Below are 56,295 nucleotides of genomic sequence, written 5' to 3' on the forward strand. Positions count from 1 at the left end.
GCCGGCGCTGGAGCTGTTGGTGGACGGCGAAGGACGAGTTCGCGGAGCTGCGGGCTACCAACGCCACGAACACCAGGACTACCGAGTCTCGGCAGGCGCGGTAGTGGTCGCCAGCGGAGGTTGTGCGTTTCTGTCCGGTGCGTTGGGTACCAACGTCGATACCGGTGACGGTGCATTGATGGCAGCGGAAGTCGGAGCCGAGTTCTCCGGGATGGAGTTCTCGAACGCGTACGGAATCGCAGCGGCCGGATCGACGATCACCAAGACGGCTTACTACGCGTACGCGACGTTCTTCCATGCAGACGGAAGAGTGCTCGAAGGGGCCGGTTCGGCGAAGGGGAGGTCCGTCATCGCCAGCACGTTGCGTAACGAGCCCGTTTTCGCGCAGATCGATCGGGCCGACGCCGAGGTGCAGCGTCGAATGAGGCTGGGACAGCCCAACTTCTTCCTGCAATTCGATCGCCGCGGAATCGATCCCTTCACCGACAAATTCGAGGTCGGCATGCTCGCTGAAGGCACGGTGCGCGGCACTGGGGGAATCAACGTCGTCGACGACGATTGCGCGTCATCCGTTCCAGGACTGTTTGCCGCCGGGGACGCTGCAACCCGAGAGCGAATCTGCGGAGGGTTTACCGGCGGGGGAAGTCACAACGCAGCTTGGGCGATGTCTTCTGGTTCATGGGCGGGAACCGGTGCTGCGCGCTATGCGCTGTCGGTCGGACGCGGGGCTACCAGTGGTCTACGCGGAGCCGGAACCGTCGGATTGCGTAATCCGGTACGTACCGGGTTTACTGCCGACGATGTGGTGAAAGCTGCTCAGGCGCAGCTGATTCCCTTCGACAAGAACTACCTCCGCAGCGGTGATCGAGTATCGGCAGCGCTTGGTGAGCTCGAATCGCTCTGGGGTGCAGTGAGTGCGGATCTGGGCGCGGACCCAGCAGGTCGGATGGCGGCGCGGCAGGCTGCCGCAATCACGGCCGTCGGTCGCTGGATGTATCACTCGACGCTGGCGCGGACCGAGACTCGGGGAATGAGCAAGCGGGACGATTATCCTGAACTCGATGTGACGCAGCACCATCACGTTCTTACCGGCGGTTTGGATGCGGTGTGGACCCGAACTTCTGAATCTGCCGGGTCTGCACTGGTGGCGTCATGATCGAGCTGGTTTCTGCGCCTGACTGCATCGGCTGCGACAAGTGCGTAGACGTCTGTCCCACAGATGTTTTCGACCGGACGCCCTCGGGCGTCCCGGTGATTGCGCGCCAATCGGATTGCCAGACCTGCTTTATGTGTGAGGCCTATTGCCCGACGGATGCGCTGTATGTGCATCCGCAATCCACACCGTTGGAAACGGCCGATGTGATCGAGGACGATCACATCGGCCGCTACCGAGAGAAGATCGGATGGGGCAAGGGGCGGGCACCTGGGTCGCTGACTGCGGTGGGCCCGGAGGTGCCCCGTCCGGTCACGACCTGACGAGAATCTTGACTGCAGTGTCGTTGTGCTCGATCAGAGTGGTGAATCCTTCGGAGATCAATTCTTCGAGCTGAATACGACCGGTGATGAATGGCGCCAGATCGACGACACCGTCCTGGACCATCTTGATGACCGCTTCATGGTCGCGTACGTACGCGATGGTTCCGCGTAGGTCGATTTCCTTGAGGACCAGCTTCTGCATGTCGATGGTCGCGGGTTTGCCCCAAATCGACACGTTGACAACAACTCCAGCAGGCCTGACCGTGTCGAGCATGGTGTCGAGGACCGCGTTGACGCCTGCGCATTCGAAGCCGATGTCTGCGCCGATGCCTCCGCTGAGTTCGAGGACGCGCGCTTTGACGTCTTCGGTGGTGGGATCGATGACGTAGTCGGCCACGCCACTGGAGAGGGCCTTGGCCTTGCGGGCTTCGCTGAGTTCAGTGACGATCGTCGTGACACCCAGACCCTTGAGGACTGCCGCAACGAGGAGTCCGATTGGTCCGGCTCCGCCCACGATGGCGACGTTGCCGCTTTCGGCTCCACTGCGTACGACTGCGTGATGGGCGACGCTCAACGGTTCGATGAGAGCTGCCTCGTCGAGCGGGATGTTGCCGATCTTGTGGATCCAGCGACGGTCGACGACTACCTTCTCGCTGAGCCCGCCACCTCCGCCAGCCAAGCCGATGAACCCCATCTTCGTACACAGGTGGTAGTTGCCCGCCTTGCACGGGGCGCACTCGTTGCAGACGAAGTACGGCTCGACGACAACATTTTCACCGACCTCGACGTCCGTGACACCTTCGCCGACCTCTTCGACGGTGCCGGAGAACTCGTGGCCCATCGTGACCGGCGCATTCTCGTGTGAGAGTGGATGCGGGTGTCCGGGTGCGGAGATGAAGATCGGTCCCTCGAGGTACTCGTGGAGATCGGTGCCGCAGATTCCGCACCATGCGACCTTCAGCTTGACTGTTCCTGGCCGCAATTCGGGCTCAGGGATCTCTTCGATCCGGATGTCTTTCTGCCCGTGGAACCGTGCTGCCTTCATTGATCCGCACCTCACTTCGTTGTGAATCCCCTGGTAGATCGACGTTAGGCCGATTGTTGGCGTGGGTGAAGGGTTGCAACGGAATGCAATGGGGTGGAACCGATCGGTCCTGGGGAGCGTCCAATACTGTGAGCGGGCCGCGAATGAGGGGAGTGCTGTGGGAGTGAGGGGTGCAGTGGTCTTGGTCGCGGCCGCGCTGTTGGTTGGGGGTTGTTCCTCGACGGTCGAGGGGCACGCAGTACGAGCCGACGAGGCTGTTGGGCTATTTGACCCTTGTAGCGGCATTAGCGACAGCGCCTTGCGGTATGTCGGCGTTGATCCGGCGACTGAGGAACGCGGGATTCTTGGAGTTCAGATTCCACGATTTGAAATCTGCTCATGGGATGGGACGGGAATTTCGCTGAGCGTCTGGTCAACAGACCACACTCTCGACGAAGTCGAAGCGAACACCAACAATGCCGATGTAAGGGCTGCGAATGTTCATGGCGGCCCTGCTATCAAGTTCGGGCAGCGTGACGATGCGACCGGACAGATTTGCTCAGTAGCTTGGACGACCAATCAGGGGGTGCTGATCGTTCGGATCGCCCCAGATTTCGGTGAGACGCCGATCGACCCGTGTGGCCTCGCGTCGACGATTACCGACAAACTCTTCCCGGAGCTCCCCAGATGAATCGCTCGCTTGATGAAGGTGGTGCTACGCATGAGTTCAAATGAGGACTCCGGGGCCGAGGTTTCGTTCTCGCTGGATCCGGACACGGCGCGATTGCTAGTTACGGCATGCGGCGAATACCAAATGACGTTGGAGCATTTGTCTGTTGCTGCTGCGAAACTGAGTTGGGTTGGTGGTTTAGGGACGCTCGCATCAGGTCGAGCGCTTCAGACGAAGTTCGAGGAGAAGGCCGTCGGTGGCCACGATGCGCTCGTCGATGTGTTGGCGAGTCATATCGCGGTCGTGGAGGCGATGCAGGCTCAGTTTCAAGCCTGCATCGACAACGCATTGGATCAGGAGTCGTCGAACGTCTCGACTTTGAGGTCGATCGACCAACCGAACTGAGTCAGTGGATGTGTTGCTGCCAATCGGCTGGGACACGACCCTTAGGTCCCGGCGTCGGCTGATCTACGGGATGTGAAGTGGGCGCGGCCAATTCTGGTCCATCGTATGCCTCGTTGGTTTCGAAGCTCCAGAACCAATCCTCACCGGGTTCGTAGCTCTGCATGAACGGATGCTTTGTCGAGGCCGCATGCTTGCTCGCGTGCTGTGACGGTGAGGAGTCGCAACACCCCACGTGACCGCATTGCGCGCATCGACGCAGGTGGACCCACCAACCGCCGCTCGCATCGCATTCAACGCATCCCACGCCACTAGGCGGCACGCTCGGATCGATCCCCGCTGGAAGTCCGTCGGTCATGGTCCACCCTCTCGCTGACTGAAGTCGGTCATTTCATCGTGCGCTTTGCCTACCGGCCGTGCAAGGGCGACTAGTCGTCGCGCGTATCCCGCGGTGGGCCCGCGATTGGCAACAAAACTCTGAACCGGGTGTTACCGGGCTCCGACGTGACCCGCAGCTCACCACGATGCTTGCCGACCACAATTCGCCATGAAATATCAAGGCCGAGACCGGTTCCCTCACCGACAGGCTTAGTCGTGAAGAAGGGTTCGAAGATCCTGTCGATGACGTCATCGGGAATCCCGGCGCCGGTGTCGCAGATCTCGATGCACACGCGGTCGCCATCGCGGCTTGTCCGAACGGCGAGTGTTCCCGATCCGTCCATGGCAGACACCGCATTGTCGATCAGGTTGGTCCACACCTGATTGAGTTCGGCGGCGTAGGCGTCGATCGGAGGCAACGCAAGGTCGTACTCCTTGACGACTTCGATTCCGCTTCCGATCTTTTGCCCCAACATGATCAACGTGCTGTCGAGCAATTCGTGGACATCGATGGTCTGGAAGGGTGCGCGGTCCATCTGAGAATACTGTTTGGCTGCACCGACGAGAGTCGAAATCCTCGTTGTGGAGTCGGCGATCTCGTTCATCAGGAGTTCGGATTCGATGGTGTAATTCAGCCAGCGAATTGCGCCTTCGAGTACGGACTCGTCAACGGCTGCAGCAACATTCTCGAGCCAAGCGGTGTCGAGACCAGCCTGCACGAAGGTCGGAGCCAGATCCCAACCCTCTCGAATCGAATGATCCTCGAACCATTCACCCAACGAATCCTCTCGATCCGAGGCTTCGAGGGGAGTGAGCGTCGGCGCCTTGGCGACAACCTCTGCAACTTCCTCTTGAAGTCGCATGAGAGTGACGAGGGCATCGCGGTCGTAGGTGCCCGATGCAACCATCCCCAGTTTGTGGCGCATGCCTGCGACACGCTCGCGCAAAGACGCGGTCGCTCGAACCGCTGCGGCTGCAGGGTTATTGAGCTCGTGAGTCAACCCGGCCGACAGTGATCCGAGTGCAAGGAGTCGCTCTCGCTGATCGATGATTTGCTGAGTGTTCTTCTTGCCGAAGAAAACACCTTCGAGTAGATGAACCGCCATTGGAAACCACTCGCGCATCGCGTTGCCGAACTTGTCGGCGTCCAGGACGAAAAACGTCGAAGGAGTCGTCACTCGCATCGACCCCGCGTAGACCTGCGGTACACGATCGCCGAGATACGCCGTCCAGCCTCCCGAGTAGACGCCGCGCTGGGTGGTCCTGTTGATCTCGATGTCTTCGCCGCCCGACAGCTTGGACAGCACCACCTCGCCCTCGATGAGGACGTAGAAGCAGGTGGCAGGCTCACCTTCGAGGTAGACCTGACCTCGATCGATCTCGGTGATATGGCCTGCCTGGCAGAGTGATTCGAGCTGATCGTCGGTGAGCTTCTCGAACAGGAACAGGGTGCGAAGCAAGTCTGGGCTGCATTCAGGAATGGACATCGAATCTCCCTATTGTTGAGCGAGATAGCGGTGGACGAACATCACGGCCATCGCGCCCTCTCCGACGGCCGACGCGACGCGCTTGGCCGATTCGGCGTGTACGTCCCCGGCGACAAACACTCCGGGGACACTGGTTTCGAGATGATGTGGTGCGCGGTCGAGCGGCCACCCGTCCGGGGTGACGCCTTCGGACGGAAGGTCCGGGCCGGCAAGAACGAAGCCATTCCCATCGCGGACCACCACGTCGCCGAGCCAGTCGGTGAGGGGAGCGGCTCCGATGAAGATGAACAACCACTGAGCATCGACGGTGTCTTCTTCTTCGGTGGCTCTGTTACGCAGTGTGATTCGTTCGAGGTGATCGTCACCCTCAGCGCCGACTACCTCCGTGCACGTGCGCACGGTGATCTTCGGATTCTTTTCGATCTGCTGAATCAGGTAGTAGGACATCGAGGCTTCGAGCGAGTTGCCGCGAATGAGAATGGTGACGGACCTAGCTCCGCGGGAGAGATAGACCGCAGCTTGGCCTGCCGAATTGGCGCCGCCGACTATGTACACATCTTGTTCGCTGCACCGAGCGGCTTCGGTGACGGCTGACCCGTAGTAGACCCCTCGGCCGGTGTATGTATCGAGCCCCGGCGCCGACAGTTGGCGATAGGAAACACCTGTCGCCAAGATGACCGAATGGGCGTCGACCGACGAACCGTCGTCGAAACGCACGGTGCGGGCCGAGCCGTTGATTTCCAAACCGGTGACGTCTCGCGCGGTGATGACCTCGGCGCCGAACTTGGTTGCCTGGCGTCTTGCGCGATCGGCCAACTGTGCGCCGGAAACTCCGTCGGGGAAGCCGAGGTAGTTCTCGATTCGTGAACTCTGGCCGGCCTGACCGCCGGTCGCTCGCCGTTCGATGAGGACCGTCCGAAGTCCCTCCGAAGCGCCGTACAGGGCAGCTCCCAGACCCGCAGGGCCGCCGCCGATGACAACGAGATCGTAAAAGTCTTCGGAGAGAGTAGTACTCAACCCGAGCTTGTCGGCGAGTTCGGCGTCGGTGGGCTCGACGAGTACATCTCCATTGGGTGCGATGACGACGGGAAGCCGCAGTTCGTCGGTACCGGCAGCCGAGAGCAGTCGTTGGCCTTCCGGCTCGTCCGACATGTACCAGCGATAGGCAAGTTGGTTGCGTGCCAAGAACTCTCGAACGTCGGAGGATCGCTCGGACCAACGATGGCCGATCACCTTTGTTTCCTCGGCGGGGTGATGACTCGAGCTTGCCCAGGCATCGAGCAGCGCATCGATGACGGGGTACAGCTTCTCTTCCGGGGGATCCCAAGGCTTGAGGAGGTAGTGGTCGAGGTCAACGACGTTGATGGCGTCGATCGCAGCATCAGTATCGGCGTACGCGGTCAGTAGAACGCGCCGAGCTACGGGATACAGGTCCATTGCCTGTTCGAGGAACTCGATTCCACTCAAACCAGGCATGCGGTAATCGGCGACGATCACAGCGACTGCATCGCCGCGAAGTTTCATTTCACGCAAGGTTTCGAGAGCCTGGTCGCCGGACTCCGCGCGAATGATTCGGTACTTCTCGCCGTACCGCTTGCGGAGGTCTCGAACGACGGCACGCGAAACACCAGGATCGTCGTCGACGCTGAGGATCGCTGGTTTGGCCGGGGCTTTCGGTGCGCTCACTCGGTGCCTTCCCGAAGTCGTAGTCAACCTCTCCAGTATGCGACTGCTGAGCTGAGCGTCAATCGCTGAAGATGCGCTCTGAGTGAACCGGCGAACCTGAACTGGGAATTTCAAGATTGCGGGAACCGATCGAGCCTCCGGTGCATCCAATACAGTGGGTCCACATCAACAGGGGGTGTCATGCGGGGGTCGGTGGGGGTTGGGCGACTGCTCATGGCTGGGGTGTTGGTGTGGGCTGCGGCAGGATGCAGCTCAGTCGTGGAGGGGGCGGCTGAGCCTGCATCCGGCCAAGAGGGTTTGTTCGATCCGTGCAAGGACATCCCGGACTCGGTTCTGGAAGAAGTGGGGCTTGATCCGGCTACCGAGGAAGTTGATATCGCGGGCGTTGAGCAGCCAGGATGGAAGATCTGTGGGTGGAGCGGGTCCTGGTACTTCTTAACCGTGTATTCAACAGCGCGCGCCGTCGACGATGTGCGACGGAATGCTGACTACCGAGGTGTCGAGGAACTGCGCGCCGGTTCACGGCACGGTATCCAATTCCAACGCGTTGACGATGTGGACGGTAATGGTTGTTATATTGCGTTCCCAGTCGAGCAAGGCTCAATCTGGGTCAATATCGAAAGAATGCTGTCCGAAGCTCAGGAAGAGCCCAGTTGTGTTGTAGCGCAGCGAGTATCGGTCGATATTGAACATGTCCTACCAAAGTGAGGTCTCTGTGACTAGATCAGGTTGGAGCAATGTGACGGCGGGTTCTCAGTTGGACCTTGCTCCAGACGTTGCGCGGGATGTCGTGTTGGCGTGTGCTGAGTTTCTCGGCGTACTAAACGAGGCGCATAGGAATCTGTTGGGGATTGAGAATGTCTCAGGTATGGGGACACTCCAGTCTGGAATCAACCTCGCCGCGAAATTCTCCAAGAAGGCGGTAGGCGGTGAGGATTCGTTGGAGAAGTCGTTGAGCAGCCACATCCAGGTGATCACCGAGATGCGGGACTTCTTCCAGCAATGCGTCGACCGCTATGGCGAAGTCGACGACTCGAATGCCTCTGCACTGGCGAGCGTCGTCACCCCTCGATAGACACAAAAAATCTCGCTGAGTCGATGGCATTCGACTCAGCGAGACTTGGGTAACGACTAGCTGGTGGGCAGGGCCTTCAACGACTTGACGGTGGCGTCGACCGCGCGAGCAGCCTCGGCGCCCTTCTTCACGAAATGCGTGCTGAAGTACTCGACGTGCTCGGCATGCTCGTGGAAGTGATGCGGCGTCAAGACCACCGAGAAAACCGGAACGTCGGTGTCGAGCTGCACGCGCATCAGACCGTCGATGACAGCCGTCGCCACGAAGTCATGCCGGTAGATACCGCCGTCGACGACCAGACCTGCGGCAACGATGGCCTGGTAGCGGCCGGTCTTGGCCAACCGCCGAGCATGCAGCGGGATCTCGAAAGCTCCCGGTACCTCGAAGAAATCAACCGTGTCCTTGGGGTAGCCGAGCTCGACGATCGCGTCGGTGAATCCGTCGCGTGCACGGTCGACGATGTTGCGATGCCACGTCGCCTGAATGAACGCGATGCGCTGTCCCTGGATCTCACTCATAACCATGAAACTAGCGCACTGGGAAGCATCGACGCGACCACCCGTCCTAGTCCTGCTGACGGGGGAAGGCGGTCGAACGACCCCAGCCGGCGTCATTGGTGAGGTGCTCGAGGAGAGGCTGAATTCGATACGGAAGGGGATTGGTCAGAGCGATGGTCGTGGTCGAATGCGTGACGCCTGGAAGTGACACGATCTGCTCGGCCAACTTCTGCAGGGCCGCGTGCGTCGAGGTGGCGACGCGAACGAGCAAATCCTCGCGACCGGTCGTGGCGTGAATTTCGATCACCTCGGGCAACTCGGTCAGACTCCGCGCGACTGCGCTGATCTTGCCCTGCTCGAGTTCCAGACCGACAAATGCCTGAATCGGGATACCGACCTCGGGGAGATTGAGATTCGGCCGAAACCCGGTGAGAAGTCCGTTGGATTCCATGCGCTTCATTCGCGACTGGACGGTGTTGCGGGCGACGCCCAACGAGTTGGCCAACTCGGCCACACTCATCCTCGAGTCCTTGCTGAGCAGTCCGAGCAACTGGACGTCGAGCTTGTCGATGCTGAGCACTTTGTGAACCTCTCCTCAGTGATTTGAGTCACTGGATGATCGAATTGACTAGTTCAAGAGATTTGCATTGACCAAATCGTAACTCAGGCAGAGCATTGGTTCCACGAATTGCTCAGCGGGATTCTCTTTGGGTTATTTGTCCCAATAGTACCCAATGAACACTTCGCCCCAATATTTCGACTGCACCCCGTAATTCTTCGGAAAGGTCTATCCCACAATGACTCTCACCGCCGAGCCCGTGAACTCCGTTGTTTCCCATGACGACACTGCGGGCGTGTTCGATCGCGCCGACTACCTGCGCGATTACCCCCACGAGCAGGTGAGCTTCTTCCAGGATCCCGCGAGCGGCCTCAAGGCCATCGTCGCCATCCACTCCACGACGCTCGGCCCCGCGCTCGGCGGAACGCGCTTCTACCCGTACTCCGACGAATCCGCCGCAGTCACAGACGTTTTGCGTCTCTCGCGCGGAATGACCTACAAGGCCGCGGTTGCCGGCGTGGATCTCGGCGGCGGCAAGGCCGTCATCATCGGCGACCCCGCAACGGCCAAGACCGACGAATTGCTCGGCGCCTACGCAAAATTCGTCCAGACTCTCGGCGGCCGCTACATCACCGCTGGTGACGTCGGAACCAACTCCAACGATCTCGACATCATCGGTCGTAACACCGACTTCGTCGTCGGCCGCAACGCCACGGTCGGCGGTTCCGGCGACAGCGCTCCGATGACGGCCCTCGGCGTATTCCAGTCGATGCGCGCCGCGGCACAGTCGCATTGGGGCACTCCGTCGCACGCAGGCAAGACTGTTGGTGTCGAGGGCACAGGCAAGGTCGGCTACGAGCTGATCAAGCTTCTCCTCGCAGACGGCGCAACCGTGTTGGCGACCGACGTCAACGCCGCAGCGCTCGATCGCGTCAAGGCGGACTTCCCGCAGGTGAGCATCGTCGACAGCATCATCGACGCCGATCTGGACGTCTACGCACCCTGCGCGATGGGCGCAACCCTCACAGACACGACCGCACGCTCGATCAAGGCCGAGGTTGTCTGCGGCGCTGCCAACAACCAGCTCACCGTCCCCGAGGTCGAGAACATCCTCCGCGACCGCGGCATCACCTGGACCCCTGACTACGTGGCGAACGGCGGCGGCCTCATCCAGGTCGCCGGCGAGCTGAAGGGCAACTCGGCCGAAGAGGTCAAGCTCAAGGTCGAGAAGATCTTCGACACGGTCACCGAGATCTTCGCGAAGTCGAAGAAGGACGGAATCCTCGCCGGCGAGGCTGCTGACGCGGTCGCCGAGGCTCGGATCGCCGAGGCAGCTCGCGTCGCCAAGGGCTGACATCCCTCTCGCAGTCATGTAGCGCGGCCGGTCCCGACTAGTGTGGACACCAGACGAGCAGATTTTGCAGATCTGGACCACATCAGCCGGTAGACCGGCCGCTATGCGTCGGACGCCGGAAGGGCTTACATGACTGAACAATTCGCAGTGTGGACCGAGAACGACGTCGAGCAATCGGCCCGTTGGGGTTCGACGAGCAACGCCCCGGCGCCCAAGCGCATCGTTGTCGCCGACGACACGATGAAGGCCGACGACGCCTATCGCTTGGCATGCGAAGGCACGGCGTTGTTGTGGCGCGGAGATTTTCAGAACGCTCGCCAACTGTCGAAGGCCGTCGCGTCGCGCATCGACCGCAAGGCGCGCCGAGCCTCCGACGATCCCGCCAAAGCCTTCCATCTCCACCGGCAGACCCAAGGACGCCGCGCGCAGATCCTCGGCATGCTGCTCATTCCCTTGGATGCAGATCTGTCGATTCCACTCCGGCGACCCCCGGACGCGCAAGTCGCGTTGACCGAAGCTTTCGGGATTACCGGTGAGCCTTCGGTTCGCTCGTTGCGTGACATCCTCGGCGCGATCGGCGCTCACGAGTGGCACCGCAAAGGTGTTTTCATCGAGGCTCTCGACGCACGAGTGCATCCCGCCTTCGGAGTGTTCTCACCCGTCCGCGGGGAGTATGTCGATCTTGTCGCGTCTGCGCCACTGCCGTCGACGGAATCGGCTTTCGACATCGGCACCGGCACCGGCGTTCTTGCTGCCGTCCTGGCGCGGCGTGGAGTTCAGACGGTGACGGCCACCGACCAGGACCCCCGGGCACTGCAATGCGCTCGTAGCAACCTCTCGCGGCTTGGCTACGGCGATCAGGTGAACGTGGTGGAAGCAGACCTCTTTCCCGAAGGCACCGCTCCGTTGGTGGTCTGCAATCCTCCCTGGATTCCGGCCAAGGCCACCTCGCCCATCGAATACGCCGTCTACGACCCCGCTGGAGCGATGCTGAAGGGCTTCCTGACTGGTGTCGCAGCGCATCTGGACGACGGGGGAGAAGCGTGGCTGATCCTCTCGGACATTGCCGAACACCTCGGTCTCCGAACGCGATCCGAACTGCACGATCTGATTGCGGCCGGTGGGCTCACTGTTGTCGATCGCATGGACGTCAAACCGACGCACGCAAAGGTCAGTGACCGAACCGATGCGCTTCACGCTGCCCGGGCACGAGAGACGACCTCGCTCTGGCGGCTTCGCCGTCGCTGAATTCATTCTCAGTCAGCGGTATTTCCTTGCCATGAGATGGTAATGAACGAGTAACAAATCGGGTCTATCTTTCTTCGCAGTCGCACATCGTCACGCACTCCGGAGGAATCTCGATGGAATACACTCTTGCCCGCAACGCAGCCGAAGACCTGACGAAAGGTCTTGGCCGACGCGGATTCATGAGGGCAGTCGCTGCCCTCGGTGCGGGCGTAGGAGTTGCCGGTGTGGCTTCGGGATGCGCGCACTCGAACGCGTCACCGGCTGGATCGTCCTCCTCTGCACTACCGTTCGCCGATGGCATTCCGATTCTGCAACCGGGCAGCGGAAACGTCAGTGGCGATCACTATCTGAGTTCGGATCCGTCGGACGTCATGTGGGGTTATGTGCCCAACATCCACACCCGCGAGGTGATGCGGATGAAGTCGGGCCAGACCGTCACGATCGACGCCCTCTCGCACGAGGGAATTCTCGAGGATCAAGGGCGCAATCCTCTCGAATACTTCGGTAGCAAAGGCGTTTCCGAGAAGGACGTGCTCGAGGATGCGATTGCCGTTGCGGCCGAATACAACCGAACCGAACGAAACTTCGACAAGGACGGACCGCACGTCGTCACCGGCCCGGTCTTCGTCGAAGGCGCCCAGCCTGGAGACGTACTCAAGATCGAGACTCTCGAAGCCATTCCCCGCGTGCCGTACGGCGTTGTGTCGAGCAGACACGGCAAGGGCGCTCTCGCCGTCACAGCAGACGGAACCGCTCCAGCGGGAATCACTCTGGACGAAGTCATGCCGCCGGTCGCCACAGACGGGCGCGCAACAAAGGACCCGTTGAAGTACGGCGGTGTTTCCACTTTCACGGCGATCGAAGACGGCAAGGGCGTGATGCCTTTCGGACAGTCGAAGGTGCGGTTTCCCCTGCGGCCCTTCATGGGAATGATGGGAGTTGCCTATTCCTCGGATGCCGACCCGACATCCCCGTCGTCGAACTCCATTCCTCCGACGCTGGGCGGCGGAAACATCGACATCAGGCATCTCGGTGTCGGATCAACCTTCTATTTGCCGGTCTTTGCCGAAGGCGCCCTGTTCTACGTCGGTGACCCCCACATGGCGATGGGAGACGGTGAGGCAGCGTTGACCGCGATGGAAGGATCGCTGCGCGGCACGTTCCGACTCAGCGTGTGTAAGAAGGATTCCGGTGACGCTCCATCGGTGGCTTTCGGATACCCGTTCGCCGAGACCGAGGAGGCCTGGATTCCGATCGGCCTGTCCGACCCCAACGGTTCGGTCGATGGGCAGAACAGTGACCTCAACGGCGCCATGCGGCGCGCGGTGGTCAACGCACTCGACTTCCTCGAGCATGATCGCGGAATGGATCGAGCGACGGCCTACGCCTATCTTTCTGCCGCAGCCGATTTCACGGTCTCGCAGGTAGTCGATCGAACCGTGGGCGTCCACGGACAGATCGTCAAATCCCACTTCGAATAGCGGGAAAGGCGATCCGTGTTATCAGGACGGATCGTCGAAGAGGCTCTGTTGCAAGGGATCGGCAAACAAGCCCATCTGCTCAGGTTGCGGCTTTGCCGGCGTCTCGGTCCGAGAATTGGGCAGGACCACCAGTCGCAAAGCCCCGCGCAGACGGTCGACCATGAGTTCCCACCCGCCGACCTGATCCTCGTAGCCCGCCGCCTCTTCGGCGTCCCCGCGACTGTGGGCGTCCACAGCCTGACTACGCAGCTGAATCTGCCATTCGTTGCTGATGTGGAGGAGCTGAAGAATCAGATCGCGATCACGACCGCAGACATCGGCTACCGCGTCGAGATCCTCGGCCACATCCAGATCGAGGTGCAGCAGGGTCTCGAGTTCGGGAGGCAGGTCCTCGGCCGTCAGATCGGGCTGCAACGAGGAGGAGTCACCGCTCTTGTTCGCGAAGAAGAGGTCTCCGCCGACGCGTGCGGCGAACTCGTCGTCCACGGTACGCAGGAACGACGTCAGGGCGGCGCACGTATCGGTGAGTTGCTTGGGAACGAATGGCGAACCCGCCACCTCGAGGAACACCGACAGACGGTCGTCGATCAAGACGAACTTGATGCGCGACCACTTGCGGTTGAGATCGGCGATGACCTCGGCTGCACGGGTGCGGTTGCTGATGTCCTGAACGAGCGGCGAGAACAACTGCACGTCCATGGACTCGGAAAGTGGACCGACGAACATGACAGTCGAACCGACACGAATGGGTATGTCGCCGTCGCTGTCTCGCTCGGGAAGAGTGCCGAGCATGGGAAGCAAAGCGAGAGTGACCAACTCCTTGAGATGGTCGATGTCGTTGGGCATGTAGGCCGCGGTGGGGTCGAGGGTCGGAAGTTCTGTCGACTCGACGACCGACGGATCGAAATCCGGAGTCTGCTCGTTGCCGGTGAGATCGCTGGATAGAAAAGCCGGGTGCTGCACACCGAACACATCACGGAATGCAGCGACAGTCATCGCTGCGAGCTGATCGGCCCAGTTCTGCGCCTTGTCGACGCAGAAGGCGGGGGAGTTGTTCGGATCCTCCAGATTCTCGGAAGGCGGATTCCAGCCGAGTGCGATCAACTTTTGTTCGTCGGCATCTTCGAGTCGATAGCGCGGATGAAGGAAGTCGTTGGAAGGAACCTCGCAGCGGACTGTGTTCTCGTCCCACACGAGGAACTGAACGCATGGCGCTGCGCCGTCAGCTGGATCGAAGTCGCCGGTGGACGATTCCACGGCAAGAACGTCGCCGTCGACCATGATGGAAATGTGATCGCCGAGGCGACGTTGAAATTCTGCCCACGCCCGGTCGACACTGACATCGAGATCGAAGCCCATTGCGCTCATCAGCCACCTCCTTCCGCAAAAGCTCAGACCTATACGGTATCGCGAGGCTCCGACAATGCTGCTGTCCTTTTCCGGTCGACCGGATTGCAGCGGACCACGAACAGTGACGACGAGGAAGGTAGTCGCAGGTAGATCGGTTATTCGAGAGCGGCGACTGAAGTGTGCCTGTAACCGCCGTCACGCCAGGCGGTGTGCGGGCGAAAGAGCGAGGGTTATCCGGCGAGAACGGGCGAGACCTCGACGACGGGCGGCGTGGACCCGGTCGTGACAACGGGGGTGGTGCTGGTCTTGGTGGTTGCGGCCGTCGCGGTCGGTGACGAGGTCGCGGTAGCCGACGCAGTTGTGGTGGATGAGACGGGTGTTGTCGTACTGGTGGCCGTCGTAGTCGAGGTGGCGGAGCTCGTGCTTGTCGCGGTCACCACAAGCGGCTGATTACGAGGAGTAGTCGTCTCGTCGGCGATTCGCCAGGTCGGCGTCGGCGGGATGACAACCGTGGGGACTGCAACCGAGCTGTAGAACGCGGCCGGTTCGATCCCGGCGACGGACTCCACGGAAACCGACGAGACCAGAGTGGGAGGCTTCACCACAGGGCCGCCGGCACCGAATGCGCCGGCTGCTCCGCCGAAAACGAGGCCTGATGTCAGAGAAAGAGCGGCCACTGCGACAGCGCCGATCATGACTGTTCTGTCTTTCATGCACACCTGTCCTTCGGGAGCAGTACGGAAGTACTGTAGGCGAAAAGATGCCGCAATGGAGTATCAGGGTCTGCTGGGCGGAACGCGAATCTGTGTGGCGTAGAACACAAAAGGCCCTGGGTGCCGACGCGGACGTCGGCACCCAGGGCCAGGTCAAGCAGTGAATCAGGCGGGGATCGTCAGTACCTGACCGGCGTTGATGAGATCCGGGTTCGGGATGCCGTTTGCATCCGCGATGCGCTGGTACTGGTTGCCGTCACCGTAGAAACGCTCTGCGATCGCCCACAGGGTGTCGCCGCTTTCGACGGTGTAGCTCTGCGCTGCCGGAGCGGCGGGGGCAGGCTCGGGCTCGGGTGCCGGAGCGGGCTCCGGGGCAGCCTCGGCGGCCGGCGCTGCGATTGCAGTGTCCGAAGACCACAGAGCATTTCCGCCGGCGGACAGAACGACGTTGCGATCGTCCTGAACCGAGAGGGAGGCACCGTCGTTGCCTGCGGTCTGCGATGCCCACACGGCGTCGGAGTCCTTGTAGATGACGAAGTTTCCGTCAGCCTGCACCTCGGCGCGGTTGGCGCCGGATCCGTTGGTGCCTGCGGCCCAAACAGCCTGTCCGCCCTCGGACAGAACCAGGTTGCCGTCGTCCTGCAAGGTGAGGGTGTATGCGCCGTTGTCGGACTTGAGTTCCTGGCCGACTCCGAGGCTCTGACCTGACTGCAGTGTGCTCACGCTGTCCCTTTCCAAATCTGTTGCGATGACTGTGCCTCCACGATTCCGCTTTACCGTCCAGTTACCTTCTGGCCGTTGGTCTCGTAGGCGACCGAGTGTACGTTACCGAAGAGTACAGAGAATTGTGCAGCGTTGACGGATTGCGTGTCGAGCGTTCGGATCTTGCTGATATTAAGGCGTTTTGGGCGAACGCGCCGCGACATCCTACGCGAAGTTGCACCGTTGCGATGCACTTTCTCTTGAACGGCAGGTGAAATCGGCGCGCTCTCAGCGCATTGTCAGTAACCGCTAGCGCTGTAGCGACTTGCGAGTCTCGTCGTGGAGTACGGCAAGCAGCTCACGCTCGACGTCGGCGAACTCGGGCGAGGTGATCATGTCCAGTTCGCGTGGCCTCGGCAAGGGAACGTCGACGACGCACCTGACCGTTGCCGGCCTCGCCGACAGAACGACCACGCGATCGGACAGATAGATCGCTTCACGAATATCGTGGGTGATCATCAGCACGGTCCACCGGTACTGCTGCCACACGTCTTGTAGCCAGGCCTGCATCTCGGTGCGGGTCAACGAGTCCAGTGCGCCGAACGGCTCGTCGAGCAGCAGGACAGGTTTGCCCTGAACAACGGTGCGCAGCATCGCCGCTCGCTGGCGCATGCCGCCGGACAGCTGTGACGGCCGGGCGTCCTCGAATCCGGACAGTCCGAACGCCGGGAACAACTCGCGAGCGCGCTCGCGTGCTTCCTTCTTGCCGACTCCCTGCACTTCCAAACCGAGGGCCGTGTTGTCCAATACCGAGCGCCAAGGGAACAGAAGATCCTTCTGCGGCATGTACGCGGTGTGCACCTCGGCGGCTGCTTCGGATTCCGTTGCGCGCGTGCCCACACGGACCGAACCCGCGGTCGGGGATTCGAGCCCGGCCAGGACGTTGAAGATCGTGCTCTTGCCGCAGCCGCTCGGCCCGATCACCGACACGAATTCGCCCGCGTCGGCGCCAAAGGACACCGAATCGAGCACGAGACGCGATTCTCCGGCCGTGTCGAACCTCTTGGTCAGGTCCTGGATTTCGACCATTGCATCCTCGACCATCGGGTCAGTCATGTCCGCGACCTTTCGTTCATCGCCCATGGTGCAACGATGCGCTCGATGGCGAACGTCAGCAAGTACAGCGTGACGCTGATCAACGCGGTCACCAGTACGGCCGCCAACACCAGGTCGGTGCGGAAGGAGTTCTTCTGGGTGCTCATGTAGATACCCAAACCGGAAGTAGCGCCGACGTATTCGGAGAACACCGCACCCACGACCGCATACGTGATGCCGATGCGCAGGGCAGTGAAGAATCGCGGGATTGCCGAAGGAAGGCGAACGTATCGGAACTCCTGACAGCGAGTGCTGCCCATACTGCGCAGGAGAGCGCCCGCTTCCCGATCGGCCGCGGCAAATCCCTCGATGAGTCCGATGGTCATGGGGAAGAACGTCGCAAGGGCGATCACCAACACCTTCGGCAACAGCCCGAAGCCGAACCAGATGATCATCAGCGGCGCGATGGCGATGATCGGCAGTGTCTGCGAGACGACAAAAAGTGGTACCAGCGCGCGTGACAACCACGCCGAAAAGTCCACGACCACAGCAAGAATCCAGGCCAACACCAATGAAACAGTGAAGCCGACCAACGTGACCTGCAATGTCGACCAGGCGTGGCCGGAGATGATCTCGCGGTTGTCCCACCCCTGGGACAGAACGCGCCCCGGAGACGGAAGTACTTGCGGCCGAATCCCACTGATCTCGACGTAGATCTGCCACGCCGCCACGAGGAGCACCACCACGGCGAGCGCGGGAAGCGCCCGCCGCATGGTCGAGACCAACCGTCCGCTCACGTCAGGACGCGTCGAGATACTCATTGGTGAAGTACTCCGACCAGTCCGGCTTCTGGGTCAACGGCTTCCCGTCGGGTCCGGCGAGCAATCCGTTCTCGAAGAGGAATCCCGAGTAGCCCGACCAGGTTTCGAGATTCTGGGCGCCCACAACACCGTTGGCGTCTTTCATGTAGTCGGCGGCGAGCATCCGCTGACTCTCACGCACGAGGTCTTCGTCGGTGAATGCTCCGGGGTTCGCGTCGATGAGATCCTGCGCGGCCTGGTCCGGGTTGTCGGCAGCAGTCTGATATCCGCGTTGAACGGCTTTGACGAACTTGCGTGCCTCGTCGGGATGGTCCTTCAACCACTGCTGGTTGCCGTTGATCACGATCGAATATGCATCGGGGAAGCCGTAATCGGTGTACTGGAAGTACCGCATCGGAGTTCCGTTTCGCTCCGCTTCGAGGCCTTCCCAAGCAAAGTAGGAGACGGTGAAGTCTGCCTGGCCCGAGTACACGGCTTCGTACGCGGAAGTTCCGAGCGTGACCGTCGTGAAGTTCCCGGTCCCGCCGTCGTTGCGGATGATCTGCTGCAGCGTTTCGACTTCGCCGGGATCGCCGAACCCGGCGTACGTCTTCCCGTCGAGATCACGTGGGCGCGTGATGTCCGCACGATCCGCCTTCACGCCGATGCCGGTGGCGCGGTGCTGAAGTGGCGCGATGACGGACGTCGTGGCGGCGCCGGCTGCACGGGCGAACGTGGCCTGACTCTGTGTGCTGATGCCGAACTCGGCATTGCCGGCATCGACCAGGGTGTCGGGCGAGGTGTTGTTGTACGGCAGGATCGAGACGTCCAGGCCGGCGTCCTCGAAGTAGCCCTCTTGGAGTGCTACGTACAAACCGGTGTGGTTCGTGTTCGGTGTCCAGTCGAGTGCGAACCGAATGGTCCCGTCGGAAGAGCCGGTGTCAGAGGCGCATCCGGTCAGAACTGTGAACGCGGCTGCGATCGCGGCAGACGTGGCAAGCGTGCGGCGCAGCGCCGCAAACGACATCACGACGCCGGCCAAGGCTGCTGGTGGAGTGCGGAATCCCAGAACATCAGCTCATAGCGGCTGGCGATGCGGAATGCTTCACTCATCGCCTCACGCTCTGTCTCGGTGGCAGCTTCGGCCGCAGCATCGACCAGTACGCGGGCCTGCGCCACCGACTCGTGGAATTCGGGTGCGTCGTAGGTCGTGACCCACTGTGCGTACGGATGCGACGGATCGGCGTCGAGTACCTCGCGCGCTGAAGCGGCAAGATCGCGGCCGACCTCGGCGTAGATCCAGAAGCAGGGGAGTACTGCCGCTGCGGAGACCGGGTAAGGCGCAGTTGCTGCAGTCGCCGTCAGATACGAGACGTATCCCAGGCAGGCCTGCGAATGCTCGAGCCTTCCCGATCCCGCTGGAAGAATTCCACCGGTGAGAAGTCCGTCGTGAAGCGCAGATTCCACTGTCGCTGCCGTGGACGCGGAATTCGACCAGAAGCCCGCGGACTGCGGATCCGGGGCGTGGGCCGCGACCAGGGACAACGCTTTCGAATACCCCTCGAGATAAAGCTTGTCCTGCTCGATGTACGTGCGGAACGCGTCGAGAGGCAGTGTTCCGTCGCCGAGGCGGCGGAGGAACTCCAGTGAGTCGATCGACTCGCGGAGGGCCTTCGTCTCGGCCCAGAGTCGATCTGTGAACCGATCCGTCGACGGCGCTGTGGCCACCGAGTTTTCGGCAGAATTGTATGCAGGCTGCGTAGTAGCCATGACATCCCTTCGTCAGCATTACCTGATCAGGTTCCCGGGTGTGTTCTCAGCCCCGCCCATGCGGAGCACCCCGTGTCAGAACTAGGCGACCTTAACACCGAGGGGTTGTGTACTCGGCGCACACCCGTCCGAGATTGGTAGGTTTGGTCTTGATTGCCACACGCGCGGGTCGGGAGGGGATTCAGACATGGAGACCGACGTTCGACCAAATCTCGGCGAGGACGGAACTCTGGTGATCCGGGCGCGAGGCGGAGAAGCCCGCGGGTATCCGGATGGCGGTGTATTCGCGTGGAAGGGCATGCCCTACGCAGCGGCGCCGGTGGGTGAGCGGAGGTTCCGAGCGCCGCAACCCGCACAGCCGTGGGACGGGGTGCGCGACTGTCGTGAGTTCGGGCCGATCGCGCCGCAAGGCCAGAGTCCGGCGGTTCCGATCGATCGGGCCTTCAAAATCGACGAGGACTGCCTGTCGATCAACGTCTGGGCCCCGCGACCCGACGCCACGCCGCGACCGGTGATGGTGTGGATTCACGGCGGCGCCTACTGCCTCGGATCCGCCGCCCAAACGATCTACGATGGCCGTCATCTGGCTGAAACCGGTGACGTCGTTCTCGTCTCCTTCAACTATCGCGTCGGCGCACTCGGGTTCCTGGACTTGTCTGCATTTTCCACCGCGGATACCGTTTTCGAGTCGAACTGTGGTCTGCGAGACCAGATTGCGGCACTCGAATGGGTTCGAGACAACATCGACGCCTTCGGTGGTGACCCGAGTGCGGTGACCGTGTTCGGGGAGTCCTCCGGCGCAGGATCCATCACGACGCTCATGACCTGTCCGAGCGCCGAAGGTCTGTTCCATCGTGCGATTGCCCAGAGTCCGCCCGCGACCTCCGTCTACGGGGCCGAGCGCGCCAAGACCGTTGCAGAGCGGTTTCTCGAACTGCTCTCGATCGGCCCCGAAGACGCAGGCGATCTGTTGACCACAGATCTGGAACTGCTCGTCAAGGCAAGCGATGATTTGGTCAACGAAATTCCGACCCGGATTCCGGGAACTTTGGCGATGGCACCCGTTGTCGATCGCGATCTGGTGCCGCACTACCCGGTTGCGGCTTTCCAGAAGGGTTACGCGCACCGAATCCCACTGATCATCGGTTCCAACAAGGACGAGGCGTCGATCTTCAAGTTCATGAAGTCTCCGCTGATGCCGGTGAGTGCGCAGTCCGTCGAGGCAATGCTCCAATTACTGGCCGACGATCACCCCGACATCTCGGCGACCAAACTTGCCGAGATCATGTCGGCTTACCCTGACCATGCGAAACCGAGTGGTGCGCTGGCGCTTTCACGGGACGCGGCGTTTCGCATGCCGACCCTGTGGATCGCCGACGCGCACTGCAGGCATTCCCCTACGTGGGTCTACCGCTTCGATCACGCGACGCCGATGCTCAAGGCGGCGCGGATCGGCGCGGGCCACGCGACCGAATTACCTTATGTATTCGGCAATTTCGGAACCCTGAACGTCGACCCCACGTTCTGGCTCGGCGGACGGAAGGCTGCGATGGAGGTGGCCGGCCGTATCCAACGGCGATGGTTGGCCTTCGCCAGGCATGCCGTGCCGGCGGCCCTCGACGGCTCGAAGCACTGGGCGCCGTACGAGGAAGAGAAGCGGTCGACGCTGTTGATCGACTCCGCCGACACGCTCGTCAGCGACCCCGATCACGGACTGCGCGTCGCCTGGGGCAACGACGTGATGGGGTTCAACTGACGTCGGTCGAGTGCCGCGGACGATCGAGTTCGCGAAGCACCGGTAGGGAGGCACAGACTGCGGCGATCAGGATGATCGGAATCGACAGGGCCACAAAGGTCGACGCGATTCCGAGTTGATCGAGCAGCGGGCCGACCGCGAGGTAGCCGAGCGGGCCGGCGGCGTAGGCCGTCGACGTCATGACACCGACGACGCGTCCGCGCATGTGCTCCGGGCTGTGCGTCTGCATGGCGTAGTTGGCGATCGGGCCGACTGGTCCGTAGACGAGGCCCTGCAGTCCGGCAAGTACGAGGATCACCCACAGTGGAGGTAGGAGCGCCATGGCCAGCATCGCTATGCCGAGAACGGCGACGGCAAAAATCATGATCAGCCGCCGGGACATGATCGGCGCCAGTGGGGCGTAGGCGAGAGAGCCGATGATGCCGCCGATCGCCAAGGCCATCAACACCGATCCGAGTTGGGCCGGTTGATCCAACTCTGTGAAGTACACCGGGAACACGACACTCTCCACAGGCATGTAGAGCGCGACGACTGCCATGTCGATCAGCGCCAGGGTGCGCAGCAGTTTGTTGTTCCAGACGAACCGAAGACCGTCGAGTGTGCCGTGCCAGATCGATTTCGGACGGTGTTCGTGTTCGGGCACTCCGGCGCCGGGAAGCCGGATGAAGGCGACCACGACTATCGAGAACACAAAACCTGCCGCCGTGACCCAGAGCGTGTTCACCGCTCCGATCGTTGCGATGAGGACACCGCCGATGCCAGGGCCGATCAGATACGCGACGTTGAAGTTGGCCTCGTACACACTGTTGGTTCGATCGAGCTTCCACTTGGCGGTCCGAGTCGCTGCAGGCAGCATGGACTCCCTCGCCGCCATTCCGGCGGGGTCGAACACGGCGCCGAGTGCTGCCAACGCCGCGATCACCGGGATCGTCAAGCCCGCGGTGGCCGCGATGATCGGAATCGCTGCAACGGACATCGCGGAGAGAGCGTCGGAAATCATCGACGTTCGACGGCGTCCGAACTTGTCGACGAATGTCCCCGAAAACAGGCTCGACACGAGTAGCGGAATGGCTGCTGCGCCGGCAACTATCGCCGCGTCGGTAGCCTTACCGGTTCGTTCGAGAACCAGCCAGGGGAGCACGACGATGGCGATACCGTTGCCGATCGCCGAGAACAGCGTCGCGAGATTGATCAGTGCGAGAGGGAGATAGCTGGGGATAGCTACGTCCGTGGACGCAGGTGGACGCCGATCTGCTGAGGCGACCACGTTCTTTCCTTCCCCGAGATGGTGCCGCCCAGGATTTCGACGACGGCACCATCGACGCTAGCAGCGGGGTCTGCAGGTTCGCGACTGGTTTTTCGCCGGCCGTTCTCGTTCGGTTATGCCTGGTAGACGGGGTTCTCCGCAACAAACTTCTCGACGTACGAGCACGTCGGAAGGATCTTCAATCCCTCGTTCCGGGTCTGATCGAGCGCTTCACGCACCACGATGGCGGCAAGCCCGCGCCCACGAAACTGCGGATAGGTCACCGTGTGGTGGAAATCACGGACGCCGGAATGGTCCGAGTACTCGGCGAAACCGGCGAGTTCGCCGTCGACTCGGATCTCGAAACGCGTTTCCGCGGGATTGTGCGCCACTGTCTCGGTCATCTTCGGGCTCCGTTTCGAAAGGGCGGCCGGTTGCGCCGCGCCGCGTCTGCGTTCTCTGGAGCACGCTACCTGGCAGGCCGTCCGCAATATCGGTTGCCGACGTGGGATCCGTTACTTAGCGCAACTACAACTGGACGACCGTTCAAGGGACCTTCGTCGCCATGGAGAACGAACAAAACTGGTCTGTACGTGCCGATTTGCCCGTACTTTTGTGCCCACAACGGGTGATACATATGCATCACGATCGTAACTATCCCAATATGTGGGACCGGTCACAAAGTTTTTTGTCGTCTGTTCGGATGGATTAAGTGGAGGGCCTGAAACGGGCAAATTGCAGGTCAGCGGCGCGCTGGTTGCGTGTCGATGATGGGTGCGAGTGGCCGGAAACCCCAGGGGTATTGCGTTGGTCATCAGATCGTTTCTCGGACGTGATCCCAAAGACCCGCTCGGGGGGTTAGCGTTTGAATCGTCGGGGATAGAAGAAGCGTTACAACTTCGCCAAAAAAACTTTGGCGTCGCTGCTCAACGGTTCGTTTTCGAGTCTTCGTCGGACAACTTCGAGGAAGGAACGCACATGATTTTCGGGCAGCGTGAGTCGAACAGTTACTTTGCCGCAATTTTTTCGTACGACTTCCTTGACGAAGGTCTGGGATACGAGACCATCGCACGGATTCACCGAGGCGAGATCTGCGAATGGATTCGTGATCTCGAGGCTTCCGGGTTGTTCTCGGCTGCGGAAGTCCATGCCGCTGAACTGGCATGGCGCGAAAATCCACGCCTGCTCCTCGACGCCCTTCTCGAGGACGCTGACGAGGTCTCTGTCAAGCGCTGGGAGATCGCGTGGACGAGGCTCGAGCGTCAGTCGCCGGCAGCCGGAACCGCGGTGGCAGAGCACGGCTGATCCGGTCGGGCCGAGTCGACTGCTCAGTCTGCGTCAAGATCGACCGTCTGCGTTACATCAACGGTCGACGAGTATCACCTCGTGATCTGTAAGCACGGTGAATTGCGCGCCCGCCGTGGTCAGGGCCGCAACCGTCCGCGCAGTCACCTGTGGATCTTCGAGTAGCGAATCGCCGCCGTGCGGCACTATCGCGAAGTCGATCAGCGCGAGCCCGGACCAGATCGGGTCGATACCGCACGTTGGCATGACTTCAGCGGGGTCGTCCGACGCGTCCAGCCCGATCAGAGTCGGAGTCGCCAGGCACGCTCCGGCGCTGTATCCCGCATAGGCCACGACGCCTGAACGAACCAGCATCTCGATGACCCTGTCAGCGCCACTTCGAGCTAGCTGAGCTCGCAGGACGAACGTGTTTCCGCCGCGAACCCACAGGCAGTCGAATTCGCGGAGCCGGAGTTCCAGTGCTTCCGATGCACCCAGGAAGTCTCGGACATCCACTTCCTCTGCGGTGAAGCCCGCTGCCCGTAGCGGAGTCAATTCGCTGGTGACTGCTGAACTGCGGGCATTGGCGGGCCACGAATCTGCAGCCGCGGCGATGACCGCGATGCGAGCGCCGCGGCCTACGAGATCGACAAAAGCCTCGCGGTGGTCGCCGAATCGGTAGGACGAGAGAAACAGTTTCACTTCTCAGTACCTTCGCGACCTACCCACCCAGCCCTCAAATCGTGAACGCCAGATTGTCGACGACGCGTGTGCCCACCGTGGTGTCACCGCGAAGCGAGATGTCGGTTCGGTGATCCGACGCGTGGACGCGGCCACCGGCAATTCGGGTGAAGAGCGGTGAGCTCATCGAGATGGTCGTGGTCGCCGGACCGTCCAACTCCGGGACGAGTGTTGCTCGCGCGTCGACCGAGACGTGAAGTGAACGGGTAAGTGGCCCTTCGAGTTCGAAAGTGATCCGTGCTCCCTCTGGCGCCTTTCCTCGTTTTCCGACGACGAATCCGAGCGCGCTGGTGATTTCGCCGAATGCAGTCTCCGCGCGCAATCCGCCTTCCTCACCCGGAATGCCAACTGCATCTCTGATGTCGAGTTCGTGCATCCAACAGTCGAAGGTCCGAATACGCATGAACCGGCCATAGGGCGCAAGACCGACCGGTGTTTGTGTCTCGGCGTCCCAGTCCGCGCTGGTCATCGAGCGCAGCGCTTCGGTTCGTTCGGCGGTGATCTCGCGATATCGGGTCAGCAGGTCCGAGTGCGGTGTCCGCCGCAGGCCTTCGACCCAGCGCTCGTTGAACGCCGCAATCTCGTTGTGGACGTGGGGCAATGCGTGCACGTCCAGATTGATCGACGGCGGATTGATGCCCGAGAGCAGTGATTCTGTACCGATCAGATGGGACACGATGTCGTGAACCGTCCACCCCGGAAGGTTCGACGGTGCCAACCACTGATCGCCGTCGAGTTCGGCCAGCAGTGCGTCGATGACTCTCCATTCCTCGGTCAATGCGTCGACTACTGAGTCCTGGGGCCAACCACTCATGTGGACATCTCCTGTTTCGGACGGTGCGGTTCTCCTCACTGTATGTCCCGGCGGATAAGTGAGCGGGCATTCCCATGCTTCGAGTCGGTGTCGCCAAACCTCCGAGGGTGGCAGAGTTCCTGTGGTAGACCAGGATTGTCGACGCCGAATCAGGCTCACGCGGCGTTGTCGTCACCGACAGAGGAGTCTTCGTGTTTCCAGGAAATTTTGTCCAGTCCACGCCGGACAAGCCCGCCGTCATTCGCCCTGCGACGGGTGAGTCCATCACCTATCGGGAACTCGACGAACGGTCGACGCAGTTGGCGCGATACTTCCGAAGTGTCGGTGCCAAGCCTGGGGACCACGTCGCTCTCATCTCGAACAACGATCTCCGGGCGTTCGAGGTGTACTGGGCAGCGTTGAGATCCGGCCTCTACATCACCGCGGTGAACTGGCATCTCACGGCTGCGGAGGCTGCCTACATCGTCGACGACTGCGAGGCGACAATTCTGGTGGCGTCGGGGCAGGCGTCCGCAGCAGTTCCGTTGGACGAGAAGCTGATTCCACGCGTGCGGCACCGATTGGTGTACGGCGGCGCCCTCGAGGGCTTCGACGACTACGAAGACGCGGTCGATGCGCAGTCCACTGCTCCACTCGACTCGCAGCCGCGTGGGGCTGACATGCTGTATTCGTCGGGAACGACCGGCAGGCCGAAGGGGATCAAAGGAGATCTCCCGGAGGGTGAGGTGAACACCACCATGGATCCGTACACCGCGGTGTTCGCACCGATGTACGGGTTCGATTCCGACACAGTCTATTTGTGCCCGGCTCCGGTCTATCACGCGGCGCCCCTGCGTTTTTGCGGCGTGATCAATTCGGTCGGCGGAACCGTGATCTTGATGGATGCATTCGAAGCCGAAACCGCGCTGGAGTTGATCGGTAAATACGCTGTGACGCACAGTCAGTGGGTACCGACGATGTTCGTTCGAATGTTGAAACTTCCGAAGGAGACCCGTGATCGTTACGACGTCTCGACGGTGAAGGTCGCCATTCACGCTGCTGCTCCCTGCCCGCCCGAAGTGAAGACGGCAATGATCGACTGGTGGGGGCCGGTGATCTACGAGTACTACGCCTCGACCGAGGGTTCGGGCGCTACCTTCATCAACAGTGAGCAGGCCTTGTCGCATCCGGGTTCCGTCGGGCGTGACGGAGTGATGGGGATCGTGCACATCTGTGACGACGCCGGGCGCGATCTTCCGGTCGGCGAGATCGGTACCGTGTTCTGGGAGCGGGAGACTTTGCCGTTCCGGTACCACAATGATCCCGAGAAAACGGCTGCCGCGCAGCATCCGGATCATCCGACGTGGACGACGAGTGGAGATATCGGCTATATCGACTCCGAGCGTTTCCTTTATCTGACCGACCGCGCCGCGTTCACGATTATCTCCGGTGGTGTGAATATCTACCCACAGGAGTCCGAGAACATCCTTACTTTGCACCCGAAGGTGTTCGACGTGGCGGTCATCGGTGTTCCCGACGAAGAAATGGGTGAGCAGGTCAAGGCGGTTGTCCAACTAGCGGAGGGAATCGAGCCTGGTGCCCATGTCGCCGAGGAATTGCTGGAATACGTTCGCAGTCAGGTCGCACATTTCAAAGCTCCGAGAAGCATTGACTTTGCCGACGAATTGCCTAGGACCGCTACAGGAAAGCTCGTCAAGCACAAGTTGCGGTCTCAATATGTGAGCAATTGATGCTCTAGTGAAATGCTAGGACATCAGAGTAATTCTGCGAGATAGTCGGCAAGGACCTGCGCGTGACCGTATGGCAGGTCCTTGCTTGCTGTCAGTAGAACAACGGGTCGAGCATCCGAGGCCGGTGCGAGGCGTACTGCAGGTTTTCGCGTTTGAGGCCGCGTGGCCGGAGTCGGTCTACGCGGAGTCGGACGGCGTTACATTCGGAAGCCGGTTCGTAAACTCGCTCGACGGTGATTATTCGGCGCGTCATTCTGATGCCTTTACGTCTTTCGGCCGTTTCAAATAGTGGAATAGTCCGCCATTCCGGTGTGATCGACCTCACAGTAGGCTTCTTCAGGTATGTCCAAACATACTGTTCGGACTCGATTCAGATGGAGAAAGTGCGTCGTCGGTTTCCCTACGCCGCGTTAACTCTGGCTACTATCAGTCACCATTCACCCAAAAGCGGGTCATCTTCCGCTCATCACATGCTGGTTGCCGCTCGTCGCAGCAGGCGAACCACCAACCGCAGAAGGTAATGGAAAATGGAAACATCGAAGAGCGCACAAGTGCGTCCGTCGGTCGGCGTCCCTCGAGAATCGAGTGATGGTGAGCGTCGGGTCGCATTGGTGCCGAAAATTGTGTCCGCTTTGATCGGCAAGGGTGTCGACGTAGTCGTCGAGTCCGGGGCCGGTCTCGGGGCGTTGATTCCCGACGAGTTGTACACCGCTGCCGGCGCGAAGATCGGCGATCCGTGGACTGCTGACGTGGTGGTCAAGGTTGCGCCTCCGTCGACAGAAGAGATCGCCCGGATCAGTACCGGCGCGAAGCTCATCGGTTTCCTGAATCCGCGTAATGCGGACAACCGCATCGCCGAGTTGAAGGCCGCCGGCATCGAGGGATACGCCGTGGAGGCGATTCCTCGTATCTCCCGCGCGCAGGTGATGGACGCGTTGTCCTCGCAGGCGAACGTGTCCGGGTACAAGGCTGTTCTGTTGGCAGCATCGGAGTCGACGCGGTTCTTCCCGATGCTCACCACCGCTGCGGGCACGGTGAAGCCTGCGACGGTTCTGGTCCTCGGAGTGGGTGTGGCAGGTCTGCAGGCGCTGGCGACAGCCAAGCGTCTCGGTGGCCGCGCTACCGGGTACGACGTGCGTCCTGAGGTCGCCGACCAGGTGCGTTCGGTGGGTGCACAGTGGCTCGACCTCGGAATCGATGCGGCGGGCGAGGGTGGATACGCCCGCGAGTTGACCGACGACGAGCGAGCGAAGCAGCAGCAGGCACTCGAAGACGCGATCAAGGGCTTCGACGTTGTGATCACCACAGCTCTGGTTCCGGGTCGTCCCGCGCCGCGCCTGGTGACCGCTGCCGCGGTCGAAGGCATGAAGCCGGGCAGTGTCGTGGTCGACCTCGCGGGTGAAACCGGTGGTAACTGCGAGCTGACCGAGCCGGGTCAAACCGTCGTCAAGCACGGCGTGACCATTTGCTCTCCGCTGAATTTGCCGGCGTCCATGCCGGAGCATGCGTCCGAGTTGTACTCGAAGAACATTTCCGCGCTGATCGAACTCATGTTGGTGGAAGGCGCCTTGGCGCCTGATTTCTCCGACGAGGTTCTGGCCGGTGCGTGCGTCACCCGTGAAGAGAAGGGCGCCTGATGTACACATCACTTCTGGCGAACATCGCGATCCTGGTGTTGTCCGGGTTCGTCGGTTTCGCTGTGATCTCCAAAGTTCCGAACACCCTGCACACCCCGTTGATGTCCGGTACGAACGCCATCCACGGCATCGTCGTCCTGGGCGCGTTGGTCGTCCTGGGCAAGGTGCACGATCCCTCGATCGGGTTGCAGATCATCTTGTTCGTCGCGCTCGTCTTCGGAACCGTGAACGTTGTCGGTGGTTTTGTCGTCACGGACCGCATGTTGGCGATGTTCAAGGCCAAGCCGGCCGCCAAGTCTGTGTCGAAGGATGGTGACCAGTAATGGAATACCTGGTCAATGCGCTCTACATTGTCGCGTTCTCGATGTTCATCTACGGCCTCATGGGTCTTACCGGCCCGAAGACCGCAGTCCGCGGCAACCAGATCGCCGCGATCGGCATGCTCATCGCCGTCGTTGCGACTCTGATCTCCATTCGTGATGCGGAGATGGGGAACTGGATCCTCATCGCTGCCGGCCTTGTCATCGGTGTCGTGCTCGGCGTTCCGCCGGCGCTCCGCACGAAGATGACGGCCATGCCGCAGTTGGTGGCACTGTTCAACGGTGTCGGCGGCGGCACGGTCGCGTTGATCGCGTACGCGGAGTTCCTGGACTCGGACGGTTTCACCGCATTCCAGCACGGCGAGTCGCCGACGGTACACATCGTCATCGCTTCGCTCTTTGCCGCGGTGATCGGATCGATCTCCTTCTGGGGCAGCGTGATCGCGTTCCTGAAGCTGCAGGAAACTCTGCCTGGTCGTCCGATCGGAATCGGCAAGCTCCAGCAGCCGCTCAATGCTCTGCTGCTCATTGCCGCCGTCGCGTTCTCGGTGATCATCGGTATCAAGGCGATCTCACCGGAAGGCCCGACCAGCTCACTGTGGATCGTCGGCGTGCTCGTGCTCTCGGGCATCCTCGGACTGATGGTCGTGCTGCCCATCGGCGGCGCGGACATGCCCGTCGTCATCTCGCTGCTCAACGCTCTGACCGGTTTGTCAGCTGCTGCTGCAGGTTTGGCGCTCAACAACCAGGCGATGATCGTCGCCGGCATGATCGTCGGTGCTTCGGGCACCATCTTGACCAACCTCATGGCCAAGGCCATGAACCGGTCCATCCCGGCCATCGTTGCCGGCGGCTTCGGTGGTGGTGGCGGTGAAGCCGCATCCTCCGACGGCGTCGTGCGCACGGCAAAGGCGACCTCGGCCGCCGACGCGGCCATCCAGATGGCCTACGCCAACCAGGTCATCGTCGTACCCGGATACGGACTTGCCGTCGCGCAGGCTCAGCACGCGGTCAAGGACATGGCGAAATTGCTCGAGTCGAAGGGCGTCGAGGTCAAGTACGCCATTCACCCGGTCGCCGGCCGTATGCCCGGTCACATGAACGTTCTTCTCGCAGAGGCGGATGTCTCGTACGACGCGATGAAGGAAATGGACGACATCAACGACGAGTTCTCTCGTACCGATGTCACCTTGGTGATCGGTGCGAACGACGTCACCAACCCGGCCGCGCGCAACGATCCGAGCTCACCGATTCACGGAATGCCGATCCTCAACGTCGACCAGTCGAAGTCCGTCATCGTGCTCAAGCGCTCGATGAACTCCGGTTTCGCAGGTATCGAGAACCCACTCTTCTTCGCCGAGGGCACCTCGATGCTCTTCGGTGACGCCAAGAAGTCGGTCTCCGAAGTAACCGAGGAACTCAAGGCGCTCTAGCGCTCGAGCTCGGAAGGGGCGTCCACTCGCAGCTGCGAGTGGACGCCTTTTTTCGTGGCCGTGTGTTGCAAAGATGTCGTGTGATGCAACGACTTCTTGTGCTGAAACGACAAAGGCGCCTGCTCCGAGACGAAACTCGGAACAGGCGCCTCTGGCGACGTTTTACGGAACCTCGGGGGTTTCGGGGTCGGAAGAGAAGCCGGAAAGTAGTTCGATCAACTTCTGGATCAGTTCGAGCGGGTTCAGATCTTCGAGGCTCACGGTAAAGACTCCTTCGCTGTGGAACTACTTGATTCGGACATTTCAGAACATACGTCATGTCCAACCGTGGCGGGAGAGCTATCGGCGAAAATCTCTGAATCCCAAAGATTTAGGACTAAAGTCGGATGCTTCGGTGCCTGGAGAACGCGATGGCTGCCGTATCTGGGCGCAGCTCTTCACGTTTCGCGGCGATGGGCGATCGTGCCATCAAAATGGCTGCGGCACAGGCCCATACCAGGGTGATCAGAATGCCAGCTATCACTCCGAAAAGGCCGCTCAGCTCGGCGGCGAGCGCGCTGGCACCGATCGCAGCAACTCCGACGAATCCGAGCCCGGCGACCACCGGACGCCACTGCGGGGCGGAGATCAAGATCGCCGAGCAGTACAGCGCGGTCGCCGCTGCGACGTGACCGCTGGGCAATAGGTCCTGGGGAACATCGGGGAGCCAGGAACCGAATGCCGCGTTGGTGAGATTGGCGCCCATTCCGAGGAGCAGGATCGCGCCGATGCCGTATGGCAGTCCGCGGACCATCGAGACGACGGCCAGAGCGGTAGTGGCTGCGAGTACAGCGGTGACGTCGAATCGGCCTACCGTCCACTCGGCAAGTGCGCGCACCTGTTCCGGGACGCTCAAACCGGGCGAGGTGGGTCGCACGAAATACAAGACGCCCAGCGCTACGACGGCGATCGCGGCAAGGACGAGGACGCGAGTGGTTGTGGAGGGAGCGGGGTGCTGGGTGGAGGTCGAGACGGTCACGAGTACCAGCATCCCTGTTGAGTCTGTGCCGATCGTGAGGATCAGCTGTGAGGTCTGTAGGCGGTCGGAGAATCGCGCCGAACGACACCCGCACAACCCGCTGCGACCAGGACGCATGCAAACGGGATCAACATTGCTGTGGTGAGAGGCACAAGCTTGGTGACCCAGCCGATGGTTGCCGGCCCGGCGAGGAATCCGATGTATCCCATGCCGACGACGCGAGACATGTTGGTACCGGCCGAACCTGAGCCCAGATTTCCGGCCGTGGTGAAGATCTGCGGAATACATCCCGACAGGCCGGCGCCGAACAGTGCCCAACCGAGCAACGTCAGTGGTAGCCAGCCGGATACCACGACGGTCAGCATGCCGACGGACGACAGCAAAGCGCCGTAGCGAACCACTGCCACCGGGCCTACCGCCGCGCTGATCCGATCCGCGGTGAACCGGCCGACGGTCATCATGGCGGAGAATGCGCCGAACGACAGTGCGGCAACGGCATTCGAAACACCGAGATCTTCCTTGACCTGCAGCGCGCTCCAGTCGTTTGCCACTCCCTCGGCCAGCATCAGAACAAAGGCGAGGGTTCCGAGGGCAAGTACGCGAGCCGAGAATCTGCCGTGTGTCTTTCCGGTAGTCGACGCGGTTTCGGCATGCACGTCGACGTGAGGGAGAAGGGGTCGCGAGCACAACCAGACTGCCAGCAAGCCGATTGCCGACGCGATGCTGAGCGTGACATACGGCGGAAGATCCAGTGCGAGAGTGCCGAATCCGATGACAGAGCCCAATACGCCACCGACCGAGAACATGCCGTGAAAGGCCGCCATGATCGGGCGCCGGTACAACTGTTCGGCCTCGACGGCCTGCGAGTTCATCGACACGTCCAACGCGCCGTTCGCAAAGCCGAATACAACAAGTGCAGCGCCCAGTTGCCAGGTGTTCGTGGCAAACCCCGGGCCGAGAGTGGCGAATGCCAGCCCGCTACCCGCCAGGACGACCATGCGTCTGCTGCCGTATCGATCTGCGAGCGGGCCGCTCAACTGCATGCCGGCAATGGCTCCGACTGCAAGAAGGAGAAGAAGTGAGCCGAGCGTCGAGTGACTGATCCCCACTCGGTGTTCGATGGACGGGATGTGGACGACCCACATCGCGAGGAGAAATCCGTTGATGCCGAAAATGCCGAAGATGCCGGCGCGGGCGCGCACCAGGGCGGAGGTGGGGACTGCGCGGTCGGTGGGGTTGACGCTCACTCGTTCCTTTCTACAGGTGAGTCAGCAACAGGTCCGGGTTCGCGAGCATCTCTGCGACAAATGAGAGGAATCTCGCGGCCTGCTCACCGGTCAGCACGCGGTGGTCGAACGTCAACGTCAGTGTCACGACGCTCCGCACTTCGATCTTGCGCTCGATCACCCACGGACGCTCGCTCACCGAGCCCAGACAGAGAATGACGGCTTCTCCCGGATTGAGAAGCGGAATGCCGCCGTCGACGCCGAAGACTCCGACATTTGTGATCGTGACGGTGCCACCCGTCAGGTGACGGACGTCCGTATTTCCCTCACGGGCAGCGACGGTCAGTTCGGTCACCGCGCGTGCGAGCTGGACCAGGCTCAGGGTCTGGGCGCTCTTGATGTTGGGCACGGACAGTCCACGTTCGGAGGCGACGGCGATGCCGAGATTCACGTCATCGTCGACGGCGGCGTCGCCGCGGGCCTCGTCCCAATGCGCGTTCACCATCGGGTGCGAGGCGACGGCGGCCACCATTGCCTTGGCAGCGAGAGTCAGCGGAGTGAGGGACAGTCCGGTGAACGCCTCCGAGGAACGGAGCCTGCCGAGCAGTTCCATCGAAGGCGTGACATCGGCGGTGAGGAAGACGCTGGCCTGCGGAGCGCGGACGCTGGCAACCATCGCCGACGCCATCTGTTTTCGTATGCCGGACGAGGCCAGGCGTGTCGCGTTATCCGAAGGCGCCTGCACGGTAAGCGCGTCTGCGACGTCAGCTGCGGTGACGGCGCCGTCGAATCCGCTGCCGGTGATTTCGCTCAGTTCGATGCCGGCTTCGCGGGCCGCGCGCCGCGCCGCGGGTGTTGCGGGCTGTCGTTCGGTATTCGCCGCGGATTGCGAGTCCGGCGTGATCTTGCTCCGTCGGCGGCTCGGTCTCTCGGCCGCGGGTCCGTATCCGACCAGCACGCTCGGAGACTGTGAATCACTTGGAGACGGTGAATCTGCAGGCTCCTCGATACGGATGATCGGAGTACCCACCGGAACGGTAGTGCCAGGTTCGACGAGGAGTTCTCTGACAACGCCGACGTAGGGCGACGGCAGTTCGACAAGAGCTTTGGCTGTCTCTACCTGGGCGAGAACTTGATTGAGTGCCACAGTGTCGCCGACGCCGACCGTCCACTCGACCAGATCGGCGGACGTCAGGCCCTCGCCGAGATCCGGCAACCGGAATTCGTGCCCTGTACTCATGCTGCCAGCGCCCGGTCGAGTGCTGCGAGGATCCGGTCGGCGTCCGGAAGGTGAAAACGCTCGAGCTTGGCGGGCGGGTAGGGGATGTCGAATCCGCTGACCCGCAGGATCGGTGACTCCAACTGATAGAAGCAGTGTTCCGCGACGTGTGCTGCGATTTCGGCGCCGACGCCGAGAAACTTCGGAGCCTCGTGGACAACGACCAGCCGGCCTGTCTTGTTCACCGACGCCTCGATCGTGTCGAAGTCGACGGGGGAGAGTGAACGCAGATCCACCACTTCCAGATCATGGCCCTCTTCTTCGGCGATCCGCGCGGCGTCGAGTGCGGTGGTGACCATGGATCCGTACGCAACCACTGTCGCGTCGTTCCCCGAGCGGGCGACGCGAGCACGGTGGAGCGGAAGCTCGGGCGCAGCATCGGTATTCACGTCGGCGGTATCCCAGTAGCGCCGTTTGGGTTCGAGGAATATCACCGGGTCGTCGGCCGCAATGGATTGGCGGATCATGTGAAAACCGTCGATCGGATTGCTCGGGTACACCACCCGCAGTCCCGCGGTGTGAGCGAAGTACGCTTCCGGCGACTCCGAATGATGTTCCACCGCACCGATTCCGCCGCCACTGGGAATCCGAATCGTCAGTGGCGCAGATGCAGCGCCTCGGGTGCGGTACTGGATCTTGGCCACCTGCGAGACGATCTGATCGAAAGCCGGGTAGACAAACCCGTCGAATTGAATTTCGCAGACCGGACGATATCCGCGCAAGGCAAGACCGAAAGCTGTTCCCACGATCCCTGATTCGGCGAGGGGCATGTCGATCACCCGGGTGTCGCCGAAGTCCTTCTGCAGGGCGTCGGTAACCCGGAATACGCCGCCGAGACGGCCGACGTCCTCGCCCATGATGACAACGCGACGATCGTCTTCGAGTGCGCGTCGAAGGCCGGTGTTGAGCGCGGTCACCAGATTCATGACGGTCATGACGAAGCCCCTTCCAGGCTACGGAGATACGCGCGATGCTCTTCGCGTTCAGCGTCGATCAGTGGGTGTGCCTCGGCGTAGACGTGATCGAAGAGCGCTGACGGGGGCGGATCGGCGAGCGCGATGGTTGCGCGTCGCAGTCCAGCGGCGACGTCGTCGGCGGCTGCCGCGATGGTGCTGAGTTCGTTTTCTCCGAGAAGATCGCGACGGCCGAGGAGCAGACGCATTCGCTCGAGCGGATCGCGGCTTCTCCACTCCGACATATCCGTATCGGTGCGGTACCTGCTCGGATCGTCGGAGGTCGTGTGCGGGCCCATTCTGCAGGTGATCGCCTCGATGAACGTCGGGCCGCTGCCTTCGCGTGCGCGATTGAGCGCCGAGCGCGTCACGGCGAGCACGGCAAGGACGTCGTTACCGTCGACGCGGATCGCGGGGATGCCGTAACCGATTGCCCGATGTGAGATGGGCGTGCGTGACTGGAGGGATACCGGTTCACTGATTGCCCACTGGTTGTTCTGGCAGAAGAAGACAACGCCGACACGGAAACTGGCGGCAAATCCCATCGCCTCGGCGATGTCGCCCTGACTTGTGGCGCCGTCGCCGAAGTACGCGATCGTTGCGATCTCGGCGCCGTCCAGGTGTGCGCCGAGTGCGTATCCGGTGGCGTGCAGCCCTTGGGAGCCGACGACGATCGCCGGATTGGTGACATTGAATTGTTCTGGATCCCAACCGGAATGGGAGATTCCTCGCCACATGGTGGTCAGCAATTCGGGGGGAACACCCCGGCAGTACGCGACGGCATGTTCGCGGTAGCTGGTGAACGCGAAGTCGTCTGGGGCGAGCGCTCTCGCGGAACCGACCTGGGCGGCTTCTTGGCCTAGCATCGGAGCCCACAAACCGATTTCGCCTTGACGCTGCAGGGCAACAGCTTCGGTGTCGATTCGGCGACTCACGACGAGATCGCGATACAACGACAGCAGTTCGTCAGGCCCGATGTCCGTTATCAGGCGGTCGAATTCGGGACGGCACACCCGTGCGCCGTTCGGTTGGATGAGTTGGACCGGATAATCGAGGTTGTCGATCATCTTCGCTCACCTCGGTTTCTGCTCATGCCCGGCGCGCCTCGTGAGTACGCCGCACAATCCCGATGTGTCGTATGCAGTTGTCGCTCTACCATCAGGATCCCCCTGATTGGGAAATCCGCAAGTATTTTCACTGCCGTATCAAGACCTGAACTGCGAACTGGCGAGTAACAAACGTGTCGGTACGGCCAACCGATCGGACTTCAACCGCTAGCATCGGTGCGGTGACTGCAGTCGGTTTGAACGAAGAAGCTGTTTCCGCGTGGATCGCCGAACTGGGGGTCGGCGCCACGACACCACTGACTTTCGAGAGGATCGGTAACGGGCAATCGAACCTGACCTACTCCGTGACGGATGCGGGCGGAGGACGGTGGGTACTGCGCAGACCTCCACTCGGCACGTTGTTGGCGTCCGCGCACGACGTCGTTCGCGAGCACCGCATCCTGTCGTCGCTCCAGGGAACCAAAGTGCCGGTTCCGAAGATCCTCGGCATCACGGAAGATCCGGAGATCACGGACGCTCCGCTGGTCCTCATGAGCTACATCGACGGCGTTGTGATCGACGGCGTTCCGGTGGCTCAGAAGTTGACCGAGGACGAGCGTCGCGCGGTCGGCTTGGCGATGCCCAAAACCCTCGCCAGCATCCACGGAGTTGACCTGGAAGAGACCGGGCTGGACGACCTGGCCAGCCGCAAGCCCTTTGCCGAGCGTCAGCTCAAGCGGTGGTTGGCGCAGTGGGAGAAGTCCAAGACCCGCGATGTTCCGGATGTCGACCGATTGGCCGAGATTCTGCACCGAAACATTCCGGAACAGAACGAAGTGACGTTGGTTCACGGCGACTTCCACCTCAACAACGTCATCACCGATCCGGCCGAGGGGCGCATCGTTGCCGTCGTCGACTGGGAGCTGTGCACGTTGGGGGAGCCGCTCGCGGACCTCGGTGCGCTACTCGCGTACTGGCCGGAAGCCGGTGACAAGGTTGCCGGTCCGTTCATGGCGTCCACGCTGGAAGGCTTCCCGAACCGTGACGAGCTGGTCGCTGCCTACGTCGAGGCGACTGGCCGCGACGTGTCAGCGGTCGGATACTGGCACGTACTCGCTCTGTGGAAGCTCTCGATCATCGCGGAGGGCGTGCTGCGACGTATCCTCGACGATCCGCGCAACAAGGCCGAGCACGGCGGCCCGACGGTCGCGCTGATCGACGGAATCGTTGCACGCGCCGTCTTGACGGCAGATCAGCTCGGTCTGAGCTAGTTTTCGGTCAAGGTCCCGGCTGCAGATCTGATGGCCGCCGGGATCTCCACCGGCTTACGGGTGTCGGCGTCGACGTAGACGTGGACAAAGCGGCCGGTGGCAGCGGGTTCCCAATTGCCACCGTCGACCTCGTGGAATATCGCCAGGGCGTAGACGATGCTCTTGGTGCCCAGCTTCTCGACGGAGATACCCACCTGCAACTGCTCGGGGAACGACAGTTCGCTCAGGTACCGGCACGACGTCTCGGCGACGACGCCGATGGCAGGCAGGGTGCGGATGTCGGTTCCAGTGGAAGACATCAGCCAGGCGTTGACCGCGGTGTCGAAGTACGAGTAGTAGGTCACGTTGTTGACGTGGCCGTAGTGATCGTTGTCGTCCCACCGCGTCGGGACGGGCCAGAGAACGGGAAACTCGCTGATCGACGGGGGCGTCTGCGCTGTGCTCACGGCTTCGACTGTAGTGAGGACTTTCGCGAGAGTGGGGGCAGGGTGGTGCCCTGTAGGACTGCACGCACGATCAGCCCCACCAACAGTGCCCAGAATGCCGATCCGATTCCCAGGATACTGACCCCGGATGCGGCGATCAGAAACGTGACCACGGCGCCTTCACGTTCACTCGCCTCGCTCAGCGCCGACGTGAGGGCGCCGGCAAGCGTTGCCAGGAGCGCCAGTCCGGCAACAGTTTCCACGACTCCGGCCGGTGCGGCGGCTACCAGAGCGGCCACCGCGGCCGCGCCGGCAGCGAGAACGAGATACGCCCAGCCTGCGGTGAAGGCAGCGATCCATCGACGTTTGGGATCCGGATGTGCGGTGGGGGCGGCGGCCAGGGCTGCGCTGATCGCCGCGAGGTTGATCGCATGGCCACCGGCCGGTGCGCCGACGATGGTGCCGATACCCGTCACGATCATCGACGGTCGCCAGGGAACGGTGTATCCGAACGAATTCATCACGGCCACACCGGGAATGTTCTGCGAAGCCATCGTGACGATGTAGAGGGGAATCGCAATGCCGATCATTGCCTGCCAGGTCCACGACGGCGCGGTGAGATCAATGCGGGGAATCATGGCGCCGGCGTCGAGCACTCGATCCGACGTGACGAGGCTGATCCCGATCACGACCGCTGCTGTGAGAAACGCGAGCGGAACCGCCCATCGCTTGGAGAAGCGCTGCGCGGCAAGCCAAACCAGGATGACGGGCGCGACCGCTGCGGGGGCGTCCCGGACGGCGATGATCGGCGCCAGGCACAACGGCATCAGAACCCCGGCGAGCATCGCCTGCGCGAGGGGCGTCGGGATTGCCGAGATGATCCTTCCGAGCGTCGGCCACAGTCCGGTCAGAACAATCGCGATTCCGACGACGATGAATGCTCCGACCGCCGCCGGCCACCCACCCTCGACGGCTCCCGCGCCGGCGAGCAGAGCGGCACCGGGCGTCGACCAGGCCAGGGTGATCGGCATCCGATACCGGCGTGAGAGCCAGAGCATTCCCAACGCTTGGGTCACACACAGAACCAGCAGTCCGGACGCCGCCTCGGTCGCGTCCGCGCCGACAGCGGCGAGGCCGGTGAGGACCACCGCGAACGAACTGGTGAAGCCGACGAGGGCCGTGACGATGCCTGCGCTCATCGGTTGCGAGTTGCTGCGAACGGCTTCCGGTTCGGTGGTATCTGTGGAGTCCGACATGGTCAGTGATTCTGCCCGACCCGCTCGAGGCCCGATTTACCTGTCCGGTCGGATGGGTGAGGTGACCGCTTTGCCGTAGATGAGGTGCGTTTGGGCGTGCCAGACCTCGGGATGTGCGGCGAGGTGGTCGATCAATACCCGTTGTAGATGAGCGCTGTCACGGACCGCGACGTGGAGGAAGAAGTCCTCGGGCCCCGAGACGTTGAAGAGCGCAAGCGTTTCCGGCAGCGCTAGCGCGTCGGCGGTGAACCGGTCGACGAGGTCGCGGCGGTGTGGTCGCAATTGAACGGCGATGATCGCCTGCATCGACCGGCCAACGGCTGCCGGATCGACAACCGCATGGATGCCGCTGATCGTGCCGTTGGCGCGTAGGCGTCGTACGCGCTCGTGGCACGAGGACGTCGCCAAGCCGACTCGATCGGCCAACACCTTGTTGGTGATCGACGCGTCGTTCTGCAATTCGGCCAAAATCTTCCAGTCCACCGGATCCAGAGGCTCATTCTTCGTCATCTGCCGAACTATATCCGGAGTCGTTTTGAACTTCCCGGATCCAGTTGCACACTCCTGGCATGAACATGTGTCTCGAATCAGCTCGGGTGTGAGGTATTTCGGATGAGTGTCGGTCAATGGCTCGCTTTCGGCTCCCTGCTATCCATCGTCCTGTTCACGCCGGGACCGGATTTTGTCCTGATCCTGCGTCATTCTCTGGCAGATCGTCGGACCGGCGCGGTGGTGGCCGCCGGTGTGATTTCCGGGCTCTTCGTTCACACCGCTGCCGCGTCACTGGGTCTCTCCGCACTTGTGGCGACACGGCCACAGTTGCTCTCCGCGCTCACATACGCCGGGGCGGCATATCTGACCTGGCTCGGCATCTCCGCGATTCGAAGTGCTTTCAAGGCCCGAGCCTCGGACGAGGGAATTCCGGCAGCGAAAGAACCGATCGCGGTCACCACAGCATTTCGTTACGGCTTCCTCTCGAACCTGCTGAACCCGAAGGCGCTGTTGTTCTTTCTCGGGCTACTCCCGCAATTCATCGAGCCGGGTGAAGGCGCAGGGCTGCGCACGTTGATGTTGGCGGGCGCGACGGTGGTCGCCGCGGCGCTGTGGTGGGCGATCGTGGTGGTGTTGGCAGCCGGAGCCGGCAAGAAGCTGCGTCGCCCTGGCGTCGGCAAGCGAATCGACGTGGTGACGGGAGTGTTGTTGGTGGGTCTCGGTGCCTTCTTCGGGGTTGCATGAGTGGTCGTGTCAGGATGGGCTCATGACACTTCCCGTGCTGATCGACGTCGAAGAACTGTCCGCTCTCATCGAGGCCGGCGCTGCGCCGCGATTGCTCGATGTCCGATGGGCGCTGGGTGATTCGAACGGCGAGCAGCATTTTCGCGACGGCCATATTCCCGGTGCGGTATTCGTGAACCTCGACGAGGAACTTGCCTCGCCGCCGTCGCCGGACGAGGGGAGGCATCCGCTGCCGAGTCTCGAAGACCTGCAGGACGCGGCGCGTCGTTGGGGAATCGACGACGGTGATTCGGTGGTGCTTTACGACGCCACCGGCAACACGGCCGCTGCCCGTGGTTGGTGGCTGCTGCGGTGGGCCGGACTCTCGGATGTCCGACTGCTCGACGGCGGGCTGCAGGCCTGGGAGTCCGCAGGACTGCCGTTGGCGGCCGGTATCGGCGAGTCCGTCAGCCCGGGCGACGTGACTTTCACCGGCGGCAACATGCCGACTGTCGACATCGACGGTGTCGGCAACTGGACGAGCGAGGGCGGTGTCCTTCTAGACGCCCGAGCCGGGGAGCGGTACCGCGGCGAGGTCGAGCCGATGGATCCCGTCGCAGGGCACATCCCCGGGGCGGTGAACGCGCCGACCGCCGAGAACATCACCGGCGACAGGCGATTCCTGGATACGACCCACCTGCGTGAGCGATTCGCCGGACTGGGCGTCGGAGACAAGGTGGCGGTGTACTGCGGATCCGGAGTGACTGCCGCGCACGAGATCGCGGCGCTCGCGATCGCTGGTTACGACGCGACGCTGTTCCCGGGCTCGTGGTCACAGTGGTCCAACGACAGCACTCGCGCCGTCGACACCGGAGCCTGAGTCAGCTCTTGGTGCGATCGATGAATGACGGCACGAGAAACCACAGTGCCGTGAACATGATCGCGGCGCACGCTGCCAAAACCTTTGCGGCAACTCCGCCGACGGCGACCTCGGCGATCAACAGGACCGTGCCGGTCATGGAGGCGGCCAGAAAGGCTATGCCGCACAGGGCGAATCGGTTGGCCACGGGCAATATGTTCTCGCGGTGCCCACGGCGGAAAAGCATGCGATGCCAGACCGCGGGTGCCATCAGGAACCCGAACGAGATGGCAACAAGGATCACCGTCACCAAGTGGATGCCGCGGATGTACGCCGACGCTTCCTCGTAGCGTTCGGTGAATGCCACGGCCAGCAGGAAGGCAAACAGGATCTGAACACCAGAGAGCGCGACGCGCAGTTCTTGCAACAACTCGTTGAAGTTCCGCGCGAGTTGTTGAGGTGGAGTCTCCCCGGTCTCGTTCACGGCGACGTGGTTCCTACGCCCGTGAGTATTCCGACGCTCGCTGGATCTGCTCCGCGCTCGGACGCACGCCGGTGTAGAGCACGAACTGTTCGGCGGCCTGAAGGGCAATGACCGACGCTCCCGTGATCGCCGTCTTGCCGAGTTCGGTCGCCAACGCGATCAGTGGCGTGTTCGCAGGCATCGCGACGACGTCGAAGACGACATCGGCGGCGCGCACTGCTTGTTCGGGGAACGACAGTGCATCTGCTTCTGCGCCGCCGGACATACCGATCGGAGTGGCGTTGATCAGCACACCGGGACGAAGCTCGCCGAGTTCGGCCTGCCAGTCGAAGCCGTACTGCTTCGCGAGCGACGACCCCACTTGCTGGTTGCGGGCGATCACGGTGACGTCGGTGAATCCGGTGTCGCGCACCGCGGCGACGACTGCTTTTGCCATGCCACCGCTGCCGGCGACAGCGACGGACAGGCTCGTGTCGACGTTGTTGTCACGCAGTAGATCGGCCACCGCCTGATAGTCGGTGTTGTAGGCGTGCAGCACTCCGGACTCGTTGACGATCGTGTTCACGGAGTCGATGGCGCTCGCCGAATCGTGCATGACGTCGATGTGCTCGATGACCTGTTCCTTGAACGGCATCGACACCCCGCAGCCTCGAATCCCGAGTGCTCGGATGCCGCCGATCGCGGCTGGCACGTCTTCGGTGGTGAAGGCTTTGTAGACGAAGTTCAGGCCCAATTCCTCGTAGAGGTAATTGTGAAACCTCGTGCCGATGTTGCTCGGTCGCCCGGAGAGCGACATGCACAGGAGCGTGTCCTTGTTGAGGTCGACGGTCATTGTCCCCACTCTAATCGCGAGTTCGGCGTAGTTCTTGATAGAGGAGTGCACCCATCCGGATGTCCCGCAGCGCCGAATGTCGGGTATCCGATCGAAGTACCACTCGCACCGACAGAGCCGAGACGACATGGTCACACAGAACATCGACGAGCACCCGAGCATCGAATCTCGTCCACCGCGTCGTAGATGGGCTGCTCACGCGATCTCCGGGGTCTTGGCCGCGGCTGTCGTCCTGGGCGTCGGTGAACTGGTGGCGCTGCCGATCAACCCGGACGCGTCGCCCTTCTACGCAGTAGGTGCGACTACCGTCGACCGAACGCCGGCGTGGGCTCGCGAGTTCGCGATCGACACTTTCGGTACCAATGACAAGCCGGCGCTGTTCATCGGAATGTCGATCTTGATCGTTCTGCTCGGTGCGGTGGCCGGGCTCCTGGAACGGCGACGCCGCCCGATCGGCAGCGTCATTCTCGTTCTTCTGGGCGCGGTTGGTGTGTATGCGGCGATGCAGCGGCCGACTGCCGATGCGATGTACGTGTTCCCGACGCTGGTCGGTGTGGTGGCGGGCGTCGCAACCTTGCGGTTGCTGATCACACAACTCGAAGTGCCGCTCTCGCCGGGCGTCGCCGACTCGTGGTTGCCTCGTCGTCAGTTCCTTCTGCTGGCAGGTGCGGCGTTGGCAGTGGCTGCGGCAGCGGGTGCCGCCGGGAAGTTCGTGGGTCAGCGAATCGCCGGAGCAGTAGCGAATCGTGAAGACTTTGTCGTGCCCACCGCCGCTGACCCGGCGCCGCCGATCCCGTCGGGTGCGGATATCGCAATTGCGGGTGCGTCGACGTACATCACGCCCAACGACGACTTCTACCGAATCGACACGGCACTCCTCGTTCCGCAATTGACGACGGATTCGTGGGAACTGCGGATTCACGGAATGGTGGACCGCGAGATGACGTTGTCGTTCGACGATCTGGTGGCGCGAACGCCCATCGAGCGGGTCATCACGCTGACGTGTGTCTCGAACGAGGTGGGCGGCGTTCTGGCCGGGAACGCGAAGTGGATCGGTTATCCCATGAAGGACTTGCTCGACGAAGCCGGTGTCCATCCCGACGCCGACATGCTCCTGTCGACCAGCGTCGACGGCTTCACAGTCGGCACCCCGGTCGAGATAGTCACCGACGGCCGTGACGCGATCCTCGCCGTGGCGATGAACGGTGAGCCGTTGCCGTTCGAGCACGGTTATCCCGTTCGGCAGGTGGTTCCGGGGCTGTACGGTTTCGTGTCCGCCACCAAATGGGTGACGGAGTGGGAGTTGACGCGTTTCGACAAGGTCGAGGCCTATTGGACCCAGCGCGGTTGGGGTGCGCAGGCACCGATCAAGACGTCGTCGCGTATCGAGGTGCCGGCAGCTTTGGCGCCGATCGAGCCGGGCCAGGTGCTGGTGGCGGGAACGGCCTGGGCTCAGCATCGTGGGATCAAGAAGGTCGAGGTTCGCGTCGACAACGGTGAATGGCAACTGGCGACGCTGGCCCAGGAGTACTCGGTCGACACCTGGCGGCAATGGTCGTGGATGTGGGATGCAGGCTCAGGTTTGCACACCGTGCAGGTCAGAGCGACGGATTTGGACGGGAACGTTCAGGTGGAAGAGCGCACTCCGCCGATCCCCGGTGGAGCCACGGGATGGCACACCAGGTCGTTCACCGTGAAGTGACGTCGGAATCCGAATGAGGTTCGGTATACAGACGAACAACGCGCTGAGCCATCCATCCGGCGATCAGGGTTCGCAGGCCGAAGTCGAACGTGTCGTCGGTTCGCAGTGGGGTCGTAGCCTCGCGCGTGATCTCGCTCGGGTTGGAGGATTGAGTCCACGCGACATCCGGCGTCGAGAGTTTCACGACGGATCCGAGAACCAGACTGTCCAGCGTGGAGATTGCGTGACGAGTGTCTGTCGAATCGAAACCCCCGTCCGAAAATGCTTGAACCAGTGCAGTATCGATAGCAAAAGTTACCTCGGTGCGGACGCTGCGTGTCATGAGCAGCGGGATGAGGCGCCAGTGCTCGACCGCAGCTCGGCGATAGGCCCACCCCCACGCGCTGATCCGTTCGCTCCACCCTGCCGGTGGGTGGGGGACAGAGATCGACGACATCACGCGGATGCGCATGAGTTCGACGATCTCGGATCGACCCGAAATATGTGTGTAGAGCGAAGACGGAGTCACGTTCAGTTGCTTGGCGATCCCGGGCATGGTGAAGTCGCCGGTCGCGTCGACAGCATCCAGAGCCGCGTCGGTGATGTTTCGCGTGGACAGTATCGGCTGGGTGGGACGCGGCATCGATTCTCCTGGTGAGGGATTCGTCAGCAATCTCGGACTTCATCGAGTGATGACAACTCCTTGATTTCGGGAGCCGATATGCATCATACTAACCGAACCCTATTCGGTATGTCGGCGGAATCTTCCGGCGATCGGTACACGTCGGAGGAACATTCAATATGTCTGTCGTATGGCTGACCGGTGCAACGATCATCGACGGCACGGGCGCCGACCCGATCGAGAACTGCGCTGTTGCCGTGGAAGATGGCCGCATCAGTGCACTCGGTGGAACGCCGCCTGCGGGGGCGGAGGTGCTGGACTGCACCGGGCTGACAATCACGCCCGGCCTCATCGACGCGCACGTTCATCTCGGTGGATCGAGCGATCTCGCACCGAGTCTGCGGCGTCAGATCTCGGTAGCCGAGCTCGCTGCAGACATGTTCGCGACCTGCGCATCGACCCTCGACGGAGGATTCACCACTGTTCGTGACTGCGGCGGAATCGACGGTGGACTCGCCGGAGTTGTCGCCTCGGGCAAGATTCCGGGTCCGCGGATCATTCAGTGCGGCCCGATCCAGTGCCAGACAGGTGGACACGGACACCTGGCGGCCGAGTGGGAGCCGACTTCGGACTGGTCCGATCATGACATCCCCGGATTACGTTGTATGTCTCTGCTTTCCGACGGTCCGCACGAGATGCGAAAGAACGTTCGCGAGACGTTCCGCAGGGGTGCGGACTTCCTCAAACTGTGTGTTACCGGGGGAGTGGTATCGACTCATGACAAGCTCACCGATACCCAGTTCACGGTCGACGAGATCGAAGTTGCCGTCGAGGAAGCCAATGCGCGCGGTACCTATGTCACGGTGCATGCCCACAACAACGAGGGAATCCGAAACGCTGTCACTGCCGGCGCGAAATGCGTCGAGCACGGCTCTGATATCGACGACGAGACCGCCAAGTTGATGGCCGAGCACGACGTCGCCTTGGTGCCGACGTTGGCTGTGGTGCAGGCGCTCTCGGACAGCGCGGCGTCAGCAGGTCTACCCGAATCGATTTCGGCTCGGATCGGCCAGATGATGCAAGGTCAGATCGACGGGCTTCTTGCTGCTCGAAATGCCAGCGTCAGAGTGGGCTTGGGATCGGACCTCATCGGTACCGATCAAACGGGCCGTGGGATGGAGTTGGTCCTGCGCGCCAAGGTCGAAACACCCATGGATGCACTGGTTTCCGCTACCCGGATCAACGCCGACATTCTCGGAATCGCCGACGAGGTCGGCACCATCGAAGTCGGTAAGTTCGCCGACCTCGTTGCCTTCCGCGGCAATCCGTTGACGGATCCCTCGATCTTTGCCGATCGTGAGCGGATCGCACTCGTCATCCAGAGTGGGCGAGTGGTGAAGGACGGCCGGTAGCTCAACAGTGAGTGGCGAGTTCTGTCAACGCCGAGTGATCCGCCCGGCTGACCGGTAAGCCGTAGGAAATCGCGACGGTCAAGTACTTGCCGGCGTAAAAGCATCGGTATGCAGGATTGGGCGGCAACCACTCACTGGGCGTGCTGTCGCCTTTCGACTGGTTGTCGGGGCCGTTGACGGCCAACAGGTTCAGTGACGTGTCGTTCGCGAACCTCATCCGAAGCGCGGGCGTCCAGGAGTTCGCGCCGAAGTCCCAAGCCGCGGCGAGTGGGAAGACGTGGTCGATCTGGACGGACTTGGCCTGGCTGCGTTCGAATTCGATGCGATCTCCGGAGTACGGGTCGGTCATCGCGCCCGACAATACGACGCAGTCACGTGTTCCCGGTTTGAACACCACGTCCGAGAGATCTTGGGCCAGAACGTTGTTGCGGGTATCGCACCCGTCGTGGCCACCTGGAGCGTCCTGGTCGTCGGACCACGCGGGGCCGAAGACGCAGGCTTCTCTGAACAAGAATTCAAGCTTGGTAATCATGTGGAAGTCCTTCCCGAGATCGATCCGAATCCAGGCATTCCGAGGTCAGTTGTTGCCGATCCTCGTTTCATCGTGGCATCGACCTGTGCGAGCTTGTCCCTGACTCCGGTGTAGCTGACCTGCAGTCCTTCGACTTCACCCAGCCAGCCTTCCTGTTTGGCTTCGATGATGCGGGCTTCGAGGTTGTCTCGGATTTCTTCGAGCCTGCCTCGCTGCGTTGGATCCGGCCGCAGGAGTGAGCATCTGACGCAAGCATGCTCATGGATGCAGGGTGTGCCGAACGACCGTGCGCAGGTCCCGACCGATACTTTCCGCTTCTCGAAATGAGACAAGAACGCATCCCATTCCTCGTCGGTCGGTGTCCGGTATTCCTCACTGGGTCTCATCGAACGACGACGCGCGATGAACGCTCGATGCGCTTCGATCGTTTCCGAGGGGTAGACGGCCTTGTAGCCCATCGTCGTGTCAATTGTCTTGTGCCCGCAAATAACCTGTGCGATATGGGGTGGCAGGCCGTTCATGATCGCGTCGGTGACGAATATTCGCCGGAAGTCGTGGGGCTGAAACATCAACGGATCGCCACTGGCATCGGTGAGAGCTGCCACGGTGAGCGCATTGATGAGGAGCTTGCGGACGAAACTCGGTGGGATCGCTCGGCGTTCGTTTCCGATTCCCCGCTGAAAGAGCAGCGGCATCGGCGGATTCCACAGCTTCTCCTGCGTATCGTAGGCAGCCACGAGCGGTATCGATCCGTTGGGTTGCCGCGAACGCTGAACTACCGCACTGAGGACTTCCGCAAGCTCGGGACTGACCAAGATCAGCCGCTCGGTATCGGTCTTCGATGGAGCTATCTGCAGCAGCGGAACCAGTTCACCGGTACTAGGTAGTCGATATTCGGTGATGCTGTGGTGACTGAGCTCGAGGAGCTCTTCATGACGGATACCGCTGAGCCGCAACACTTCGATAGTGGCGAATGCCCAGAATGCTTCCTCGTCCTCGTAGGTGAGATCGCGGCGAACACCGGTAACAGTATTGTCGGCCCATACGACGCGGCCAGTTCCCCGACGGATCAAGGATCGTCGCAGTTCTCCGTCGGTTCCCGCGATCACCTCACCTGGTTCGGTGTTCTGCGCCGCAACAAGTAGAGCCGCTGCGGCCGCGCGGCGGTCAGCGGCGGACCGAACCAACTGAGACAGGACAGGCAACCGCTCGCGAGTGCGCTGATCCATCCGCGCTTTACGGTGTTTGAGTTCCTTGCCTCTTTTGACCTCGGCGTCGCTGATCGGGCAGGGCGCCACCCACTGCGCCCAGCGGGACGGATCTTCGACGGCCCAGTGCGCGAGGTCGAGATAGAACGCACGCACTTGCAACAGATTGTCTTTGTAATTCTTTCGGGGCGAAGTTGTTTCGTGCTTTCGTCCCGCCGCGTCGACGGCGGTGCGTGTGATCGATCTCAGGTCGTCCTTCCATGCTCGGGCAACGTCAGGCGGCAGCGCCAGGGTGTCGATACCGGGGGCGAGTGTCTCGACGCGGCTCCAGAACAGCCCGGCGAGTCCTCGGGCACGAGAGTTGAGACTGGTGTAGTCCAGCGCGGGTTGACGCTCGCGCAGATAGTCGATGAGCAGAGCTCGGATCGGTTGGTTCTCTATCGGGTAGCGGTCGACGAGTTGTTCGATCGTCAACTGTCCGACCGGAGCGCCGAACGCACGGATGCTGTGTGGTGCATCCTCGGGAAAGATGCCCATCGCACGTAGTCTCAGGTAGAAATCGATCTTCTTCTGACCGCGGCGGGAGTGCACCTGCGCCATCGTTTCGATCAGCTCCACACAATCGCCGACAGTGATCTCCGCGACCGTCCCGCCTTTGGATACCAGCAGAGTCGCGATTCTGGTCGCTGCGATTCGTGCATCGTCTCGCGAGGTATCCGGCTGAGTGGCAGCAAGCTCGTCCAACCGCGCGAATCCGTCCGGATCTCGCAGCTTTGCCATCATCGGCGCGAGAAACGGGTGCGCCCGAGAGAGCATCCACGGCAACTGCGGCCGGATCACGTCCAGGCACAGCAACATCAGCAGTCCTGCAGCCAGATCGTTGCGATCATGTCTGACAGGGCGCCCGTGTCCGGCAATCCATTCCACCGGGAGATCGGCCCAGGAGGTTGTCGCGCCGTAACGAGACCCGCGGATGTTCTCGGCGCCGCTGGCGAGCCACCGGGCTTGCCAGGTATCGCCTGGCACCGAAGCCAACCAGGTCAGTATCTTGATCACGCCCCGGTGCCGTCCGGCTCGGGTGGTGACCGCAGCCTCAGCAAGCACCGAGCAGTTCAGTCGGGCCTCGACCTCCTCAGCAGAGGCAGCGGTGTGCGGCCACCAGAGTTCACCTTCGCGTGGTGGAAACTGTTTGTGCAGTTGGCGAATCCTCGAATGCGGCACCGGTGTGACCTCGAAGCGTTCCGGGCGGGTCATGTGCTTGACGGCAGTGCTCACAACGGCCTCCCGAACAGCACGCTCAACGCTGCCGGATCGTATCCAGGAGCAGGAGGCGGCGACGGAGCCCGCGGATGTTCCCGCTGATCAGCAGTACGAGCGTGGTGGGCCAGGACGCTGGCGATCACCTCGTCCTTATCGGGTGTCAGATAAATTTCGGTCGTCGACAAATGGGCGTGCCCCAACACCTCTTTGACCTCCACCAAGGACAAGTGCGGGTCGTTGGCCATCCGCCTCGCTGCACTGTGACGTAAGTCGTGCAGAGTCCAATCCGAACCGAGGGTAGCATTCGCACGCTCGAACATCCGATGCGCCGCATGGTAATTCAACGGGCGGCGAGGCCTTCGCAGTGTCCACCACAACGGTTGCATCCGTCCGAGTGGCACCTCGCCCCGCAACTGCTCCTGATACAACCGCAACCAGACGAACGCGTCCGCCGACGCGGGTACCTGCTCCACCGCACGTGTTCCCTTGCGCACCACAGTAATCAACTGCTGCCCCGGGTCGACATCGCACTCGCGGACTCCCAACAGCTCCGACGCTCGCACCCCCGATGAAATCCAGAACGCCACCAACGCCCGGTCCCGATCCGACGACAACGCCGCGAACAACTTATCGAACAGATCCTCGGGAATCGCTCGGGGAATCCGCTGCGAGACCCGAGGCCGGTAGCGCCCCACACGCTCAGGTGCCCAATGATCCATCGGATTGTGGTGCGCATGAGCCCGTCTCGACCGGCGAGAGAGATCGAGAGGGAACGGATTCAGAAGCGGGCCAGTCCCCGCGTCCCGATGAAAATCGTAGAAACTTCGCAGCACCGTCTCACTGTGCGCCACTGTCGCCGGCGAGTACCCGGCCCCCAGAGCCGGTTTGCCGGTGACAGGATTCGGCGATGCCGCAGCAGTAGCAGCCGCCTCGGCGCTGGCCGGCACCACTGATCCTTGTCGTGCCTTCGCCGTCAACTGGATCCAACAACTGAAATCGCGGGCATCGACCCGATCGGCACGATCCCACGCCACGTCCACAGCGTGAAGGAACCGCCACCATCTGAGCAGATCCATACCGTACGAACGCACCGTCGCCACCGACCTCCCGGAAGCGATCAGCTCCCGGAAGAACACCTCGACGGACTCCACTCGTTCACCGTCGCTGCCCTGCAAGACGTAAGGCTCCGCCGCCTGACCTGTCGCTATCAACCGACCCACTCGGGCCACCACAAGCCCCGACAGATCTCTCGAACTTTCCCCTTCGCTCATGTCCGCAAGCTACCGACCCACATCGACCCCACCCCTTCAGACCTGCACCATTCGGCATTTAGTTCAGTCAACGGGGCCTCGCCGTTACCGCAGCCGCGCTGGTATCCACCCGGATGTGGTCGGGTGTCGACAATCGCTGTCCGGGACAGCAACTCTTCCAGTTCCGATCGCGTGGGGCTGCCAGGGGCCGACTCGAGACGCTCGTCCCCGAACCATCCGCAGGACGCGACGAGACATACGAGCGCGAGCGTCGACAGGATCGCAGATAACCGTGCAACCACCTGTGCCCCGTCCGTCGTAGACGGTGATTGAACGCCGCCCGTCGTAGACGGTGATTCAACGCCGTCCGTCGTAGACGGTGATTGAACCATCGTGGGCCGACAGGAATCAGCCGAACTCGATCACCACTTTGCCGGCGGCATGGCCGTCTTCGACTGCAGCGAGCGCTTCCCCAGCGCGGGAGAATGGGTACCGCCCGGACACGGACGGGTCGAGGATCCCGTCGGCCACGAGCGCCGCGACCTCCGTGAATACTGCTGTAGTTCTTCGGCGTTCGACACCACCGCCGCCGAGTCGGCTCGCAGCCAGAGGATCGGCGATGCTCAGGATCGGTGCGTCCGGTCGGGCGAGCTCAGCGCCGCGAGTGAGAGTGTCCCCGCCGACCAGGTCGAAAACCGCGTCCACTCCGACTGGGGACAACGCGGACACGTCGTCTGCGAAGCCGTCCCCCGACGCAACCCAACGTGCTCCCGCTTCCTCGATCGCGGTTCTCTTGGACTCGCTCGCGACACCGATCACGTTGATACTCCGCGCCAGAGCAAGCGCGATCGTGCTGCGACCAACGCCGCCGCCGGCGCCGAGCAGCAGGAGTGTCGCCCCGGGTTTCAGACCGAGATCGTGGAGTGCGTCGTAGGCCGTTCCTGCCGCAACCGTCAGCACTGCGGCATCGGCCCAGGACACGGTAGGCGGCTTGTGTGCTGTCGAGGAGACGTTGAGCAATGTCGACGCGGCGTAGCCGCCGAAGCCGGTCGCGGTAGCGCCGAACACTTCGTCGCCGACCTCGAACTCGGTGACCCGCGGACCTACTCCGATGACAACACCGGACACTTCGCGGCCCAGAACCGCAGGCAGCGTCACCGGGACAGTATCTTTTCGAGTACCCGCGCGAACTTTCCAGTCAGCGGGGTTGACGCCCGCCGCTCGGACCGACACCAGCAGTTGGCCGGCACCCGGTGGGGGCAAGGTGACGTCGAAGTAGGACTGTGTGTCGGGTCCGCCGTACTCGGTGAAGCCGTATGCCGTCGTCATGCCTGCCAGCCTATTGCCCGGTAGGCGGGAAGTGGTGTCGGTGGCACCTGATTGGATGGTCGGATGCTGCATGGACTCTGGTCACCGGGATCGGGGCTCAAACTGTGGGTCGACGGGCACGACGGTGCCGGGACCGACGATCCCCGTGATCCGGTCAGTGCTGTCCTGCATCGCAAGTTCCGTCATCGTGTGAATGTCGCTATGCCGCCCGTACCTGGCGGGCCTTTGCAGAGTGAGTACGCAGCTGTTGCGTTAGCGCCGCCGGACGCAGTCGATCTCCTGCTGCGGTTCAAGGCCGACGATCAGCGAATTGCGGGAGACCTGCACTTTCTCGTACATGTGGCGCGAGGAATAGACCGGTGGGTGCGCGCCGGACGGGTGGTCCCCGCACTGACGCGGGCTGAAGGAAGTTGGTGGCCACGCTGGCAGTTGTCGGTGGGGGAACGCCAGCGCGCCTGGATCGGCGAACTGGTAGTGGCGATGCCGCCGGTGCAGCGGGCGGTCGGTTCGCCGAGGGCGACGATCGAAGACATCACGAACGAACTCACGGACCCGATCGTCCGTCGTGCTCTCGGGGACTCGCATCCGGTGGTGCAGACCCCGCTGTGGCAGGCCGTGTTGTCCGGGGATGCTTTCGACGACGTGTCGGTACGAGCGGCCGAGGGACTCGCCGAATGGGGGTCGACGTTCACCGCCGGAGAGCCGGACCTGGTTCTGCGGCTGATCGAGCCTGAACTCGACGACAATTCCGATCCCGACGACGATGCGCTGTGGCGTCTGCACGTGTGTTTGCGTCCTGAAGGTGAAGCGCCCGAACGTGTTCGACTGCACCGGGCCGATCCCAAACGTATCCAGCTCGGCAGCCGCAAACTCGAAGAGGCAATCAAGGCTTACCCACGTTTTCGCGACGTGCCGCGCGACGAGGACAGTCTCGACCTGTTGCTGCCCACTCCTGTAGTGATGGACCTGGTCGGACACGGCGCGATAGTCCTGCGAGAGCGAGGGATCACGCTGCTGCTTCCGCGTGCCTGGAACGTGGTGTCTCCATCCCTGCGTGTGCGGGTGACCTCGGCGGCGTCTCCGATCGTTGCGGAGAATCGTACGGTCGGTATGGACCAATTGCTGGAATACGATTGGGAATTGGCGCTCGGAGACAAGGTACTCACCGCCGAGGAAATGACCCGACTGGTCGATGCGAAGTCCGATCTGGTCCAGTTGCGCGGCGAGTGGGTTCAGGCGGACAAAGACGTCCTGGCCCGCGCGGCTCGTTTTGTCAGTCAGCGGCATTCGAGCGGGGACCGAGCGATCGTCGATCTGATCAAGGACTTGATCGCCGACGACCTCAAAGACCTGCCGGTCGAGGAAGTGAAGGCAACCGGATGGGCCTCGGCACTGCTCGACCAGTCGGTGGCTCCGCGGCAGGTCGCGGTACCGTTGACGGTCAACGCGACTTTGCGTCCGTATCAACGACGCGGTCTCGACTGGTTGGCGTACATGAGTGCTCTCGGGCTCGGCGCTGTTCTGGCCGACGACATGGGTCTGGGTAAGACGCTGCAACTGTTGGCGTTACTTGCGCACGAGAAGTCCAAGACAGCAACCCTTTTGGTGTGCCCGATGTCGGTTGTGGGTAACTGGCAGCGTGAATCGGCGCGATTCGTGCCGAGCTTGCGCGTCTACGTTCATCACGGTTCGGATCGCGCTACCGGGGCGGAGTTGGAACAAGCAGTTCGTGAGAGTGACCTCGTGATCACCACCTACGCGCTCATGACCCGCGACGTCGCGGCCCTCAAGGATCTCGACTGGCGGCGCGTGGTGCTCGACGAGGCTCAACACATCAAGAACGCCAAGACATCTCAGGCCCGCGCTGCTCGCAGCATCCCCGCGGATCATCGCGTTGCTCTAACCGGAACGCCGGTGGAGAACCGACTGGACGAGCTGCGGTCAATCCTCGATTTTGCCAATCGCGGTGTACTCGGCTCGGAGCAGATGTTCCGCAAAAGGTTTGTCGTACCGATCGAGCGGGAAAAAGATCAGCTTGCCGTCTCGCGACTGCGAGCCGTCACGTCCCCCTTTGTGCTGCGGCGCGTGAAGACCGATCCCGCCGTGATCGCGGATCTCCCGGAGAAGTTGGAGATGACGGTTCGAGCGAATCTCAGCGAAGAGCAGGCCGCGTTGTACCGCGCCGTGGTGGACGAGATGATGGCGCAGATCAAGGGGACGGAAGGGATGAAGCGCAAGGGCGCCGTCCTGTCTGCGCTGACCAAACTCAAACAGGTGTGCAATCATCCCGCGCACTTCCTGCGCGACGGTTCGCCGGTGATGCGCCGCGGGCAACACCGTTCGGGAAAGCTCGGACTGGTCGAGGACATCGTCGAGTCGGTCATCGGCGACGACGAGAAGGTTCTGTTGTTCACACAGTTTCGTGAGTTCGGCGAATTGGTGGTGCCGTACCTGGCCGACCGGTTCACCACCGAAGTTCCGTTTCTCCACGGCGGAGTGTCGAAAGCCGGGCGCGACGCCATGGTCGAGGCATTCCAAGGTGAAGGCGGCCCGCCCATCATGGTGCTCTCGCTCAAGGCCGGCGGCACGGGTCTGAATCTCACGGCGGCCAACCATGTGGTTCACCTCGACAGATGGTGGAACCCGGCGGTAGAGAACCAGGCGACGGACCGTGTCTTCCGCATCGGTCAGAGAAAGAACGTTCAGGTACGCAAGATGGTGTGCGTCGGAACCTTGGAAGAGCGAATCGACTTGATGATCGCGAGTAAAAGTGAACTCGCCGAACTTGCAGTCGGGACCGGTGAGAACTGGGTGACGGAGATGAGCGTCGAGCAATTGGACGAGTTGTTGCGACTCGGCGACGACGCGGTGGGCGAATGAGTCCGCGCGGCAAGGGCCCCGATTTCAGCGAGTACACCGGGTCCCGACGGCGAGCACCCGCGCCGGTCAAACCTCGTCCAGCGTTCGGGAGAACATTCTGGGGCAAGGCTTTTGTCCGCGTCGTCGAAGAGATCGGCGACAAACCTCGTGTCACGCGTGGGCGAACGTATGCGCGTTCGGGTCAGGTTTTGGCGCTCGACATCGAACCGGGAGTGGTGACGGCCGAGGTTCAGGGCAGCCAACTTCAACCTTTCGTTTCCACGCTGTCGATCGACACTCTTGATCAATCGGATATCGACGACATCATCACCAAGATCCGCCGAGTGCCGGGAAGCCTTGCCGCGCTGGTGTCCGGCACTGTCCCGGACATGCTTGCTGCCCAACTGATACCGGACGGCCCGTCGGCTTTCCTGTTCGACTGCACCTGCCCCGATGTCGGCTGGCCGTGCAAACACGCTGCGGCCGTGGCGTTCTTGACCGCGGAGCGAATCGACACCGATCCGCTCAGGTTGCTGAGACTTCGCGGGGTCGACCTGGAGCAGTTGATCGGGGGAGTAGAAGACGAGTTGACTGTTTCGGTGGACGTCGAGAATTGGTTCGGAATCGCGGCTGCCCTCCCTGCGCTACCGAAGGTGCCTTTTCGCGCGGCGATCGACGATCTGGATATCAGGCGGTTGCGCGAGGCGGTTGCGGCATTGGGATTGGACATGGCTCAGCAGAACGTCGCCTTGGACGAAATACGGTCCATCTACCGACGGTTGGACGGTTGAAATCGGACAACTCCGGACTGGTGCTAGTTTCCTGTCGTAAATTCCAGTATCGTTAATTGGACCGGTCCGGTCGGGACCTGCCTGCGATTTCAGGTCGTTGTCGTCGGCGAATAGACGACTATTCATTTCTCGGAGGGACAGTCGCTGTGATGCCCGTTCATTTGCGCGACAGCGCAATACCCAAACACGAACAGTTGCGCACCATTCTCCTGCGCAAGTGCACCCAAGAGCTCCAGCCTGGCGACTTGATGACCAGCGAGCGAAACCTGATGCAGGACTACGGCGTCAGTCGGATCACCGTTCGCGAGGCAATCGGGCAACTGGTCAATGACGGACACCTCGTTCGCGTGCGTGGCAAGGGAACCTTCGTTGCGCACCGTGCTGTCCAATCCAAGCTGCACCTTGCATCCTTCACCGAGGAAATGCGCGCCCAGGGGCATCACCCCACGACAGTGGTCCTGGTCAGCGAACAGGGGCCGGTCCCCGAAAACACTGCTGCCGCACTGAATATGCGACCGGGTTCCGACGGTTACCACGTCAAGCGCTTGCGCCTTGCCGACGGCGAGCCGGTGAGCGTGGACGACGGCTGGTTCAATCCCGAACTGTTGCCGGGTTTACTCGACATGGACTTGACGGGTTCGATCTATCGGGCAACCGCCGACAAGTACGACAAGCCGATCGATCGGGCAGAGCAGACAGTCAGTGCCGATGGTGCCAGTACGGAGATCGCGACTCTCCTGGGCACTCGTAAGGGCGCTC

54 protein-coding genes, 1 pseudogene and 1 riboswitch (2 of these 56 only partly in view) are annotated in these 56,295 nt (G+C 62.0%); of the genes and pseudogenes, 23 read left to right on the top strand and 32 right to left on the bottom strand.

The features are described from left to right. Window positions 1-1,156, top strand: the 3' portion of a protein-coding gene (locus tag G4D79_RS15290; protein WP_099698366.1) for an FAD-dependent oxidoreductase. 434 nt of this gene lie to the left of the window's left edge; only the last 1,156 of its 1,590 coding nucleotides appear in the window; its start codon lies off the left edge, out of view; it ends in the stop codon at window positions 1,154-1,156. Next, on the top strand, window positions 1,153-1,476 hold the full coding sequence (locus tag G4D79_RS15295) for a ferredoxin family protein (protein WP_007726052.1): 324 nt from the start codon (window positions 1,153-1,155) through the stop codon (window positions 1,474-1,476). Before G4D79_RS15290 ends, G4D79_RS15295 begins: the two co-directional genes overlap by 4 nt. Here G4D79_RS15295 and G4D79_RS15300 read toward each other — a convergent pair. Further along, complete coding sequence (locus G4D79_RS15300; RefSeq protein ID WP_003941279.1) at window positions 1,466-2,521, bottom strand: 2,3-butanediol dehydrogenase; 1,056 nt, start codon at window positions 2,519-2,521, stop codon at window positions 1,466-1,468. The two genes, G4D79_RS15295 and G4D79_RS15300, sit on opposite strands and share 11 nt — an antisense overlap. A 181-nt stretch (window positions 2,522-2,702) precedes the next feature. Here G4D79_RS15300 and G4D79_RS15305 point away from each other — a divergent pair, with 181 nt between their 5' ends. Together G4D79_RS15305 and G4D79_RS34535 are read left to right on the top strand one after the other, a co-directional pair. Further along, a complete protein-coding gene (locus G4D79_RS15305; protein ID WP_180279644.1) occupies window positions 2,703-3,191 on the top strand; it encodes a DUF3558 domain-containing protein in 489 nt (162 codons plus the stop codon). Window positions 3,192-3,221: 30 nt separating this feature from the next. Continuing rightward, window positions 3,222-3,575 (top strand): hypothetical protein, encoded by a 354-nt coding sequence (locus G4D79_RS34535; protein ID WP_235867922.1) that lies wholly within the window; start codon window positions 3,222-3,224, stop codon window positions 3,573-3,575. Window position 3,576: 1 nt separating this feature from the next. On the opposite strand, the gene G4D79_RS15315 is transcribed toward G4D79_RS34535, so the two are convergent. The 3 genes from G4D79_RS15315 to G4D79_RS15325 all read right to left on the bottom strand — a co-directional run bounded on the left by G4D79_RS15315 (window position 3,577) and on the right by G4D79_RS15325 (window position 7,123). After that, window positions 3,577-3,930 carry a UBP-type zinc finger domain-containing protein gene (locus tag G4D79_RS15315; RefSeq protein WP_099698368.1) on the bottom strand — a complete coding sequence of 118 codons (354 nt, stop codon included), beginning with the start codon at window positions 3,928-3,930 and terminating at the stop codon, window positions 3,577-3,579. A 70-nt stretch (window positions 3,931-4,000) separates the two neighbouring features. Further along, window positions 4,001-5,437, bottom strand: coding sequence for an ATP-binding protein (locus G4D79_RS15320; RefSeq protein WP_099698369.1), 1,437 nt, complete (start codon window positions 5,435-5,437; stop codon window positions 4,001-4,003). 9 nt (window positions 5,438-5,446) lie between these two features. Next, a complete protein-coding gene (locus G4D79_RS15325; protein WP_099698370.1) occupies window positions 5,447-7,123 on the bottom strand; it encodes an FAD-dependent oxidoreductase in 1,677 nt (558 codons plus the stop codon). Between the two features lie 213 nt (window positions 7,124-7,336). Between G4D79_RS15325 and G4D79_RS15330 the strand changes: the two genes are divergently transcribed. After that, entirely contained in the window at window positions 7,337-7,831 is a 495-nt protein-coding gene (locus G4D79_RS15330) for a DUF3558 domain-containing protein (protein ID WP_074447128.1), read from the top strand. A gap of 160 nt (window positions 7,832-7,991) precedes the next feature. Then, entirely contained in the window at window positions 7,992-8,198 is a 207-nt protein-coding gene (locus G4D79_RS15335) for a hypothetical protein (RefSeq protein ID WP_235867909.1), read from the top strand. Window positions 8,199-8,254: 56 nt separating this feature from the next. Here the strand turns inward: G4D79_RS15335 and G4D79_RS15340 are convergent, their stop codons facing one another. Both G4D79_RS15340 and G4D79_RS15345 read right to left on the bottom strand, forming a co-directional pair. Beyond that, window positions 8,255-8,716: a 6,7-dimethyl-8-ribityllumazine synthase gene (locus tag G4D79_RS15340; RefSeq protein WP_070797143.1), complete on the bottom strand. Its 462-nt coding sequence runs from the start codon at window positions 8,714-8,716 to the stop codon at window positions 8,255-8,257. Window positions 8,717-8,762: 46 nt separating this feature from the next. Then, window positions 8,763-9,275 (bottom strand): Lrp/AsnC family transcriptional regulator, encoded by a 513-nt coding sequence (locus G4D79_RS15345; protein ID WP_003941343.1) that lies wholly within the window; start codon window positions 9,273-9,275, stop codon window positions 8,763-8,765. Between the two features lie 217 nt (window positions 9,276-9,492). On the opposite strand from G4D79_RS15345, the gene G4D79_RS15350 reads away from it, so the two are divergent. The 3 genes from G4D79_RS15350 to G4D79_RS15360 all read left to right on the top strand — a co-directional run bounded on the left by G4D79_RS15350 (window position 9,493) and on the right by G4D79_RS15360 (window position 13,337). After that, entirely contained in the window at window positions 9,493-10,608 is a 1,116-nt protein-coding gene (locus G4D79_RS15350) for a Glu/Leu/Phe/Val dehydrogenase (protein WP_099698315.1), read from the top strand. A gap of 129 nt (window positions 10,609-10,737) precedes the next feature. Further along, window positions 10,738-11,856, top strand: a complete 1,119-nt coding sequence (locus G4D79_RS15355; RefSeq protein ID WP_099698314.1) for a class I SAM-dependent methyltransferase — start codon at window positions 10,738-10,740, stop codon at window positions 11,854-11,856. A 113-nt stretch (window positions 11,857-11,969) separates the two neighbouring features. Continuing rightward, on the top strand, window positions 11,970-13,337 hold the full coding sequence (locus tag G4D79_RS15360) for an acetamidase/formamidase family protein (protein WP_065351158.1): 1,368 nt from the start codon (window positions 11,970-11,972) through the stop codon (window positions 13,335-13,337). Between the two features lie 21 nt (window positions 13,338-13,358). Here G4D79_RS15360 and G4D79_RS15365 read toward each other — a convergent pair whose 3' ends face one another. The 7 genes from G4D79_RS15365 to G4D79_RS15395 all read right to left on the bottom strand — a co-directional run bounded on the left by G4D79_RS15365 (window position 13,359) and on the right by G4D79_RS15395 (window position 19,767). Continuing rightward, the gene (locus tag G4D79_RS15365; protein ID WP_047270244.1) at window positions 13,359-14,705 is read right to left on the bottom strand and encodes a hypothetical protein; all 1,347 of its coding nucleotides are present in this window, start codon (window positions 14,703-14,705) and stop codon (window positions 13,359-13,361) included. A 212-nt stretch (window positions 14,706-14,917) separates the two neighbouring features. Beyond that, entirely contained in the window at window positions 14,918-15,400 is a 483-nt protein-coding gene (locus G4D79_RS15370; protein ID WP_099698313.1) for a hypothetical protein, read from the bottom strand. A 165-nt stretch (window positions 15,401-15,565) separates the two neighbouring features. After that, entirely contained in the window at window positions 15,566-16,123 is a 558-nt protein-coding gene (locus tag G4D79_RS15375) for a LysM peptidoglycan-binding domain-containing protein (protein WP_003941373.1), read from the bottom strand. Window positions 16,124-16,411: 288 nt separating this feature from the next. Beyond that, window positions 16,412-17,206 carry an ABC transporter ATP-binding protein gene (locus G4D79_RS15380; RefSeq protein WP_099698318.1) on the bottom strand — a complete coding sequence of 265 codons (795 nt, stop codon included), beginning with the start codon at window positions 17,204-17,206 and terminating at the stop codon, window positions 16,412-16,414. 8 nt (window positions 17,207-17,214) lie between these two features. Further along, window positions 17,215-18,018, bottom strand: a complete 804-nt coding sequence (locus G4D79_RS15385) for an ABC transporter permease (protein ID WP_099698312.1) — start codon at window positions 18,016-18,018, stop codon at window positions 17,215-17,217. Beyond that, on the bottom strand, window positions 17,996-19,024 hold the full coding sequence (locus G4D79_RS15390; RefSeq protein WP_030536827.1) for an ABC transporter substrate-binding protein: 1,029 nt from the start codon (window positions 19,022-19,024) through the stop codon (window positions 17,996-17,998). Before G4D79_RS15390 ends, G4D79_RS15385 begins: the two co-directional genes overlap by 23 nt. Continuing rightward, complete coding sequence (locus G4D79_RS15395; RefSeq protein WP_007726090.1) at window positions 19,024-19,767, bottom strand: TenA family protein; 744 nt, start codon at window positions 19,765-19,767, stop codon at window positions 19,024-19,026. The genes G4D79_RS15390 and G4D79_RS15395 overlap by 1 nt, the downstream gene beginning before the upstream one ends. Beyond that, window positions 19,755-19,850: riboswitch (TPP riboswitch) on the bottom strand. It overlaps the preceding gene by 13 nt. A 104-nt stretch (window positions 19,851-19,954) precedes the next feature. On the opposite strand from G4D79_RS15395, the gene G4D79_RS15400 reads away from it, so the two are divergent. After that, complete coding sequence (locus tag G4D79_RS15400) at window positions 19,955-21,523, top strand: carboxylesterase/lipase family protein (RefSeq protein ID WP_099698311.1); 1,569 nt, start codon at window positions 19,955-19,957, stop codon at window positions 21,521-21,523. On the opposite strand, the gene G4D79_RS15405 is transcribed toward G4D79_RS15400, so the two are convergent. Continuing rightward, window positions 21,516-22,742 carry an MFS transporter gene (locus G4D79_RS15405; protein WP_172403525.1) on the bottom strand — a complete coding sequence of 409 codons (1,227 nt, stop codon included), beginning with the start codon at window positions 22,740-22,742 and terminating at the stop codon, window positions 21,516-21,518. The genes G4D79_RS15400 and G4D79_RS15405 overlap by 8 nt on opposite strands. A gap of 161 nt (window positions 22,743-22,903) precedes the next feature. Further along, a complete protein-coding gene (locus G4D79_RS15410; RefSeq protein ID WP_007726096.1) occupies window positions 22,904-23,173 on the bottom strand; it encodes a GNAT family N-acetyltransferase in 270 nt (89 codons plus the stop codon). 574 nt (window positions 23,174-23,747) lie between these two features. Here G4D79_RS15410 and G4D79_RS15415 point away from each other — a divergent pair. Further along, a complete protein-coding gene (locus tag G4D79_RS15415; protein WP_003941297.1) occupies window positions 23,748-24,074 on the top strand; it encodes a hypothetical protein in 327 nt (108 codons plus the stop codon). A gap of 57 nt (window positions 24,075-24,131) precedes the next feature. On the opposite strand, the gene G4D79_RS15420 is transcribed toward G4D79_RS15415, so the two are convergent. Next, the gene (locus G4D79_RS15420) at window positions 24,132-24,755 is read right to left on the bottom strand and encodes a Type 1 glutamine amidotransferase-like domain-containing protein (protein ID WP_042447910.1); all 624 of its coding nucleotides are present in this window, start codon (window positions 24,753-24,755) and stop codon (window positions 24,132-24,134) included. A 34-nt stretch (window positions 24,756-24,789) separates the two neighbouring features. Next, window positions 24,790-25,608, bottom strand: a complete 819-nt coding sequence (locus tag G4D79_RS15425) for a maleylpyruvate isomerase family mycothiol-dependent enzyme (protein WP_064074722.1) — start codon at window positions 25,606-25,608, stop codon at window positions 24,790-24,792. Window positions 25,609-25,799: 191 nt separating this feature from the next. Between G4D79_RS15425 and G4D79_RS15430 the strand changes: the two genes are divergently transcribed. From G4D79_RS15430 to G4D79_RS15445, 4 genes are all read left to right on the top strand, one after another. Further along, window positions 25,800-27,338, top strand: a complete 1,539-nt coding sequence (locus G4D79_RS15430; protein WP_042447907.1) for an AMP-binding protein — start codon at window positions 25,800-25,802, stop codon at window positions 27,336-27,338. 527 nt (window positions 27,339-27,865) lie between these two features. Continuing rightward, window positions 27,866-28,975, top strand: coding sequence for a Re/Si-specific NAD(P)(+) transhydrogenase subunit alpha (locus tag G4D79_RS15435; protein WP_003941381.1), 1,110 nt, complete (start codon window positions 27,866-27,868; stop codon window positions 28,973-28,975). Further along, window positions 28,975-29,298 (top strand): NAD(P) transhydrogenase subunit alpha, encoded by a 324-nt coding sequence (locus G4D79_RS15440; RefSeq protein ID WP_003941319.1) that lies wholly within the window; start codon window positions 28,975-28,977, stop codon window positions 29,296-29,298. The genes G4D79_RS15435 and G4D79_RS15440 overlap by 1 nt, the downstream gene beginning before the upstream one ends. Further along, a complete protein-coding gene (locus tag G4D79_RS15445; protein WP_099698310.1) occupies window positions 29,298-30,728 on the top strand; it encodes an NAD(P)(+) transhydrogenase (Re/Si-specific) subunit beta in 1,431 nt (476 codons plus the stop codon). Before G4D79_RS15440 ends, G4D79_RS15445 begins: the two co-directional genes overlap by 1 nt. 376 nt (window positions 30,729-31,104) lie before the next feature. On the opposite strand, the gene G4D79_RS15450 is transcribed toward G4D79_RS15445, so the two are convergent. From G4D79_RS15450 to pdhA, 5 genes are read right to left on the bottom strand one after another with little or no spacing between them, the layout of a single operon-like run. Then, entirely contained in the window at window positions 31,105-31,758 is a 654-nt protein-coding gene (locus G4D79_RS15450) for a hypothetical protein (protein WP_099698309.1), read from the bottom strand. 29 nt (window positions 31,759-31,787) lie between these two features. Beyond that, complete coding sequence (locus G4D79_RS15455; protein WP_064074723.1) at window positions 31,788-32,993, bottom strand: MFS transporter; 1,206 nt, start codon at window positions 32,991-32,993, stop codon at window positions 31,788-31,790. A gap of 10 nt (window positions 32,994-33,003) precedes the next feature. After that, entirely contained in the window at window positions 33,004-34,212 is a 1,209-nt protein-coding gene (locus G4D79_RS15460; RefSeq protein WP_099698308.1) for a dihydrolipoamide acetyltransferase family protein, read from the bottom strand. Further along, window positions 34,209-35,186: an alpha-ketoacid dehydrogenase subunit beta gene (locus G4D79_RS15465; RefSeq protein ID WP_099698307.1), complete on the bottom strand. Its 978-nt coding sequence runs from the start codon at window positions 35,184-35,186 to the stop codon at window positions 34,209-34,211. The genes G4D79_RS15460 and G4D79_RS15465 overlap by 4 nt, the downstream gene beginning before the upstream one ends. Then, window positions 35,183-36,271, bottom strand: coding sequence for a pyruvate dehydrogenase (acetyl-transferring) E1 component subunit alpha (gene pdhA, locus G4D79_RS15470; protein ID WP_007726109.1), 1,089 nt, complete (start codon window positions 36,269-36,271; stop codon window positions 35,183-35,185). Before pdhA ends, G4D79_RS15465 begins: the two co-directional genes overlap by 4 nt. A 221-nt stretch (window positions 36,272-36,492) precedes the next feature. Between pdhA and G4D79_RS15475 the strand changes: the two genes are divergently transcribed. Next, window positions 36,493-37,521 carry a phosphotransferase family protein gene (locus G4D79_RS15475; protein ID WP_099698306.1) on the top strand — a complete coding sequence of 343 codons (1,029 nt, stop codon included), beginning with the start codon at window positions 36,493-36,495 and terminating at the stop codon, window positions 37,519-37,521. On the opposite strand, the gene G4D79_RS15480 is transcribed toward G4D79_RS15475, so the two are convergent. From G4D79_RS15480 to G4D79_RS15490, 3 genes are read right to left on the bottom strand one after another with little or no spacing between them, the layout of a single operon-like run. Next, window positions 37,518-37,967: a thioesterase family protein gene (locus tag G4D79_RS15480; RefSeq protein ID WP_042447890.1), complete on the bottom strand. Its 450-nt coding sequence runs from the start codon at window positions 37,965-37,967 to the stop codon at window positions 37,518-37,520. The two genes, G4D79_RS15475 and G4D79_RS15480, sit on opposite strands and share 4 nt — an antisense overlap. Next, window positions 37,964-39,202, bottom strand: a complete 1,239-nt coding sequence (locus tag G4D79_RS15485; protein ID WP_064112973.1) for a benzoate/H(+) symporter BenE family transporter — start codon at window positions 39,200-39,202, stop codon at window positions 37,964-37,966. The genes G4D79_RS15480 and G4D79_RS15485 overlap by 4 nt, the downstream gene beginning before the upstream one ends. Window positions 39,203-39,238: 36 nt before the next feature. Then, entirely contained in the window at window positions 39,239-39,712 is a 474-nt protein-coding gene (locus tag G4D79_RS15490) for an Lrp/AsnC family transcriptional regulator (RefSeq protein WP_003941284.1), read from the bottom strand. A gap of 102 nt (window positions 39,713-39,814) precedes the next feature. On the opposite strand from G4D79_RS15490, the gene G4D79_RS15495 reads away from it, so the two are divergent. Both G4D79_RS15495 and G4D79_RS15500 read left to right on the top strand, forming a co-directional pair. Beyond that, complete coding sequence (locus tag G4D79_RS15495) at window positions 39,815-40,438, top strand: LysE family translocator (RefSeq protein WP_003941342.1); 624 nt, start codon at window positions 39,815-39,817, stop codon at window positions 40,436-40,438. 22 nt (window positions 40,439-40,460) lie between these two features. Beyond that, on the top strand, window positions 40,461-41,297 hold the full coding sequence (locus G4D79_RS15500) for a sulfurtransferase (protein ID WP_099698305.1): 837 nt from the start codon (window positions 40,461-40,463) through the stop codon (window positions 41,295-41,297). A 1-nt stretch (window position 41,298) separates the two neighbouring features. Here the strand turns inward: G4D79_RS15500 and G4D79_RS15505 are convergent, their stop codons facing one another. Next, window positions 41,299-41,760: a DUF6328 family protein gene (locus tag G4D79_RS15505; RefSeq protein WP_003941357.1), complete on the bottom strand. Its 462-nt coding sequence runs from the start codon at window positions 41,758-41,760 to the stop codon at window positions 41,299-41,301. Window positions 41,761-41,773: 13 nt separating this feature from the next. After that, window positions 41,774-42,592: a shikimate 5-dehydrogenase gene (locus G4D79_RS15510; RefSeq protein WP_099698304.1), complete on the bottom strand. Its 819-nt coding sequence runs from the start codon at window positions 42,590-42,592 to the stop codon at window positions 41,774-41,776. Between the two features lie 127 nt (window positions 42,593-42,719). Between G4D79_RS15510 and G4D79_RS15515 the strand changes: the two genes are divergently transcribed. Continuing rightward, complete coding sequence (locus tag G4D79_RS15515; protein ID WP_099698303.1) at window positions 42,720-44,294, top strand: molybdopterin-dependent oxidoreductase; 1,575 nt, start codon at window positions 42,720-42,722, stop codon at window positions 44,292-44,294. On the opposite strand, the gene G4D79_RS15520 is transcribed toward G4D79_RS15515, so the two are convergent. Beyond that, a complete protein-coding gene (locus tag G4D79_RS15520) occupies window positions 44,281-44,916 on the bottom strand; it encodes a TetR/AcrR family transcriptional regulator C-terminal domain-containing protein (RefSeq protein ID WP_047270252.1) in 636 nt (211 codons plus the stop codon). The genes G4D79_RS15515 and G4D79_RS15520 overlap by 14 nt on opposite strands. A gap of 158 nt (window positions 44,917-45,074) precedes the next feature. Between G4D79_RS15520 and G4D79_RS15525 the strand changes: the two genes are divergently transcribed. Next, the gene (locus tag G4D79_RS15525; RefSeq protein WP_099698302.1) at window positions 45,075-46,307 is read left to right on the top strand and encodes an amidohydrolase family protein; all 1,233 of its coding nucleotides are present in this window, start codon (window positions 45,075-45,077) and stop codon (window positions 46,305-46,307) included. Between the two features lies 1 nt (window position 46,308). Here G4D79_RS15525 and G4D79_RS15530 read toward each other — a convergent pair. The 4 genes and pseudogenes from G4D79_RS15530 to G4D79_RS15545 form a co-directional block, all read right to left on the bottom strand. Beyond that, window positions 46,309-46,809: pseudogene (locus G4D79_RS15530) on the bottom strand (HNH endonuclease family protein); the annotation flags it as partial. 26 nt (window positions 46,810-46,835) lie between these two features. Beyond that, window positions 46,836-49,322, bottom strand: coding sequence for a site-specific integrase (locus G4D79_RS15535; protein WP_235867907.1), 2,487 nt, complete (start codon window positions 49,320-49,322; stop codon window positions 46,836-46,838). Beyond that, window positions 49,319-50,578: a site-specific integrase gene (locus G4D79_RS15540; protein ID WP_011133407.1), complete on the bottom strand. Its 1,260-nt coding sequence runs from the start codon at window positions 50,576-50,578 to the stop codon at window positions 49,319-49,321. Before G4D79_RS15540 ends, G4D79_RS15535 begins: the two co-directional genes overlap by 4 nt. Before the next feature lie 387 nt (window positions 50,579-50,965). Then, on the bottom strand, window positions 50,966-51,886 hold the full coding sequence (locus tag G4D79_RS15545; protein WP_054827462.1) for an NADP-dependent oxidoreductase: 921 nt from the start codon (window positions 51,884-51,886) through the stop codon (window positions 50,966-50,968). A gap of 63 nt (window positions 51,887-51,949) precedes the next feature. On the opposite strand from G4D79_RS15545, the gene G4D79_RS15550 reads away from it, so the two are divergent. The 3 genes from G4D79_RS15550 to G4D79_RS15560 form a co-directional block, all read left to right on the top strand. Next, window positions 51,950-54,766, top strand: coding sequence for a DEAD/DEAH box helicase (locus G4D79_RS15550; RefSeq protein ID WP_214514244.1), 2,817 nt, complete (start codon window positions 51,950-51,952; stop codon window positions 54,764-54,766). Next, window positions 54,763-55,536: an SWIM zinc finger family protein gene (locus G4D79_RS15555; protein WP_050655245.1), complete on the top strand. Its 774-nt coding sequence runs from the start codon at window positions 54,763-54,765 to the stop codon at window positions 55,534-55,536. Before G4D79_RS15550 ends, G4D79_RS15555 begins: the two co-directional genes overlap by 4 nt. 149 nt (window positions 55,537-55,685) lie before the next feature. Then, window positions 55,686-56,295, top strand: partial view of a GntR family transcriptional regulator gene (locus G4D79_RS15560; protein ID WP_007726130.1) — the 5' portion only. Its footprint extends 140 nt past the window's final position; 610 of the gene's 750 nt are visible here — the first part of the coding sequence; its start codon is at window positions 55,686-55,688; the stop codon falls past the right edge of the window.

Origin of the sequence: Rhodococcus sp. WY5, assembly GCF_018588185.1 — a bacterium.
Taxonomy (GTDB): Bacteria; Actinomycetota; Actinomycetes; order Mycobacteriales; family Mycobacteriaceae; genus Rhodococcus_F; species Rhodococcus_F qingshengii.

Coding starts and splice junctions, on each gene's coding strand:
- G4D79_RS15555 (WP_050655245.1), top strand. CDS start 54,763: ATGAGTCCGCGCGGCAAGGGCCCCGATTTCAGCGAGTACACCGGGTCC.
- G4D79_RS15465 (WP_099698307.1), bottom strand. CDS start 35,186: ATGACCGTCATGAATCTGGTGACCGCGCTCAACACCGGCCTTCGACGC.
- G4D79_RS15435 (WP_003941381.1), top strand. CDS start 27,866: ATGGAAACATCGAAGAGCGCACAAGTGCGTCCGTCGGTCGGCGTCCCT.
- G4D79_RS15515 (WP_099698303.1), top strand. CDS start 42,720: ATGGTCACACAGAACATCGACGAGCACCCGAGCATCGAATCTCGTCCA.
- G4D79_RS15300 (WP_003941279.1), bottom strand. CDS start 2,521: ATGAAGGCAGCACGGTTCCACGGGCAGAAAGACATCCGGATCGAAGAG.
- G4D79_RS15425 (WP_064074722.1), bottom strand. CDS start 25,608: ATGAGTGGTTGGCCCCAGGACTCAGTAGTCGACGCATTGACCGAGGAA.
- G4D79_RS15550 (WP_214514244.1), top strand. CDS start 51,950: ATGCTGCATGGACTCTGGTCACCGGGATCGGGGCTCAAACTGTGGGTC.
- G4D79_RS15415 (WP_003941297.1), top strand. CDS start 23,748: ATGATTTTCGGGCAGCGTGAGTCGAACAGTTACTTTGCCGCAATTTTT.
- G4D79_RS15540 (WP_011133407.1), bottom strand. CDS start 50,578: ATGAGCGAAGGGGAAAGTTCGAGAGATCTGTCGGGGCTTGTGGTGGCC.
- G4D79_RS15355 (WP_099698314.1), top strand. CDS start 10,738: ATGACTGAACAATTCGCAGTGTGGACCGAGAACGACGTCGAGCAATCG.
- G4D79_RS15390 (WP_030536827.1), bottom strand. CDS start 19,024: ATGTCGTTTGCGGCGCTGCGCCGCACGCTTGCCACGTCTGCCGCGATC.
- pdhA (WP_007726109.1), bottom strand. CDS start 36,271: ATGATCGACAACCTCGATTATCCGGTCCAACTCATCCAACCGAACGGC.
- G4D79_RS15495 (WP_003941342.1), top strand. CDS start 39,815: ATGAGTGTCGGTCAATGGCTCGCTTTCGGCTCCCTGCTATCCATCGTC.
- G4D79_RS15315 (WP_099698368.1), bottom strand. CDS start 3,930: ATGACCGACGGACTTCCAGCGGGGATCGATCCGAGCGTGCCGCCTAGT.
- G4D79_RS15450 (WP_099698309.1), bottom strand. CDS start 31,758: ATGCTGGTACTCGTGACCGTCTCGACCTCCACCCAGCACCCCGCTCCC.
- G4D79_RS15410 (WP_007726096.1), bottom strand. CDS start 23,173: ATGACCGAGACAGTGGCGCACAATCCCGCGGAAACGCGTTTCGAGATC.
- G4D79_RS15340 (WP_070797143.1), bottom strand. CDS start 8,716: ATGAGTGAGATCCAGGGACAGCGCATCGCGTTCATTCAGGCGACGTGG.
- G4D79_RS15525 (WP_099698302.1), top strand. CDS start 45,075: ATGTCTGTCGTATGGCTGACCGGTGCAACGATCATCGACGGCACGGGC.
- G4D79_RS15490 (WP_003941284.1), bottom strand. CDS start 39,712: ATGACGAAGAATGAGCCTCTGGATCCGGTGGACTGGAAGATTTTGGCC.
- G4D79_RS15460 (WP_099698308.1), bottom strand. CDS start 34,212: ATGAGTACAGGGCACGAATTCCGGTTGCCGGATCTCGGCGAGGGCCTG.
- G4D79_RS15485 (WP_064112973.1), bottom strand. CDS start 39,202: ATGTCGGACTCCACAGATACCACCGAACCGGAAGCCGTTCGCAGCAAC.
- G4D79_RS15320 (WP_099698369.1), bottom strand. CDS start 5,437: ATGTCCATTCCTGAATGCAGCCCAGACTTGCTTCGCACCCTGTTCCTG.
- G4D79_RS15445 (WP_099698310.1), top strand. CDS start 29,298: ATGGAATACCTGGTCAATGCGCTCTACATTGTCGCGTTCTCGATGTTC.
- G4D79_RS15395 (WP_007726090.1), bottom strand. CDS start 19,767: ATGGCTACTACGCAGCCTGCATACAATTCTGCCGAAAACTCGGTGGCC.
- G4D79_RS15330 (WP_074447128.1), top strand. CDS start 7,337: ATGGCTGGGGTGTTGGTGTGGGCTGCGGCAGGATGCAGCTCAGTCGTG.
- G4D79_RS15380 (WP_099698318.1), bottom strand. CDS start 17,206: ATGGTCGAGGATGCAATGGTCGAAATCCAGGACCTGACCAAGAGGTTC.
- G4D79_RS15500 (WP_099698305.1), top strand. CDS start 40,461: ATGACACTTCCCGTGCTGATCGACGTCGAAGAACTGTCCGCTCTCATC.
- G4D79_RS15335 (WP_235867909.1), top strand. CDS start 7,992: ATGGGGACACTCCAGTCTGGAATCAACCTCGCCGCGAAATTCTCCAAG.
- G4D79_RS15385 (WP_099698312.1), bottom strand. CDS start 18,018: ATGAGTATCTCGACGCGTCCTGACGTGAGCGGACGGTTGGTCTCGACC.
- G4D79_RS15360 (WP_065351158.1), top strand. CDS start 11,970: ATGGAATACACTCTTGCCCGCAACGCAGCCGAAGACCTGACGAAAGGT.
- G4D79_RS15295 (WP_007726052.1), top strand. CDS start 1,153: ATGATCGAGCTGGTTTCTGCGCCTGACTGCATCGGCTGCGACAAGTGC.
- G4D79_RS15545 (WP_054827462.1), bottom strand. CDS start 51,886: ATGACGACGGCATACGGCTTCACCGAGTACGGCGGACCCGACACACAG.
- G4D79_RS15370 (WP_099698313.1), bottom strand. CDS start 15,400: ATGAAAGACAGAACAGTCATGATCGGCGCTGTCGCAGTGGCCGCTCTT.
- G4D79_RS15440 (WP_003941319.1), top strand. CDS start 28,975: ATGTACACATCACTTCTGGCGAACATCGCGATCCTGGTGTTGTCCGGG.
- G4D79_RS15520 (WP_047270252.1), bottom strand. CDS start 44,916: ATGCCGCGTCCCACCCAGCCGATACTGTCCACGCGAAACATCACCGAC.
- G4D79_RS34535 (WP_235867922.1), top strand. CDS start 3,222: ATGAGTTCAAATGAGGACTCCGGGGCCGAGGTTTCGTTCTCGCTGGAT.
- G4D79_RS15365 (WP_047270244.1), bottom strand. CDS start 14,705: ATGAGCGCAATGGGCTTCGATCTCGATGTCAGTGTCGACCGGGCGTGG.
- G4D79_RS15510 (WP_099698304.1), bottom strand. CDS start 42,592: ATGACCGTCGACCTCAACAAGGACACGCTCCTGTGCATGTCGCTCTCC.
- G4D79_RS15400 (WP_099698311.1), top strand. CDS start 19,955: ATGGAGACCGACGTTCGACCAAATCTCGGCGAGGACGGAACTCTGGTG.
- G4D79_RS15350 (WP_099698315.1), top strand. CDS start 9,493: ATGACTCTCACCGCCGAGCCCGTGAACTCCGTTGTTTCCCATGACGAC.